Source organism: Sporosarcina aquimarina, assembly GCF_033253705.1.
GTDB lineage: Bacteria > Bacillota > Bacilli > Bacillales_A > Planococcaceae > Sporosarcina > Sporosarcina aquimarina.
Window position 1 is genome coordinate 461,372 of the sequence record NZ_JAUBDH010000001.1, and the last position, 57,671, is coordinate 519,042.

The 57,671-nt window shown below is 44.1% G+C and carries 45 protein-coding genes and 1 pseudogene (2 of these 46 running past the window's edge); 29 read left to right on the forward strand and 17 right to left on the reverse strand.

Annotated elements, in window-relative coordinates; translation table 11 throughout:
* Nucleotides 1-1,426, forward strand: the 3' portion of a protein-coding gene (locus tag QT716_RS02195) for a cation:proton antiporter (RefSeq protein ID WP_317934124.1). 395 nt of this gene lie to the left of the window's left edge; the window shows 1,426 of its 1,821 coding nt (coding positions 396-1,821); its start codon lies beyond the left edge, outside the window; the stop codon is at nt 1,424-1,426.
* Nucleotides 1,427-1,448: 22 nt separating this feature from the next.
* Here QT716_RS02195 and QT716_RS02200 read toward each other — a convergent pair whose 3' ends face one another.
* Complete coding sequence (locus QT716_RS02200; protein WP_317934126.1) at nt 1,449-2,360, reverse strand: methyl-accepting chemotaxis protein; 912 nt, start codon at nt 2,358-2,360, stop codon at nt 1,449-1,451.
* Between the two features lie 237 nt (nt 2,361-2,597).
* A complete protein-coding gene (locus tag QT716_RS02205; RefSeq protein ID WP_317934128.1) occupies nt 2,598-3,782 on the reverse strand; it encodes a general stress protein in 1,185 nt (394 codons plus the stop codon).
* 234 nt (nt 3,783-4,016) lie between these two features.
* Between QT716_RS02205 and QT716_RS02210 the strand changes: the two genes are divergently transcribed.
* The 3 genes from QT716_RS02210 (at nt 4,017) to QT716_RS02220 (ending at nt 7,937) form a co-directional block, all read left to right on the forward strand.
* Nucleotides 4,017-5,435, forward strand: coding sequence for a GGDEF domain-containing protein (locus QT716_RS02210; RefSeq protein ID WP_317934129.1), 1,419 nt, complete (start codon nt 4,017-4,019; stop codon nt 5,433-5,435).
* Between the two features lie 720 nt (nt 5,436-6,155).
* Nucleotides 6,156-7,292: a hypothetical protein gene (locus tag QT716_RS02215; RefSeq protein ID WP_317934130.1), complete on the forward strand. Its 1,137-nt coding sequence runs from the start codon at nt 6,156-6,158 to the stop codon at nt 7,290-7,292.
* A 12-nt stretch (nt 7,293-7,304) separates the two neighbouring features.
* Nucleotides 7,305-7,937: a class D sortase gene (locus QT716_RS02220; protein WP_317934132.1), complete on the forward strand. Its 633-nt coding sequence runs from the start codon at nt 7,305-7,307 to the stop codon at nt 7,935-7,937.
* A gap of 228 nt (nt 7,938-8,165) precedes the next feature.
* On the opposite strand, the gene QT716_RS02225 is transcribed toward QT716_RS02220, so the two are convergent.
* On the reverse strand, nt 8,166-9,611 hold the full coding sequence (locus QT716_RS02225; protein WP_317934133.1) for a trypsin-like peptidase domain-containing protein: 1,446 nt from the start codon (nt 9,609-9,611) through the stop codon (nt 8,166-8,168).
* 304 nt (nt 9,612-9,915) lie between these two features.
* On the opposite strand from QT716_RS02225, the gene QT716_RS02230 reads away from it, so the two are divergent.
* The 5 genes from QT716_RS02230 to QT716_RS02250 all read left to right on the forward strand — a co-directional run bounded on the left by QT716_RS02230 (nt 9,916) and on the right by QT716_RS02250 (nt 18,160).
* Entirely contained in the window at nt 9,916-11,172 is a 1,257-nt protein-coding gene (locus QT716_RS02230; protein ID WP_317934135.1) for a hypothetical protein, read from the forward strand.
* Nucleotides 11,173-11,230: 58 nt separating this feature from the next.
* Nucleotides 11,231-13,870 carry an ICP22 family protein gene (locus QT716_RS02235; protein ID WP_317934136.1) on the forward strand — a complete coding sequence of 880 codons (2,640 nt, stop codon included), beginning with the start codon at nt 11,231-11,233 and terminating at the stop codon, nt 13,868-13,870.
* A 328-nt stretch (nt 13,871-14,198) separates the two neighbouring features.
* Nucleotides 14,199-15,275: an S-layer homology domain-containing protein gene (locus tag QT716_RS02240; protein WP_317934138.1), complete on the forward strand. Its 1,077-nt coding sequence runs from the start codon at nt 14,199-14,201 to the stop codon at nt 15,273-15,275.
* Between the two features lie 432 nt (nt 15,276-15,707).
* Nucleotides 15,708-16,790 carry an S-layer homology domain-containing protein gene (locus QT716_RS02245; protein WP_317934139.1) on the forward strand — a complete coding sequence of 361 codons (1,083 nt, stop codon included), beginning with the start codon at nt 15,708-15,710 and terminating at the stop codon, nt 16,788-16,790.
* 302 nt (nt 16,791-17,092) lie between these two features.
* Entirely contained in the window at nt 17,093-18,160 is a 1,068-nt protein-coding gene (locus QT716_RS02250) for an S-layer homology domain-containing protein (protein ID WP_317934140.1), read from the forward strand.
* 480 nt (nt 18,161-18,640) lie between these two features.
* Here QT716_RS02250 and QT716_RS02255 read toward each other — a convergent pair whose 3' ends face one another.
* From QT716_RS02255 to QT716_RS02265, 3 genes are all read right to left on the reverse strand, one after another.
* Entirely contained in the window at nt 18,641-20,494 is a 1,854-nt protein-coding gene (locus QT716_RS02255) for an LTA synthase family protein (protein WP_317934141.1), read from the reverse strand.
* 647 nt (nt 20,495-21,141) lie between these two features.
* Nucleotides 21,142-23,652 (reverse strand): phosphodiester glycosidase family protein, encoded by a 2,511-nt coding sequence (locus tag QT716_RS02260; RefSeq protein ID WP_317934142.1) that lies wholly within the window; start codon nt 23,650-23,652, stop codon nt 21,142-21,144.
* A gap of 290 nt (nt 23,653-23,942) precedes the next feature.
* On the reverse strand, nt 23,943-24,563 hold the full coding sequence (locus tag QT716_RS02265) for an S-layer homology domain-containing protein (protein WP_317934144.1): 621 nt from the start codon (nt 24,561-24,563) through the stop codon (nt 23,943-23,945).
* 336 nt (nt 24,564-24,899) lie between these two features.
* On the opposite strand from QT716_RS02265, the gene galU reads away from it, so the two are divergent.
* On the forward strand, nt 24,900-25,793 hold the full coding sequence (gene galU, locus QT716_RS02270) for a UTP--glucose-1-phosphate uridylyltransferase GalU (RefSeq protein WP_317934146.1): 894 nt from the start codon (nt 24,900-24,902) through the stop codon (nt 25,791-25,793).
* Nucleotides 25,794-26,480: 687 nt separating this feature from the next.
* Here the strand turns inward: galU and QT716_RS02275 are convergent.
* From QT716_RS02275 to QT716_RS02295, 5 genes are all read right to left on the reverse strand, one after another.
* Nucleotides 26,481-26,825, reverse strand: coding sequence for an EamA family transporter (locus QT716_RS02275; protein ID WP_317934148.1), 345 nt, complete (start codon nt 26,823-26,825; stop codon nt 26,481-26,483).
* Nucleotides 26,812-27,156: an EamA/RhaT family transporter gene (locus tag QT716_RS02280; protein ID WP_317934150.1), complete on the reverse strand. Its 345-nt coding sequence runs from the start codon at nt 27,154-27,156 to the stop codon at nt 26,812-26,814. The genes QT716_RS02275 and QT716_RS02280 overlap by 14 nt, the downstream gene beginning before the upstream one ends.
* Nucleotides 27,149-28,810 carry a DUF6020 family protein gene (locus QT716_RS02285; RefSeq protein ID WP_317934151.1) on the reverse strand — a complete coding sequence of 554 codons (1,662 nt, stop codon included), beginning with the start codon at nt 28,808-28,810 and terminating at the stop codon, nt 27,149-27,151. Before QT716_RS02285 ends, QT716_RS02280 begins: the two co-directional genes overlap by 8 nt.
* Nucleotides 28,811-28,892: 82 nt before the next feature.
* Nucleotides 28,893-29,825 (reverse strand): glycosyltransferase family 2 protein, encoded by a 933-nt coding sequence (locus QT716_RS02290; RefSeq protein WP_317934153.1) that lies wholly within the window; start codon nt 29,823-29,825, stop codon nt 28,893-28,895.
* 36 nt (nt 29,826-29,861) lie between these two features.
* The gene (locus QT716_RS02295; RefSeq protein ID WP_317934154.1) at nt 29,862-30,059 is read right to left on the reverse strand and encodes a hypothetical protein; all 198 of its coding nucleotides are present in this window, start codon (nt 30,057-30,059) and stop codon (nt 29,862-29,864) included.
* Nucleotides 30,060-30,334: 275 nt separating this feature from the next.
* Here QT716_RS02295 and QT716_RS02300 point away from each other — a divergent pair, with 275 nt between their 5' ends.
* Nucleotides 30,335-32,056 (forward strand): phospho-sugar mutase, encoded by a 1,722-nt coding sequence (locus tag QT716_RS02300; protein ID WP_317934230.1) that lies wholly within the window; start codon nt 30,335-30,337, stop codon nt 32,054-32,056.
* Between the two features lie 294 nt (nt 32,057-32,350).
* Nucleotides 32,351-34,867 carry an S-layer homology domain-containing protein gene (locus QT716_RS02305; RefSeq protein ID WP_317934155.1) on the forward strand — a complete coding sequence of 839 codons (2,517 nt, stop codon included), beginning with the start codon at nt 32,351-32,353 and terminating at the stop codon, nt 34,865-34,867.
* A 62-nt stretch (nt 34,868-34,929) separates the two neighbouring features.
* Here QT716_RS02305 and QT716_RS02310 read toward each other — a convergent pair whose 3' ends face one another.
* The 3 genes from QT716_RS02310 to QT716_RS02320 form a co-directional block, all read right to left on the reverse strand.
* Nucleotides 34,930-35,418, reverse strand: coding sequence for a general stress protein (locus QT716_RS02310; protein ID WP_317934156.1), 489 nt, complete (start codon nt 35,416-35,418; stop codon nt 34,930-34,932).
* A gap of 93 nt (nt 35,419-35,511) precedes the next feature.
* Complete coding sequence (locus QT716_RS02315) at nt 35,512-35,736, reverse strand: hypothetical protein (RefSeq protein ID WP_317934158.1); 225 nt, start codon at nt 35,734-35,736, stop codon at nt 35,512-35,514.
* A gap of 68 nt (nt 35,737-35,804) precedes the next feature.
* Nucleotides 35,805-36,296 (reverse strand): VanZ family protein, encoded by a 492-nt coding sequence (locus QT716_RS02320; RefSeq protein ID WP_317934159.1) that lies wholly within the window; start codon nt 36,294-36,296, stop codon nt 35,805-35,807.
* 651 nt (nt 36,297-36,947) lie between these two features.
* On the opposite strand from QT716_RS02320, the gene QT716_RS02325 reads away from it, so the two are divergent.
* The 4 genes from QT716_RS02325 to QT716_RS02340 all read left to right on the forward strand — a co-directional run bounded on the left by QT716_RS02325 (nt 36,948) and on the right by QT716_RS02340 (nt 41,372).
* The gene (locus tag QT716_RS02325; RefSeq protein ID WP_317934160.1) at nt 36,948-37,973 is read left to right on the forward strand and encodes an acyltransferase; all 1,026 of its coding nucleotides are present in this window, start codon (nt 36,948-36,950) and stop codon (nt 37,971-37,973) included.
* A 726-nt stretch (nt 37,974-38,699) separates the two neighbouring features.
* Complete coding sequence (locus QT716_RS02330; protein ID WP_317934162.1) at nt 38,700-39,422, forward strand: YveK family protein; 723 nt, start codon at nt 38,700-38,702, stop codon at nt 39,420-39,422.
* Entirely contained in the window at nt 39,422-40,132 is a 711-nt protein-coding gene (locus tag QT716_RS02335) for a CpsD/CapB family tyrosine-protein kinase (protein ID WP_317934164.1), read from the forward strand. The genes QT716_RS02330 and QT716_RS02335 overlap by 1 nt, the downstream gene beginning before the upstream one ends.
* 478 nt (nt 40,133-40,610) lie before the next feature.
* Nucleotides 40,611-41,372, forward strand: coding sequence for a tyrosine-protein phosphatase (locus QT716_RS02340; protein WP_317934166.1), 762 nt, complete (start codon nt 40,611-40,613; stop codon nt 41,370-41,372).
* A gap of 928 nt (nt 41,373-42,300) precedes the next feature.
* Here the strand turns inward: QT716_RS02340 and QT716_RS02345 are convergent.
* Nucleotides 42,301-43,149: an aldo/keto reductase gene (locus QT716_RS02345; protein WP_317934168.1), complete on the reverse strand. Its 849-nt coding sequence runs from the start codon at nt 43,147-43,149 to the stop codon at nt 42,301-42,303.
* Nucleotides 43,150-43,446: 297 nt separating this feature from the next.
* On the opposite strand from QT716_RS02345, the gene QT716_RS02350 reads away from it, so the two are divergent.
* From QT716_RS02350 to QT716_RS02390, 9 genes are all read left to right on the forward strand, one after another.
* Entirely contained in the window at nt 43,447-44,031 is a 585-nt protein-coding gene (locus QT716_RS02350) for an MEDS domain-containing protein (RefSeq protein ID WP_317934170.1), read from the forward strand.
* Nucleotides 44,032-44,531: 500 nt separating this feature from the next.
* Nucleotides 44,532-45,380 (forward strand): MurR/RpiR family transcriptional regulator, encoded by an 849-nt coding sequence (locus QT716_RS02355; RefSeq protein ID WP_317934171.1) that lies wholly within the window; start codon nt 44,532-44,534, stop codon nt 45,378-45,380.
* A gap of 14 nt (nt 45,381-45,394) precedes the next feature.
* The gene (locus QT716_RS02360; protein ID WP_317934172.1) at nt 45,395-46,435 is read left to right on the forward strand and encodes a serine hydrolase domain-containing protein; all 1,041 of its coding nucleotides are present in this window, start codon (nt 45,395-45,397) and stop codon (nt 46,433-46,435) included.
* A gap of 13 nt (nt 46,436-46,448) precedes the next feature.
* A complete protein-coding gene (locus QT716_RS02365) occupies nt 46,449-47,990 on the forward strand; it encodes an ABC transporter substrate-binding protein (protein WP_317934173.1) in 1,542 nt (513 codons plus the stop codon).
* Between the two features lie 59 nt (nt 47,991-48,049).
* Nucleotides 48,050-48,994: an ABC transporter permease gene (locus tag QT716_RS02370; protein ID WP_317934175.1), complete on the forward strand. Its 945-nt coding sequence runs from the start codon at nt 48,050-48,052 to the stop codon at nt 48,992-48,994.
* 33 nt (nt 48,995-49,027) lie between these two features.
* Complete coding sequence (locus tag QT716_RS02375) at nt 49,028-49,855, forward strand: ABC transporter permease (protein WP_317934177.1); 828 nt, start codon at nt 49,028-49,030, stop codon at nt 49,853-49,855.
* 16 nt (nt 49,856-49,871) lie between these two features.
* Nucleotides 49,872-51,071 (forward strand): anhydro-N-acetylmuramic acid kinase, encoded by a 1,200-nt coding sequence (locus QT716_RS02380; RefSeq protein ID WP_317934179.1) that lies wholly within the window; start codon nt 49,872-49,874, stop codon nt 51,069-51,071.
* Nucleotides 51,072-51,073: 2 nt separating this feature from the next.
* Nucleotides 51,074-52,051 carry an ABC transporter ATP-binding protein gene (locus QT716_RS02385; protein ID WP_317934181.1) on the forward strand — a complete coding sequence of 326 codons (978 nt, stop codon included), beginning with the start codon at nt 51,074-51,076 and terminating at the stop codon, nt 52,049-52,051.
* Nucleotides 52,052-52,053: 2 nt separating this feature from the next.
* Nucleotides 52,054-53,100 carry an ABC transporter ATP-binding protein gene (locus tag QT716_RS02390; RefSeq protein ID WP_317934182.1) on the forward strand — a complete coding sequence of 349 codons (1,047 nt, stop codon included), beginning with the start codon at nt 52,054-52,056 and terminating at the stop codon, nt 53,098-53,100.
* Between the two features lie 234 nt (nt 53,101-53,334).
* Here the strand turns inward: QT716_RS02390 and QT716_RS02395 are convergent, their stop codons facing one another.
* Together QT716_RS02395 and QT716_RS02400 are read right to left on the reverse strand one after the other, a co-directional pair.
* On the reverse strand, nt 53,335-54,183 hold the full coding sequence (locus QT716_RS02395) for an aldo/keto reductase (RefSeq protein ID WP_317934184.1): 849 nt from the start codon (nt 54,181-54,183) through the stop codon (nt 53,335-53,337).
* 172 nt (nt 54,184-54,355) lie between these two features.
* Complete coding sequence (locus QT716_RS02400; protein ID WP_317934185.1) at nt 54,356-54,478, reverse strand: hypothetical protein; 123 nt, start codon at nt 54,476-54,478, stop codon at nt 54,356-54,358.
* Between the two features lie 56 nt (nt 54,479-54,534).
* On the opposite strand from QT716_RS02400, the pseudogene QT716_RS02405 reads away from it, so the two are divergent.
* The 4 genes and pseudogenes from QT716_RS02405 to QT716_RS02420 all read left to right on the forward strand — a co-directional run.
* Nucleotides 54,535-54,666 (forward strand): annotated as a pseudogene (locus QT716_RS02405) (zinc-binding dehydrogenase); the annotation flags it as partial.
* A 429-nt stretch (nt 54,667-55,095) separates the two neighbouring features.
* Nucleotides 55,096-55,698, forward strand: coding sequence for an ECF transporter S component (locus tag QT716_RS02410; protein WP_317934186.1), 603 nt, complete (start codon nt 55,096-55,098; stop codon nt 55,696-55,698).
* 15 nt (nt 55,699-55,713) lie between these two features.
* Nucleotides 55,714-56,481, forward strand: a complete 768-nt coding sequence (locus tag QT716_RS02415) for an energy-coupling factor transporter transmembrane component T family protein (protein WP_317934187.1) — start codon at nt 55,714-55,716, stop codon at nt 56,479-56,481.
* On the forward strand, nt 56,478-57,671 hold the 5' portion of the coding sequence (locus tag QT716_RS02420) for an ABC transporter ATP-binding protein (RefSeq protein ID WP_317934189.1). Its footprint extends 468 nt past the window's final position; 1,194 of the gene's 1,662 nt are visible here — the first part of the coding sequence; it begins with the start codon at nt 56,478-56,480; its stop codon lies off the right edge, out of view. Before QT716_RS02415 ends, QT716_RS02420 begins: the two co-directional genes overlap by 4 nt.

Here is a 57,671-nt window from a genome sequence, read left to right on the forward strand (position 1 = left end):
TGTCATCATTCCTTTACTCCGAAGCGCCAAACTGAAGTCACGAACCGCTGCTGTACTGAAATGGGAAGGCATTATCGTTGATCCCGCTGGACCGCTTCTTGCGCTATTTGCTTACGAAGTGATTAAAGTATTGAGCAATGACAATTTGACGATGGCGAACTTACTAAGCTTCTTTGGAGGGGCATTCCTAGCGATGTTGTTGGGACTAGCCAGTGGATTACTTATTACAGTAATGGCGTCAAAAGGGCAGTTCCCGGAGTACTTGAAATCACCAATCGTCCTAGCACTCGTGCTCATTTGTTTCATGCTAGCTGAAGTCATCATGCACGAAACGGGGATGCTCGCAGTGACGGTCATGGGTCTGACGATTGGACGTTCTAAACAATATGTATCTTCCATCGGAAACCTGGGGCATTTCGTCGAGAACGTCTCGGTCATGCTGACGTCCACGGTATTCATTCTCTTAACGGCATCACTGCCTAGAGAGACCATTGCACAAATGTTTACACTGCCGATCTTGGCATTCGTGCTCGTGACACTATTCGTTGTTCGTCCGCTTTCCATCTGGATTTCAACTATAGGAACAGAGCTCGACCGGAATGAAAAAATTCTAATCGGCTGGATTGCACCGCGCGGAATTGTGGCGCTCACCGTAGCCGGTTACTTCGCAAGCATTCTTGTGAATGACGGCTATGAAGAAGCGAACCTTCTCACTGCGCTGACGTTCGCACTCGTCATCATCACGGTTTGTGCGCACGGATTCACGATTGGGCCGCTTGCGAAAAAGCTGCACCTCGCGAGTAACGATCCTCCTGGAGTGCTCATAATTGGAGCAAGCAACTTCACCGCGTCACTTGGAGCGCAATTGAAAGAACTGGGCATTCCTGCATTAGTAATGGATCCGTCAAGAGGACGCTTGAGCTTAGCCGCTTCAAAAGGGGTGGAAACGTTCGAAGGACAGATTTTGTCGGAACAAGCGCGATTCGCGGTCGATTTGACTCCGTACAGTACGATACTTTCCATGACAGGAGATGCATCATATAACGCACTGATTTCACAGTCTTTCGCACCGGAATTCGGTTTCAACAATACGTTTTCACTGCCAGTTTCCGGAAATCATCAGATGAATGATTCCGAGCTGCCGATTTCATTGAAAGCACACTTGCTCTTTGCTGAGGATGCAACGTTTGGAGAATTGAACCGCAAAGTCAACACAACCTTCGAGTTAGGGACAATCCCGATCGGAGAAGAGGAGACGGCAGACAAATGGATCGAAACGTTACCGGAAAACGTGACACCGTTATTCATTAAAAAAGAAAATGAGACCATTTCTTTCATAACGCTAACAAAACGATTCAATCTGGAAAAAGGCGACACGTTAGCCGTATTACGTCCGAAACAAGAAAAGAAGGAGCCTTCCGCATAAGCGGGAGAGCTCCTTCTTTTCGTTATACAATCGAAATGACTTCATTGGATTGACTTTCAAGTTCTGCAGCTGAGGAAGCGAGATTCAAAAACGCGTCCATTGCCACTTCCACTTCTTGTTTACATTGTTCAATGGCCCGCTGCGCCCGTTCTGTCCCTGAAGAGATACGATTTACTTCTGACGTAATCGCTTCAATCCCATCACGAACTTCGACGATAGAGGCTTCTACATTCGATGACAGCTTGCGAACTTCTTTGGCAACGACGTCAAAACCGCGACCGTGTTCACCAGCTCGTGCCGCTTCAATCGCCGCATTCAACGCAAGTAAATTGGTCTGGGAAGCGATGGCACGAATCGTTTGGACTATCCCTTTAATGTTCTCAGAATGCGTTTGAAGCGCTGCTAAATTCGTCGTGTTGTCATTGGAAACTTCAGCGATTTCGGCGATTCGTTCCAGCAATTCCTGATTGCGTGTGCGACCCGCATCCGCCTGCTCAGTAAGCGCTTGTGCCATCTGATTCAGTTCTTCTACTACGCTCACTGCTGTGTCCTGTCGTTTTGTAATGTCCGTGGCGACTTTAGTAATGCCGAGAACAGTACGTTTGTCTTTACTGAAGACTGGCATATACGTAGCTTCCAGCCAAATCAGGTCACCGTTTTTTGCTCTGCGCTGAATTTTTCCTGAAGAAGCGACACCTTTTTCAAAATCTCTCCACATTGTCCGATAAGCAAGACTTGTGACAAATTCAGGGGAACACAGCTTTTCGTGCTGCATCCCAATCATTTCATCCACACGATAGCCAACAGCAGACGCAAAGTTTTCATTGACATAAGCAACGCGACGATTAAGGTCGAAACGGATAATGGCAAGGTTGTCTTCTAAGGCACTCACGACTAATTCATCAGAAACAATCAAAGGTGTGTTAACGGTCAATGCATTTCCTCCTACAAATTCATATATGTATTTCATTTAGTATACAGCGCGTGGATAATTTGTACTAGTGATATTACTTATTTTTAAGGTTTTTTTAATTAATTTCCAAAAAGGTGTAGAGGATTGGAATTTGTTAGGGTTTAAAGAGGGCTTATGATTTAGTTATATGAAAACACTTGGATATATTTCAATGAAAAACAGAGACAGAGTCAATCAGCCTCTGTCTGTCCTTCTATTTTATAGAGTGAATCCGCGATTACTGCGACGTTTGTCCAACTGATCGTCTTCTAACGAATCTTCCGTAACGCGGCTTTTTTGAGGAAGGTTTGAATCAGTTTGCGGTTCGCCTTCCGCTCTGCCTGGATGATCATTGATGGCATCTTGGAATTCTTGACGTCTGCGTTCTTCTTCAGGATCACGGCCTAGTTCACCGCCCATGTCAGTCGTCTCCAATCCATTGGTGATGGAGTCATCCGCCGCTACGCTGAACTCCGAGCGCTCTTCTACCCGTGTATGTCTGTCACTTCGGCGTCCTGGTTCTTTCCGAACAGGTTCATCGTGCAGGGGTTCATTGATAACGGGCTCTTCGTGAATCGGTGCATCATGCAATGGGTCAGTGACAGGTGGTTCAGCGTGCAATGGTTTATCATGCAACGGATTTTTGACAGGCGGTTCGGGCTGCAACGGCTGTTCCTCTACTGGTGTACCATGCATTGGATCCATACCTGCAGGTAAATCGGTGATTTCATTGCCAGAAATGACGTCATCTCCAATCGGTTCGCTGTAAACAGCATCTGTGTGTGATGAATCAGTGTGCAATTCGCCATTGCCCATCGATTTGTCTTGAACAGGTGTGTCGTATAATTCGTCGTTGTGAACAGCACTGCGGCTCACCGGTTGTTCTTTATACCCAAGGTCGTCGGAAGTGTTTGTGTAGCCCGTTACAGGTTCGCCAAATGCAGGCTCTTCCGGAGTCCGCGTCACTCCGTCACCAGGTGGCGCAACCCACGTATTCGCACCTAAATTCGGGTCTCCAGCAGGTTCTTCCATGCCGAACTGACGGCCGACTTCTTGAGTCTGGCCATTAATGTCGTTACCTTCGTCGACATACAACAGCAAACTGCCATTATTCACATCCTGATAAAACCCGGCTTTCTCGTCTTCACTGAATCCGAGATCATCCATCATACTACGGACACGATCTTCGCCCGTCATGAAGTCCATGAACTTATCGAGCCACGACTCATGCGTCGTCTGAATCTCAGCATCCGTCCGGCTCTGCAGCATCTTCACATCGTCCTCACTTTTCGCAATGACGAAAATTTGATGATCCGTATAGCCTTCCATTTTCAATTCCTGCACTTTCGCCATAAGTTCCTGCTCTGTATGAAACATTCCGATAAATCGTTTTCCGCTTTCCATTATAAAACGCCTCCTATGGGATTGGTTTCTCACTATCGTTAACACGTCGTTACCCACTAATTACCCGACGCAACGAATCTGAAAACCTATCCACCCGATTCACACGAAAATGTAATAGGAGTGTAATAAATAATCATGATAGGAGTGAGTCTATAGTTGCGGAAAAAGGTTTGATAATGTAGTTCTTTGGGTATAGTTCTATATATAAATAGAACAGTTTAGGGGCATAGGCTTATGAATGAACAAATTACACAATTGCAAGAGAGAATGCGGCTTAACCGGATGAATGGGTCTTATAAAGAAATGATAGAAACCAGTTATCAATTGCTGCGCATTGCGAAACAAACCAACAATCAAAAGCTGGAAATGGACGCCTATGCAAATTATGCACTTGGATTTTATGCAATCGGTGATTGTAAAGACGCATTTCACTACATGGAACTGCACGCGGATTTATGCGAACAGGTTGGCGATGCTGAAGACTACATGAAGTCCTATCATGTTTTCCATTTGCTGTATGACTACACTGAAAACTATGATATGGCTAAAACAGTTCTTGAAAAGAGTATTTCCCTAGCGGACCGCTTAGGAAAAGATCAGCTAGTAAGTGAAAATTGCAGCGCACTTAGTGGAGTTTTAAGCCGCATGAATGACTATGATGAAGCGTTGCGTGCTGGAAAAAAAGCAGCTCGTATCGCTGCACTTCATGATCCGTATTGTCCATCGTTAGTCTTGAAAGCAATTTTGGCAATAGCGAATGCTTGTTTAAGTATAGGCAAGTTGGAAGATGCGGATCTGATATTACATATGGTAATGAAAGACCCTGTCATTCAAGTACAAGAGAACGAAAAGATGAAATGCTATCGATTAGCTGCAAGGCTGCACGTTTTGCAAAACGACTTGGAGGCCGCGCTTGAAAGTTTGAAATGCGCGAAGGAGAGTGCGCTAAAAACAAATAATTATAAGTATCAAAAAGAAATCCATGAAGAACAAATCGAATTGTATCAACAACTGGAAATGTATAAAGAAGGGTTCGAAGTCCAACAACAACAAATTCAGCTGCTTCAACAGCTCCATCAACAAGAGACAGCGAATGCAGCGCTTGAATTGGAAATGAAGATGAAGCTGCAAGAACTAGAACGGGTGGCGAACACTGACTTTTTGACGAACGTGTCAAACCGAAGAGCGCTGGAACTAACCGCCAATGAGTGGCTGCTTCAAGCGGACAGGGTCAAAGAAAATGTTGTTTGTATCGCGTTTGATATCGATAATTTAAAATTGATAAACGATGAATTTGGTCATCCATTCGGCGACTACGTCATTCAGTGCGTGGCACAAACGTGCAATGACTTGCTTCGCTGCACAGATAAGACGGGAAGGATCGGCGGCGATGAATTCGTCGCGATTTTGAGAGGGATTTCTATAGGAGATGCCTGCAGAAAAGCGCATGATATGTTAGACGCGGTGACTAATTTGATCATCGAACAGGAGGGAAAACGAGTACCCGTTTCACTCAGTGTAGGAGTAGCGGAAAGCCGATACGGAGACATTACCGAATATGCGACGCTCTATCGGCATGCGGACAGTGCGCTGTATCAGGCGAAAAATAGTGGAAAGAGTCAAGTGTGCTGCAGGTTAGCAGAACCCGTTTAAGTGGAGCGGATTATGAGTGACTATTTATTTTAATGCTATAGGAGGAGGAAGCTCTCTCTCTCTTTGCCAGGCTGATGCTGGCGGAGGGGGAGATTTTTGTTGAGGATTAGGTTGTCGGACAGACGAGAGGGAATGTCCGACATTGGGGAGGAGTTCTAGATCAGTGAGGGGGGGTTGTCTTTCACTGTGTATGATTTGTCCGACACAACGGGAAGTTTGTCGATAACGAGATACAATTCAAGAGCATTAAGGGATTAATTGGTAGCGCTTCGCGCGTTGAGGGATGGACGAGCGGGAAGGAATTGGGGAACTCGCCCGATTCTTTGTGCGCCCGCCCGTTTTAGCTGGCGACCCGCCCGATTATCGTTGGCACCCGCCCGCTTTGCCCAGCTACTCGCCCGATTTCACTTGAAACCCGCCCGTTTTGGCAGACGACCCGCCCGATAGCCTATGCCAGCATGTACAATTCAAAGTCGTTAAGGGATTAATTGGTAGCGCTGCGCGCGTTGAGTGATGGGTGAGTGGTGAGGCATAAGGAATCGGTAATATGGCGGCGGGTATCGGCAATTTAGAGTGAAGAATCGGCAATATGGAGAGTTAATCGGAAAAAGTGAACAATTCAACTGTGAAATTAGTAGGAGAATGTGAGAAAGGTAGGTTAGGGACGGGCGTTTCAGGGAATGTTTCTGTAATGGGATTTTTGAGAGGGGCTGAGGATGGGTGAAACGTGTGATGTCGATTTTTGCTGCTGGAGGATTAGTGTTTTCTATGGCGGCCCCGGTATTTGCGGAAGATGATGAGAACTTAGAAGTAACGATGGAGTGCGAAGCGCTTGATCCTTCGATTTCCATTGAGGAATTGGATGGAATGGAAAGTGTAGAGAATGAAGTTAAACCTTCCGAAACTGAAGAGGTTGACTGCGATCCCGAAGAACAGAATGTATCCGACAAAGATGAAGTTGTACATAATGATGAACTTGAAGCTGTGTGTTCAGAGATTGATTTGGAAGATGAAATTGAAATAGAGGATTCTTCTCAAGATGGCGAACTGGTTTCTGAGGAAGAAGCAGAGTCAAAAAGTGAAGAAGACGCGGCTACAGAAGAAGAAAGTCTGACTGAACCGCAAGTAGAAGCTGCTGAAGAAAAAATTTGTATAGAGGCAGAAACTTCTGCTGATGAAAAACCACATAACCCAGTAGAAGAAGATACAGTTCAAGAAAGCGAAGATATCGAGGAGCAAGTGGAAACAGTTGTTGGAGAGTCGAGCGTAGTAGAAAAAGACAGCGTTGAAGTCGATGGAAAATCCGATGAACTAGAGTCTGATGACGTAGAAGAACCCACGGAATTAGAACAGCCTATCGCTGAAGAACCAGCTCCAGAAATCCCTGCAATAGAACCAGCTAAAGGGGAAGTTTCCACAGCAAGCGTTGAAACTAGTCCGATTATCCAAACGGATATTGAAATTGAAACCATTGCCCCGAGTGGCAATTCGACGAATCAAGGGTCGAACAGCAACTTATCGGGGAATGGAAATTCATCCAACACAAATGGAACAAATAACAATTCATCAGGCGTAAACAATTCTTCAGGCACGAACAATTCTTCTGGAGTGAATAACTTAACCGGCTCCAATCCTTCCTATGGATCGAATATCGGCTCAGGCACAAACAATACTAATTCGAGGCCAACTGTGAACCAACAATCAGGAAGTCAATCAAATCAAGGGGCGGGTTCAGGGCGCTTGCCGCAAACAGGTGGCGTGATGGATCAAACGCGAGTGATCTTGCTGAGTAGTTTGATGATTTTAGTGGGAGCTGTGTTAAAAATTACAGCGTCACGGAAACGCAAATTTGACTAAGGGGGTGCAGTCATGAAACGGCTAATCCGTTGGACGGGAAATCTATTAGTGCTGGCGGGGATTTGTTTGCTTGCGTGGCAATTCTTCGGATCGAAGAAAACGGAAGGCGTGCGGGAGCAGCAATTGGAAGCGTTCGCGAGCTTGAAAGCGACAGAAGAAGTGCAAGCCGAAACTTCGGTGAGTGGAGCCAATATGAGCACTACAAAAAAGAGTGATGCTCTCGAGATTCCGGAAAAAGAAATCGGAGACTTGGTCGGCGTCTTATCCATCCCCCAAGTCGACATTAATGCACCCGTTACATATGGAGCAACTCCAGAAATATTGGATAGCGGATTCGGAGCCATCCCAGGTATGGACGAGCCGGGAATCGAAGACGGAAGTTACGCAATCGCGGGGCATCAGTCGCACGTTTTCGGTCAGTTTTTCAATCGGATTGACGAACTTGAAACAGGAAGTCAGTTCAGTTTCGAGACGATTGCGGAAACCCAAACTTACGAAGTGTACGACGTGCAAGTCGTGAATCCGGAAGAAGTCGAAGCCATTGCATCGGAAAACGGGATCGCGAAATTATCACTCGTTACGTGTTATCCACAAAACAGCACAAAACATCGTCTCATCGTCATGGCGAAACGTGTGGATAAATAACCTTATCCACAAATGGACTTTGGAGTGTTTGTGCTAAACACTATTACCACCCCAACCTACCCTGAAACGAGCAGAAGCCTAATTTGCGCGCACTATTCTATCAGTTTCATGACATATACTTTTAGGCAACCGTCCAAATGAAACGTTAATCAATTACATATTACCTGAAAATTAAAAAAAGATATGCCCAGGCCATCCACAACCCGGGCATATCTTTTTGCTATTCACTCAATTATCCACAACGTTGCTGATCTGATAATAGATGCCTTCATCAATAATCACAGTGTACGTCTTGCTCTTTTCAATGAAGTTCTGCTCACTTTGCACATCCGTAATCGAATACGACAGATCCATCGTGACGAGTGCCTGACCTTCGTAAATCGCGATTCGTGATATGGTATCCGAGTAAAACTCATAATGACGGCCGTCTGCAGCCACTTCCTGGATGAACTTCTGGAATTCAGCTGCGATTGGTGCATCCGGTTTCAAGTAATCCATGATGAACACCGATTCGCCTGCTTGCAGCGACGCTTCGTATTCTTGGCGGAACATCGTCATGAACGCCGTCAGACTTTGTTCATTGAATTGGCCATCAACTGGATAGGCATCGCCTTCATGGTCAAATTCATAATCATAATCGTCCTCGTATTCATCTTGCTCATAAGACTCTTCTTCACCCTCGTAAAAATCAGAATATTCATCGTCATACGCGATATCACCTTCATAATCATATCCTGCGTAGTTTTCATACACACCAAACAGCGAAGCAACGGCGTTTGAACTCATAGGAGACGCTGCCCATTGGTCCACAAGACCGATTACGCTATGCATCGGAATGGAGAATCCGAAAAAGTTATTTTCCTTATATAGAAGAGAATTGATGCCGATGACTCTTCCGGTTTTCGCATCCAGCAGCGGACCGCCGCTGCTGCCTTGGTCAATTTGTGCATCGATCTGGTAGATCTTTTCGTAGACGAAGTTCATTTCCATGTCGCGATTTAACCCGGTTAAATAGCCGATTGAAGCTGAGTTTTCAAATCCTTGTGGACTTCCGATTGCGATGACTTCCGTGCCAATCGATGTTTCGGCACTCTCCATCGCAAGTGGCTGCAGTTGGCTGAATGCATCCGATTGTATCAGTGCCACATCGTAGCGATCTGAAATTCCGATCACTTTTCCAGCAAAGTCTTTTCCATCGGAGTTGCGCAGCACCACGTCAGTATATCCTGCAACAACGTGCGCATTTGTGACGACGTATCCACCTTTTTTGTACAAGAAACCGGAGCCTTGAGACTCGCCCGTGAAAATAGTGAATACACGCGGCAGCGACTCTTTAATCACTTCAGTCTTTTCCTTAGTCAGTTTTTCTGAGCTGACTTTTTGCTGTTTCGGTTGGCTGGGTGGAATGACAACTGGCTGAATGGGCTGCTCTTTTTCGCCAGCTGCAGTTTCAATCGGCTTTACAGGTTCTTTGTCGGATAAATGCAAGAGCCTTCCGTAATCCCATTCGACGAAATACCCGATACCCGCTACAGACAGAAGCAATACGATAAGTGAGCTAACGGCAACAGGCATCATCCAGCCTATTCGTTTCTTTACTTTCACCGGTTTGCCGCAGTTGGCGCAGAACTTTGCATCTTCCTCGTTTTGCGTTCCGCAATGTTGACAATACATCCAACCAGCCTCCTTGAATATGAAAATATTGTTAAATTCATAGTATCATAGTTTTGGTTTTTTAGAACCATATAATTTGAATTCTACTGATCTTGGCAGTGCGACAATAGTTTGGGAAAATACGAAACTTTGTTTTATGGAAATAGGCATAAATTCTTTTATTCGACATACATGGCGTAGGTACGCACTGTCATGAATATTTAATGAAAATGGAATGTTTAGCAATATACTGAAGGGTAGAGGCGACAGTACTAGGATTGTCATATCTGGTAATCCTTTACCTAATGCGAGAGGAGGTGACTACGTGCGTAGGTTCATAGGGGCAGTATGTACTAGTATTCTGTTATTTGCAGTTCCGGCTGCAGTTTATGCTGAAGAAAATCCGAATGAACAAGCTGAACAGAAACAACATAAAGGTCTCGTTCGCGGATTGCTTCACCAAGTAAAAGACACCGTTGACAAAACAGTGAAATCTACAGGGGATCTCGTGGAAGAAACCGTGTCGTTCACTGTAGATACAGTAGAACGAACAGTCAATCTCACTACGGAGACAGTCAAAACAGTTACGGATCCAAAAGAAAAGAAACCAGTGAAAAAAATCGTAGAAAACACGACGAACTTTGTCGGAGAGACGGTTGAGAAAACGGCTCCAGTCGTTGAACAAACGACAAAAACTGTTGAAACCGCTGTAAACGAAACGGTGAAAGTGACGAAGCCTCTTCCGAAAGTTCCTGTTGTGACACCGGTCGTGGACAAGACGACAGAAACGGTCAATAAGGTAACGGAAGAAACGAAGAAGACGGTGGATAAAACCGTTGGGACTGTAACGGAGACGGTTTCGAAACCACTCAAGAAAGAGCCCGTCAAAGAAAAACAGCCAGCAGCGGAAGAAAAGCCGGCAGAACAACCTGTGAAAGAGCAGCCGGTTGTTACGGAAAAACCAGCAGAAAAACCGACTCCTTCTGAAACGGAAAAGGCGCCTTCTGCAAAACCTGAAACAGCGGAACCTTCAAAACCAACGAAACCGGAAACCCCAGCGGTAACGGTGCCGACAGAAGAGAAGCGTCCCGAAGTTGCACAGCCAAAAGCAGAAGCTGCAGAACAACCGTCAGCTGATGAACATACATCTAAGGAAACGGCAGCTCAAAACGAAGCGCAATCAGTGAATTTATTTGCAATAAAAGGAATTGAACCAATCGATGAGCAATTCACGATGGAAAGCAAACAGCCTGAATTCGTGAGCCAGACGGAAGCAGCTGAAGAAAAGACATCAGAAAATGCTATGACAACAAGCAATGCGGTTCCATTGAAACCAGTTAGTGACAGCGCATGGATGCCGAAAGTTGAACTCATTACAGGCGCAACATCGGTTAGTGTTTCTGCACCCGCGACATCTGCAAGTGCAGGTGGAATCGGTGCGGTATTGTCGGACGATTGGCATATGAAAGAGAAGATTCTTCATCAAAAGTGGTACGCAGAAGATATTCTTGGTGTTCTTCAATGGAGTCACGCACCACCCGGTCAACCACCCCAATCCACTCCTTTTTTATACGTGAGTTAAAAAACGATAAAAAAGGAGAGAGATTAACATGAAAATGAATTAGATGAAAACTATTGGAATGACAACTTTAGCTGGTGCTTTGTTTGTGACAGTGCCTGTGAATGTATTTGCGGATGAGGGAGAAGACACGTCGGGCAATCAGGAAGAACAGTCCACGATTCTCGATATTCAATTGGACAATTTGCCGATTGTCGGAGATGTGAAGGTTCAATTGCCGAAGCAATCCGAGGAATCGGACAACAACGCAATCGCCAATGTTCAAGTAAATAACGGCATTGCGGACAACGTTCAAGTGGAAGTCGCGCCTAAATCCAAAACGGAAACAGAGGAAACAAAATCAGTCGCTGCGGTGAACGTAGATACTGCAGTAACGGAATCTGTTCAAGCAGACGTTGTGACAAAGAAATCCAGCAAAGACGAATCCGGCAGCGAATCGAATGCAGCAGTCGTATCTGTGAAAGCAGAAGACTTACCCGTTGCAGGCGAAACAACTGCGGATGTCGTTTCAAAGAACGTCAGTCAAAAAGACGGCGTAACAACAGTTGACGAAGGCGTGGTCCAAGCGGATCTGAACGAATCTGAAGTTCTCGGCGATACGCATGTAGGTGTTGCAGAAAACAAAGTGACAACAGACGAGAACGGGTCAACACAAGTGGACCAGGCAGTTGTGGAAGCGACTGTTGAAGACGCTCCAATTCTAGAAGACACTCATGTCGGTGTGGTAGACAGTCATGTTACCGCTGATGAAAACTCAGTGACACAAGACGGCGGTGTAGTCGATGCGACTGTCGGCGAAGCGCTAGGCGGTGCAGTGGAAGATGCGCATGTCGGCGTGTTGGATAATCACACTGCAGCAGATGAAAACTCAGTCACACAAGATGGCGGAGTAGTTGACGCAACAATCGATAACATCTTAGGTGAGACTGTAGAAAATACACACGTTGGTGTGTTGGATAACCATGTTTCATCAGTTGAAAACTCAGCCACTCAAGACGGCGGAGTAGTTGATGCGACAATCGATAATATCTTAGGTGAAACGGTAGAAAACACGCACGTTGGTGTGTTGGACAACCATGTTTCATCAGAGGAAGACTCAGTCACACAAGATGGCGGAGTAGTTGACGCAACTATTGATAACGTCCTGGGTGACTTGGTAGAAAATACACACGTTGGTGTGTTGGATAACCATGTTTCATCAAATGAAGATTCAGTTACACAATATGGCGGAGTAGTTGACGTAACTATTGATAACGTCCTAGGAGACACGGTAGAAAACACGCATGTTGGTGTGTTGGACAATCATGTTTCTTCTGATGAAAACTCAGCCACTCAAGACGGCGGAGTAGTTGATGCGACAATCGATAATATCTTAGGTGAGACTGTAGAAAATACACACGTTGGTGTGTTGGATAATCATGTTTCAGCAGACGAAAACTCAGTCACACAAGATGGCGGAGTAGTTGAAACGACAATCGATAATATCTTAGGTGAGGCTGTAGAAAATACACACGTTGGTGTGTTGGACAACCATGTTTCTTCTGATGAAGACTCAGTCACACAAGATGGCGGAGTAGTCGATGCAACAATCGACAACGTCTTGGGTGAGACTGTAGAAAATACACACATTGGTGTGTTGGACAACCATGTTTCTTCTGTTGAAGATTCAGTTACACAAGACGGAGGGGTAGTTGACGCAACTATTGATAACGTCTTGGGTGACGTAGTCGAAGATACGCATGTCGGGGTGTTGGACAATCATGTTTCTGAAACTGAAAACGGCACCACACAAGACAGAGGCGTAATTGACGCAGTTGTGAACGATTTACTCGGACTTGGCGGCTTGCATCTTGGTGTGCTGGACGAGCATAGCAACGAAACGGAAAACACTTCAGATCGTACGAGTGGTGTTCTTCAATTGGGTCTGCTCGACAAACTCCTTGGTGAGACAGCTGTCAACTTGCTTGCGAGTAAAGAAAGCACGGATGAAGAAGGGACAACGAAAAACTCCGGAGTCGGCTTCATTACCCTCGATTTGCCGTTGCTTGGAAAACTAGATCTTGATCTTTTGACGCAAGAAACGTTCATTCCAGTGGTTACGGCAGCACCTGAAGAAGAGCCGACACCAGATCCGGACGAAGGAACAACGCCAGGTGAAGGAACTGAAGACCCGGACGACGAAACGGTCACTCCTGGTGAAGATCCAGACGGCGAACCCGAAGTTCCTGGTGAAGACCCTGAGGATGAAACCGTCGTACCAGGTGAAGAAATCGAAACTCCTGAAGAAGATCCGATTGCACCTGAAGAAGACATGACCAATCCAGACAATGGTGATGATGGCGCGGATAACGGAACAGAAACTCCAGACGGTACAACGGATAACGATAACGACAGCAACACCGATTCAAATGATGATGCAACACTTCCAGGAGGCAGCGATTCTTCCAATCCGTCAGACGGAATGGGGAACGGAACGTCTGCAGTGGATCCATCCGACATGGATTCTAGCCTAACTGGAAACTCAGCGATTGCCCAATCAGGCATGGGGTCAAATTGGATTACCCCGACTGTCGGTTCATCGAACAATGCGTTGGATCGCCTTCCACAAACAGGTGGCTTATTAGATGCAACGGGCATGTTGCTCATTGGGCTTCTTACCTTGTTAACAGGTGCATTTCTTCGCAGATGGGCCATTCAATGAAAACTCACAGGATTCCTGATCAGAATCTAGTGAACAATTGAATCATTGGTGCATACACTGACAAGGTGCCATCCAATCCGGACGCGGACTGGGTGGCACTTTTGTATGAAGTATCTAGTTCTTTCTTAGTAAAATTAACAAATATTAGTATTTTAGTAGATTGGATAAAAATGTTATGTTACATTTATGTTACAGAAATGTTACATTGACGTAACAAGGATTTTAACACCTATATAATCAGCATCTTTTCGCAATTCTTTCCAATCAGGTAAAACGATTTCTGAATTGAAATCGCCCCATAACAGCAAGCCAATTAGGAGGAATGAAGTTGAAGAAATTCACATCATTATTAGCAGTAGGAGCATTGTCTCTTACACTGGCGGCGCAACCTGTTGCAGCTGCAGCAAGCTTTCCGGACGTACCGGACTCGAACCGTTTCCACGATGAAATCAATTACTTAGTGGACCAAAAGATTATCACTGGGTATTCAAACGGAAACTTCCAGCCGAAACGCAACGTGACGCGCGGAGAGGCCGCAATTATGATTGGCCGTACATTGAAGCTCGATGGCGCAAAGCGCGATACGAAGTTCAAAGACGTTTCAAAAAACTACGGAGCTAGCGGATATATTGCCGCGGCGACTGATAAAGGAATCATCGGCGGATTCAAAGACGGTACGTATCGTCCGGACGCTACTATCTCACGAGGAGATATGGCGATGATCATCGACCGGGCATTCGAGTTAGTTACTAACTCTCACTACCAATTTAAAGACGTCGGTGTCAAGATGACTGCATACGGAGCAACACGCGCACTAGCAGGGAACTATATCACGACGGGCTATCCTGATGGTACATTCAAACCGAAGGGCACGGTAACACGCGAGCAATTTTCTGCATTTATCGCGCGTGGTCTCGATATTGATTTTAAACAGAAGACTCAAATGAAAGACAGTTATGCATATGATTTAACGAAGCAGTACGTATTCGCCGGACCTGAAGGGGACCGCATGATGACGTATAAGTATGAAAGCAAAATGATGAACGGCAAACCGCTAGGCTATACGTGGGAAAGCAAGAATTTGAAAACTGGCGAAGTGAATTATTTTGGCCAATCCGAAAACAGTGAATACTTGATGGCAGGTATCCCTTACTCAGATTATTCTCCAGCCCTCAAGTATCCAGTGAAGCTGAATAGCAAGTGGCAGATTGGGATGAATTCTAATGAGGTAGATCAAGTGACAGGTGTGAATAAGACAGTGAAGACGTCTTATAAAACTTTCACGGGTGCAGTAGAGGTTACTTCGAATACGGGGCATAAGACGTATTATGTGAAGGGGATTGGGCTTGTGAAGTCTATCAATCCGAAGGGTATTGTGGTTAGTGAATTGAAGAGTTTGAAGTAAGAATGTAGTGCTGTTCTGGGCGGTCATGTATGACGCTTGGGGCGGCTTTTTTATATGGAGTGTTTAACGGTGTTGATTTACGCTTCATCCGGACGCTTTCCTAGGGGCTCGACTTCAGCCTCCTCGCTCGCTACGCTCCCTGTGGGGTCTTCAGTCTTCGCTGATCCCTAAGGAGTCGCCGGATTCCGCTTCAATCAACGGAGATTATTGATATAGAATCTGCTTAAATCATTGCACCAGAATTCTAACAAATGGGGGGGAGGAAAAGGGAAAAAAGAGAAAAGAGCGAGTAGAGTGTAGTTGAGGCAGATAAAAGCGTACACTCAACTGTTCTTTTTTGACACAGTACCGACACATTTCGTGTCTGGGGTTATTGCTTTTGGAATATAGGGATTTGCTATACTGAATTTATAAAGGATGAGGAGTGAATCAATGAAGAAGTTAATGATGGCAGTTGCAATTATAGTAGGTTCTTTCGTTTTGGCAATTCAACCCGCTGCAGCGGCGGCAGGGTTTTCGGATGTCCCGGCGTCGAACCGGTTTCATGATGAAATACAGTATTTAGTAGGGCAAGAGATCATTACTGGGTATGAAGATGGAACTTTCCAGCCGAAACGTAATGTAACGCGCGGTGAAGTCGCGATTATGGTCGGACGCGCATTTGACCTGGACGGTACGAAGCGTGAAACGAAGTTCAAAGATGTAAACAAAAGCAACGGAGCGAGCGGGTATATTGCTTCAGCAACTGAAAAAGGAATCCTTGGCGGTTATCCGGATGGCACATTCCGTCCCGCTCAACAAATTTCACGTGGCGATATGGCGCTAATCCTGAGCCGTGTGTTCGGACTTGAGTTCGGCAGCATCCGTTTTTTCGGTGATGTCGGAGAAAACATGAAAGCAGCCGACGCGATCTATAACATCGCAGGCGAATACATCACAACGGGTTATCCTGACAATACATTCCGCCCGCACGGAAAAGTAACGCGCGAGCAATTCTCTGCATTCCTTTCAAGAGGAATGAGCCCGGAATTCAAGCAACGCGCAGTCGGCAGCGAAGGTTTCGGACAAAACATGACGAAACGTTATGTGTACGCAACTCCAACTGGAGATGTCGAGCAAGTCTTCCAAAAAGGCCTTAAAGGTTTTAACGTTCCGAAATATGCTGGTTTCGCATGGATGAGCACAAACTTGAAGACGAAGGAAGTTGTTTACTTCTTACAAGAAGAAACAGCAGAAGAGCTTGTGACGGTGTTCCCTTTCTCAGACAGCGGTGTGGTCGACTTAGTGTATCCAATTGAAGTGGGATCTGGTTGGTACATGGACGAAGAGGAAGAACTGGTGGATGTAATCACAAGTGTGACGGCAACGGTAAAAACGCCGTACAAAACGTTCACAAACGCAGTGGAAGTCACTTCTGATACTGGTTACACGTCTTACTACGTCAAGGGCGTAGGGCACGTGAAGACGATTGATGAGAACGGTGAATCAGTGAGTGAATTGAAATCTGTGGAGTAATTCTATTTCCTTTCCATGAGCAACTAAGATATTAATTAATAGTGGATCCGTTGATTGAAGTGGAAGGTGGCGACTCCGGAGGGACCAGCGAAGATTGAAGACCCTGGACTGAGCAAAGCGAGGGAAGCGGCTGAAATCGAGCCCCTCGGAAAGCGTCCACCTGCAACGTAAATCAACACCGTTTACTCGAATAGGATATCGCGAAAAGTCATGTCATGGCTTCTGCGATATCCTTATTTTTTATTCACGCACCTTTTTACTTTGATATACTAGACATATCCATTAAACGAAGGAGTGAGTCCATGAAACGAATCATGACAATGCTTGCGGTCCTAGTATGTTCTCTAGTCATCGTCGCACAACCCGCAGCGGCAGCTGTAAGTTTTCCTGACGTGCCAAAATCCAGTCGATTTCATGATGAAATCCAATACTTAGTTTCCAAGAAAATCATCACTGGCTATACAGACGGCAAATTCAAGCCGAAGAAAGACGTCACGCGCGCTGAAGCTGCGATCTTGATTGGACGTATGCTGAATTATGACGGGACAAAAAGGCCAACCAAATTCAAAGACGTAGGCCAGAATTCATCCGCAAGCGGGTACGTGGCGGCCGCTACAAAAGAAGGGATCATCAATGGATATCCCGACGGTACATATCGTCCAAACGCCCTCATTACAAGAGGGGACATGGCAGCAATCGTGGACCGCGCATTCGATCTGCAGTTCACTTCCAAGTTCTTGTTCAGTGACGTTGGAGAAAACATGAGAGCATCTGTCTCAATCCGCAAAATTTCATCGGCGGGCATTACAGCGGGCTATCCCGACGGCACGTTCAAACCGATTGGCAGCGTCACACGCGAACAATTTTCCGCCTTCCTTGCACGAGGCCTGTCTGCAGAATACAAACAGCGCGCAGCGATTGCTGACTCATTCGCTCACGACAAAACGAAGCAATACACATACGGAGGCACAGCCGGAGATCGCGTGCTCACCTATGTGAACAGCGACATCAAAATCGAGAACTCAAAACTAGGTTTTGTTTGGCAGGAAAAAGACTTGAAAACGGGGACAAGCCAATACTTCGTAGAAGACGAGAGTTACCAAGGCTACGCAACGGGGCTCCTGCAGTCCGACTACTACGTCGAGCTGCTGTATCCAATTGAAACCGGCAAGTCATGGAGCTACTTCCAAGAGAAAAGCACCTACACAGCCGTGCACAAAACTGTCGTCACACCATACAAGACATTCCCGAACGCTGTAGAAGTCTCCACTTCCACAGGTTACAAAAACTATTATGTAAAAGGCATTGGGTTAGTGAAAGTATTGGATAAAAACGGGAAAACTGTCTCCGTCCTAAAGGGGATTAAGTAAGCCCATCGGGTCGGATGCTCATAAATCGAGGAATCCGGTCATAAACTGGAGAAAGTGCTCATAAATCGTGGGAACCGCTCATAAACTCGAGAAAGTGTTCATAAATCACAAAATCCGCTCATAACGAGCCAGGGCAGTGATTGATTTGTAGCGCTTCGCTTGTTTAAAAGCCTCAAGGGCTTCCCATAATCACAGGAGAGTGCTCATAAACAATGAAATCCGCTCATAAGCTCGAGAAAGTGCTCATAAATCACAAAATCCGCTCATAAACTCGAGAAAGTGCTCATAAATCGCGGAATCCGCTCATAAACTCAAGAATGTGCTCATAAAATACGAAATCCGCTCATAAACCAGCGAGAACAGTGATTAATTTGCAGCGCTTCGCTTATTTAAAAGCCGCATGGGCTCACGCTCCTACCGAAGACAACCAAAAACCGCCACCCCTTACCCAAGGAGTGGCGGTTTTCGCATACAACTTAATCATTTCACAGCATCTTTTCCATACTGCTTCCCAAACAGCAAATCATACTGCATCAGCTGATAATCCTTACTCAACTTCTTTACCTCAGCCGGCGTCTCGCGCGACAGATTGCCGTCCGCGTCGATCTTCACTTCACGCGTGAACCCAGGCATCTTCTCGCCGAACTGCTCCAGCAGCTCATAATACACAGGCTTGCGAATCCCCGCCATCGTAAACATCGTCGGTCCAAGCTGGTTCGGACTCAAGTGGTCAATGTCAGGAATCGGAGCATCAAAGTTATTCCACATCAACAGGGGAGTGGAACGCGTCTTCTCAAAGTCGCCTAAATCCCACTGGCTTTCACCCGCACCGCGCGGAACGAAATCGGCCACTTTGTACAAACGATAGTCCTGTCCAATCGCCGGCAAATGATCACCGAAGAACGCAACAACCGTCGGCTCATCAGAATCTTTATAGTGATGGATCAACTGCTCCAGTGCCTTATCCGCATCATACACACCTTGCGTGAACGACCGCAGCAGGACGTTGTACACATCGTCGACTCCTTCAGGAACCGTCGTTTTGACATCGAACTTTTCGTATTTATCCGCCGCATAACCCGTATGGTTCTGCATCGTCACGGCATAGATGAACATCGGATCATCCGACGCTTCCGTCCGCTCGATAATCGTCTTCGTCACTTGTTCATCGGAAATGAACGGCCCTTTATAAATCGGATCCGTAAACGACTTATCATCTAAAAACTCATTGAATCCAAAATGCTTATACACCGTCTCCCGATTCCAGAACCACTTCGCATATGGGTGAATGGCGAGCGTATCGTAACCAAGCCCCTTCAAATAGTTCGGCATCGCTGCGGGCTGCTTGTCCTTCACATATTGCTGATAGGGAACGGAGCCCACGGGTAAGAAGTTATTCGAGAAACCGGTCAGCACTTCAAACTCAACGTTACTCGTTCCTCCGCCAAACGTCGGCGACAACAGCCAGCCCGTCTGATTTTCGCGGATGAACGGCATCGGATCCGGGTCGAACTGAATCTTCTCAAGCAGCGTCGGATCCCAGAACGATTCATTCATCACAAAAATGATATTCGGCTTTTTATCTGTCGCAGAGTTAGGAACCACCGCATCTTTCTCCAGACGCTTCACGATATCTTCAATCGCACCTTTGCTATAGCCATTCGGCGCAAGCACAATAGCACTCTGCATGTTGAGCATGAACGCTCCGTAAAAGCCGTTCGTTTCATAATTTTTCTCTTGATTAAACGTAATGTTAGACATCTTCGCGTCTTTCAACGCAGTTTCCATATTCGGGAACGTGCGATAAAAAATGAATGCACACAAATACACAGCACCCATGCCGACAAAAATCACACGCACCCACCAAGGCAAACGCATAATCGGCCGCGGACGTTTCTTCAGCATGTACACGAATAAGCCGACCAGAACCGCAAGCACCACGACGATCCAGACAAGCGCGCCGCCAACATTGCCTTGCTTATAAATATTCGGCAGCAAGTTCAAGACGTTATTGTACAGCAGCAAGTCCCAAGGATATAAGTTCTCTCCAAGGAAACTGAACTTGAAGTAACTGAACACAGGCAGCAGGATCACCACGAGGTTCGTGACGATGAAGCTGATGAGGAATCGGTTGATGATGCCGAGCAACACAAGGAATAACGCGAATCCAATGAGCGCATTCAATATATAGGCGGCGGGCATTTCCTTCACCCAATCCATCGCGTCGTCGTACGAACCGAGCAAGAAGGACTCGACGCCGATGACGAGGACGAGGAACCAAACGACAGCAATGATCATGGCAACAAAAGACTTCATACTAAACTTGAACTTCACAACACCGCACCTCTTCATAACGAGTTTTCATTCATTCATTGTATCATATTGTTTCCTGACACGAAGTATTAGGGATGAAAAAGGAGATGCCCCGACAGCCGATAAAGCGACAGCTAAGACATCTCCAGATAATAAACTAAAAGAGTAGACGGTGTTGATCTACGCTACAGACGGACGCGTTCCGAGGGGCTTGGTCTCAGCCTCCTCGATTCGCTTCGCTCCCTGCGGGGTCTTCAACCTGCGCTGATCCCTACGGAGTCGCCGTCTTTCGCTTCAATCAACGGTGTCGTGTTGAAACAAATGCATTACTTACATAAAAAGAGAGTGATCAAATCACTTTACTTCACTATAACGACTTTTCGTTCATTCATGGTCTCACAACTTTTTCCCCACAATACCCAGAAGGTAAAGTGTTCTAAGTAGATACCCTCACCCAACCCGATTCGTTGATTGTAGTGGAAGGTGGCGACTCCCGAGGGATCAGCGAAGTCTGAAGACCCTGGACTGAGCGAAGCGAGGGAAGCGGCTGAAGGCGAGCCCCTGGGAAAGCGTCCACCTGCAACGGAAATCAACACCGTCTAATCTCCTAATTAAAAAAAGCCATCCAAGATGCACTAACCCCCACACCTTGAACAGCTCCCCATAAATCACTTCACCTTAAACTCCGTAACGCTATCCTTCACCATAGACACACCTCGCGCATTCTTCGCGAAATGTGTCACAACCAAACGATAACCCTTACCTGACGCATAACCCGCAGCCGGTGCCTTGACGCTCACCTTACGCGCATCATCCGTCTTACTCACAGTCACTGCCTGGCGTACACCGAACTCATCCTCCACATACACATACCCATCCGTGAAGTAACTCGCATCCATCGGCTGCGTGAACTTCACCGTGAACATCTTATCCTTCGCTTCAGTCCGTGCTGAAGCAGAAGGTTGGAACGCCCGCTCCTGATGAGCTTTATCCGAATAACGGACTTGCAGCTTATCAAACAGCAAGAAGCCTTTATCTTTCTTATCCGATGAACGCTCCGCAACGTAAATACGCTGCAGCATCAATGGCGCAGACGCACTTGCCGGAATCTTCGCCGTCACATACTTCCAGCCCGTCCAGTCGAGTCCGTCTTCCTTTGTGAAGTCCACGATTACTTCTTTACCCTTCGCGTCAAGCAGTGATCCGCGAAGCCAATGCTTATTGCCGTCGCCATATACCCAAACCCCGAGCTCTTTCGGATTCGATGAAAGAGGAAGTCCGCTCGTCCAATTCAAGTAAGCAGCGGAAATTCCTTCTTTGTTCGCTGTGAAATCATAATCCAACCGAACAGACGCATTGCCGTCATGTGCTTGAATGTTCTTCTCAACAGACGCGCTGGCAGAAGCCCGGATGCCAGAAGCATCCAATCCCGACAACGATTCAAACGATCCAAGTTGAACCGGCTGATCCGTGACAGTCACAGGCACAACCTTTTTCTTGCTGCCGTATGTCGCAGTAATCGTAGCAGTACCTTCTTTTGCACCCGCTGTAAACGTCTTGCCTTTCAGTGTCCCAGCACCCGATGCACTTAACTTAATCGCATCTGAGTTAAAGATCACATTCTGGTTTTTCAGCTTTCCGGACACATCAAACGACAACGATTCGTTCGTTCCAAGTGTCAAAGCAGACGGATTAAACACAATCTCATCAATCGAATCCGTCACCGTAACCGCGACATTCACTTTCGCCTTCTCATATCCGACTGTCACAGTACCCGTTCCAGCCTTCACACCGACAAAACGATTGTTTTCAATCTTCCCGATGCCGTTCGACACACCCAATAATTCAACTTTTGATTGATCAACAGACCGAACGTTCAAATACTGATCCAGTGCAGAATCGACTTTGAAACCGACCGATGCACCAATCCCAACTTGTCCAGCTTGTTCTTGGCTGGCAGAAATCGTAGCTGCCACGTCATACGGTGCTGTACTGATCGCTTCCAAAATCGCGCTCACCGAACGGTCAGTAGATTCAGAAGGACGATTTGCCAATGTAGGGTAGACATTACCCGGCTTCCGAGTAACCATCGTCGTCGATCCGCCGCCGTCCAAATTCAACGCCGTGTACGCACCTTTTGACACCATGTACTCTGCGAATTCCTTCATCGTCATACCTGTACTCTTTCCTCGTAACCCCGAGTCGGCAGTGAAGAAATAGACCATTTTCCCGGAAGCATCGGTCGCTACCGCAGTACGAGCCGTTCGCCGCAATGCTTTTGAACTGTTGTAATCGATCGTCATATCGACTTTACCGTTTTGTACGAGTAAGGGGCCCGACGCCAACATGAACTTCGAATCGCGCCATGCAGAATCCACATTATAAGAAATCGAAACCGCATCGCCGACTTTCATATTACGGATTTTATCCACTTCCGATCCATGCGCAGAAAGGACGAATCCTCTGCTTTTAACCGGAACCGTAGCTGGTTGCGGATCCCCATTCGCACGGATACCCACAACTTTACCTGTCACTTTTTCACCAAGCGCCATACCGCCTTCAGCGGATTGACTCGTCGCCACAATGACTTCCAATCCAGTTCCGTTCGTCCGGGTCGTCTCATACGGCCAGCTGGATGTGAAGAGGATGCTCTCATTCATATTGCGTTCCCGGTTCAGCGAAGTCATCACAACCGACTTCCCATTATGTTCAATTGTCGGAGAAAGCGTATATGTACCAATCTTTCCTTTATTATCAGCAGTCATTCCAAACGCTGCCGGCGTATGCATGAAGTCATTGGACTGCGTCGAAACTGCACCGACGTGCTGAATCTGTTTACCTTTCGTTAACAAATAACTCGGGTAGCCATTACTGAAATGAAACAATGAGGCGTTGATGGCGCCCACGACGTGATGGTTCACTTGCGTATGTGCCGTCGCCAAAGAATTGACCGTCGCCAGTTTGTTGAATGGAGAGTTAATCCCGACATCCACCGTCGTATACGGCTGTGTCAAATTGACATTAAGCTGATTCAGCGTCTGGGCATTGCCGTTCACCGTAATCGATTGTTTCGAATGATATACCCCTTGAGAAACACCAGCAGCATCTGCCTGGATGAGGGTAGTACTGAACAACGCGACCGCAGCAACCCCAGAAATCAGTGTGCGTTTCAAAAACATGAAAAAACCCCTTACTTCGTTTGATATGTCCAGTATAAGGAAAAGGTTGCTGGAAGGATATAGGACTAAAAATCTATAGCTAGATTAGAAGTTTAAAAATGGACAAAAAAAAGCTAGAAGACACAGGGGGTCTCCTAGCTTTTTTCGGCCTCAACAATTCTTGCTATATTCTATAAAACAGGGTTTACCTACACGTATTATCTTAACACACTTTCTAGAGAACACAAATACAATTACTCAGGTTTTTAAGAAATTTGCAAGGGTGTCTTCGGTCTTATTTTTCTTAAAAGTCAAGATACTTCTTCCACTTCAGGCGGCTCAATCTTAGAAAGTCCATCCACTTTGTAAATGAAAATCGCGAACTCGCCGCGTTTGATGGCATCATCCGCACCGAAAGTTGTAGCCGATTTACCTTGTGTAATGCCGTTCCGGACCAGTGCACTCACATAGGGCGCAAACCGCTTATTGACATCCGTAAATGGAATCGGGGAGTCTGACGCTTTCATATCATAGGCAGACGCAATTACTTTAGCCATCTCATTACGCGTCATCGTATCATTGGTCCCGAACCGGGTCTCCGTCTTACCCGAAACCACGTTACGAGCAGCCAGCGCGTTCACTGCCCACGCACGATTTTTCGGAACATCTGAGAAACCAGCATCAGGCAAGTTACTTGTTTCGTCAAATCCAAGCGTACGCGCCACCATCACCGCAGCATCGATCCGCTTAATGGAATCTTGCGTTCCGAACGTCGTCTCAGACGTACCTTGTGTGTACTTTTGAGCAACCAAGTAATTCACTTCTGTTTCATAACGCGAGCTGACGTCCGAGAACGCCGCCTCTGACGTAGACGCAAACATCGTAAACGTTAACACACCAGCTGCCAACACAGCTGTGATTTTCTTCTTCAAAAAGATAGCCTCCTCTAAATCCGCTTTCCCTAAGTCTACAATGTTTAGACAACCTGTGCCAAGGGACAAATGGCATACAATGGATGAACTGGATGGCAGAGGAGTAGTTTTTTGCACTTTGGGGAATGAGTGGGAGAAAGGCGCAAAACAATCGGGAGCCTTATACCATTCGACTTTTAGGAGGTGGGACCATCGCGAAACAGCGGACCGTTTTACGATAATGTGCTGCGTTCCAGAAAGCTGTAAGGAGTTCCAGATTCTCCAACATTCGACAGGTGCAAACCCGCGTTCTGTGCTATACTTCATATACACAAATAGAATTTCCAGGAGGATCCCATGACAAACAAAAAAACAGTGAAAAAAGTAATCATTCCTGCCGCTGGACTCGGGACACGCTTCTTACCGGCAACGAAAGCGATGCCGAAAGAAATGCTTCCGATCGTCGACATGCCGACGATTCAATACATCGTAGAAGAAGCGATTGCTTCAGGTATTGAAGATATCATTATCGTCACAGGTAAAGGCAAGCGCGCGATTGAAGACCACTTCGACAATGCACTTGAGCTTGAAGAGAACTTGATGCAGAAACAGAAGTACGATTTGCTGCAGAAGGTCAAGGACTCCGCGGCTGTGGATATCCACTACATTCGTCAGAAAGAGCCGCTGGGGCTTGGACATGCCATCTGGTGTGCACGGAACTTTATCGGCGACGAGCCATTCGGCGTATTGCTCGGCGATGATATCATCCGTAACGACAAGCCGGCGTTGAAACAGCTAATCGAGCAGTATGAAGAAACGGGCTCGAGTGTCATCGGCGTTCAGCAAGTGCCGCACGAAGAGATCCACCGTTATGGTGTCATTGATCCGGTAACGACGGATTTGCGCTTGATGAAAGTGCAGAAGTTTGTTGAGAAACCGAGTCAAGAAGAGGCACCGTCCGACTTCGCAATCGTTGGCCGGTATGTACTGACGCCGGAAATCTTCGATATTTTGAGTCAGAAAAAGGTCGGCAAAGGCGGAGAAATTCAGCTGACGGATGCGATTGAAGAGTTGAATATGACTCAGGACGTTTACGGGTATGAGTTCGAAGGACGTCGCTTTGACGTCGGAGAGAAACTTGGGTTTATCGAGACGACGATGACGTTTGCGCTGGAGCGCGATGATTTGAAAGATGATGTACTTGAGATGATGGAGCGGTTATTAGCTGCATACAAAACGAAAGTGAAATAAAAAAAGCGCCAACGGCGAGAGGTCTTAATCTCTTACCGCTGGTGCTTTTTGCTTTAGTTAGAGAGTAGACGGTGTTGATTGTAGCTGCAGCCGGACGCGGGCCTACAGGATGTAGGTCATGCAACCGTTGCCGCAGGACGCGGCGCACTTAGGTTGCTTCCATTAAAATTCCGCAGGAGTCGCCGGCTTTCGCTTTCATCAACGGAGCTTGTGGTGCATTACCTCTACATTCTACTGGGGGAGGGAGGGAAGAGAAAAAGATAAAAGATAAAAAAAAAAAGATAAAAGATGATGCCGCTACTAAGGGGCATCATCTTTTAATGGTTACGTATTTAATAATGGGTTAAAGAAACACTGATAGCAAAGCAATATCTAATTCTAACCGAATTCCCAATTTATAAGCAGATGATAACTACAGTGTCATTTTTTCTTTTATCTTTTCTTTTTAAACTATTTATATGTGGTAGCTATGTGCTTGCGTCGCTGTTGATTGAAGCGGAGGCTGGCGACTCCTGGGGGATAAGCGAAGGTTGAAGACCCCGCAGAAGCGAAGCGCCGAGGCAACCTAAGTTCGCGACGTCCTGTCGCAACGGTTGCATGACCTACGTCCTGTAGGCCCGAGGCTGAAATCTAGCCCCCTGGAAAGCGTCCAGCCATAGCGCAAATCAACACCTGTCGGTGTCTATGCTAGAGTACCAAGAACACAGCCCCTACGATAATCAGCAAAATTCCTGCTAGCTTACGCTTCGTAATCGGCTCACCTAGTAACACATACGACAAGATGAATGTCCAGATGTACGTGATGCTGGTGAGCGGGAACACGACTGTGTAGGGCATATAGCGTAATACGATGATGTTGAGGATGGCGCCTGAGCCATAGCTGAGTAATCCGACAATCAGCCACTTAACAAGAACCGGAAAGTCCTTCTTCAAATCAGTATCCGATGCGAGTTTCAGGAAATAGCCTCCAAACGCTCCGCACCAAGTCATGACGAGCAGCATCAGAATCAGCAGAATGTTAATGCTCGTCACCCCCGATCAACCAAACACCGGCTAAAATTAGCACCGTGCCGATTACGAGAGTCAAACTGATCGGTTCATCCAAAAAGCTGACGCCGTATACTAACGCAATCACATACCCGAGTGTGAGTAACGGATGAAGCACAGACAGCCGGCCGAATCGGAAAGCGACGGTCATCAGAACAGCGCCCATTCCGTAAAACACGAAGCCGACCCATAAATGCCAGTCGAACAAGCCGCCGCCTGCTGCGAGTTTCCAGAAAAACTGACCGGTCGCTGTGCTGAACGCCGCAGCGACCATCAAGGAGATTCCGAGAGGGGAAGTCGAACGCTTTTCAGTCATCCGTTTCCACTCCCATCGGTTCAAACTTCACGAAACTGATCAGGATGAACGGCAGCAGGATCATCGAATTAGCTAGCAAGTATCTAAAGTCCTGCGCAGGAATACCGACGAAGACTGCGCCAGTATTCAACGCAACCGGCAGCAGGAGCAGCCAAGCACGCCAGCCATTCCGTAAATACGCGATATACGTAAACAATAGAGCAAGCGCTGTATAAAACGCCGGACGCCATAGGAACAGAATCGCTTCATCGGATCCCTTTAAATATTCATACGTACGCATTTTCAGGCTTTGGTTAAGGGTTTTATTGACGAGACCCAGCTCGTTGTTGAGATAGATGTTGGTCGTATATTTACTTGTATAGCCGTCGTTTGGCTGATTCATCTGCCAGACGAGAGACGTTTGTTTGAACAGCGCACTAGTTGCGATTCCAGGGTTCTGCTTGACAAGCTTTAAATACATCTTGCCATATTGACCCCAGTCGTCGTAAATGACGAAACGATCGTAATCACCCCATGAGAACTTGATGGAGTCGACGCTGTATGGATTGTATTTTTCATGCCATTTTTCAATTGGGAACAGACGGTTTACATACTCGTACTGTTCTTTTGTCATGTCACCGTCTTCGGTCACAATCGCTGCCAGCTGCTGTGTCGGCAGACTGAGCATTTCTTGCGGATCGGAAGGGTGCACTTCGAGTTTCGTATAAACAGGATGAATGACAACCTGATAGGCCAAAATCATGGCAGCGGCGACAGGTAGGAGCCTCATCCAGTGCGCGCGGTACATCACGAGAATGAATAACGTAACAATCAGGAACACCGGGAACCCATTATGACGGAAAAACATCACCATGAATCCAGTGAGCGCATAGAGAGCAAGGAATGGCCATTTATCGAGCACACGTCCTGAAGTCCGCACGATGCGGAACATCAGCAGTGTGAACAAAAACAGTGCCGCGCTGTACGCAACGTCTTTCCATAATGTGATTGACGAAATTGCATGCACAGGGCTAATTGCGAACAACACAAGCGCAATCCAGATGAACGGTTGTGGAATTCGCGCTTTTTCAAGTGACCATCCAGCGAACCCGGTTGCCGCACTAATCAATACGATTTGGAAAAGGGCGATGATTGCAGGCGATTCCCAAATCTTAAGCAATACGCCGATCAGCATCGTATGGACGACAGGGTGCCAGTCCGTATACTGATGTGATAGTGCTTGGTCATACTGGGCAAGTGAATCGGGCGTCATTGCACCCGGGTAAAATGCGATCAGGAACATGAATGACACAATCAGCGATGGAAGTGCATAGAGCAGAATCTTCCATAGTGATACAGGCTTGTCCTCTTTTACTAAAGTAATGGATAAACACCAAGAAATGACCGCCGTCACTATTGCGAGCACTGCGAGAATCACGCCAAGCCATATAGCAAGGATTACAATCCAATGATTATCATCTAAGTAAGGCTGTTCGCCTCGGATACTGACCGTGACGAATAACGGGAAAAGCGTTCCGAAAATCCCATAACTGATTTTCTTTGCTCGCATCAGCTGTTGAAACATCGGCCAAAACTTGAATGCGAAGTAGAAGAAGCCGCTCAACAGAATCGCAACGAGCAAAATGATCCAGATGGCTGCGTTTCGGATCGGCATAAAGAAAAACAGGAGCGATGCGCTGGAATAGAGTCCTAATCCAGCGATCACTGCCCATCTTAGTATGGAAGAGGGCATTGGGTCACCCTCTCTCTGCGTATTCGCGTATACGGTTCAAGTGAAGCTCATAGTTTTTCCGGTGTGTGCCAGCAACAGTGTCCAAGATGAGTCCGCATGCAAACGACAGCATCGACAGCATGACGAATCCGACTGCGAGAATAGCAGAAGGCACTTTGGTGATGAAGCTGGATTGCACGTATTCAATCACGACTGGTGTTCCGACGGCTAAACCGAGGATCAGGAACAGTGCAGCCCATACAGAAAAGAACAGCATCGGTTTGTAGTCTTTGAACAGTGTAAAGATCATTTTCAATACTTTGGTTCCGTCAGAGATGGTGTTCAGCTTAGATTCGCTGCCTTCCGGACGGTCACGGTAGTCGATGGGAACTTCTTTGATAAGGAATCGGTTGTCGAGGGCATGTATGGACATTTCCGTCTCGATTTCGAATCCTGGGCTTGTGACAGGCATCGATTTGACGAACAGCCGGTCGAATCCGCGATAGCCGGTCATGATGTCCGTGATGTTGCTTTTGTACAGTTTGTTGATGAGCCCTTTGACGAGGTTGTTGCCGAATCCGTGGAATTGGCGTTTGTTTTCGTCGAAGTACGTGCCGTTCGAGAGCCGATCGCCGATGACGAGGTTGGCTTCGCCGTTTTGGACGGGTTTCAGAATCTCGTGTACGAATTCTGCAGGGTATGTATCGTCCCCGTCGACCATGACGTAGTAGTCGGCTTCGATGTCGCGAAACATGGAGCGGACGACGTTCCCTTTTCCTTGGCGCGGTTCGAAGCGGACGATGGCGCCGTGTTCACGGGCGACTTCGGATGTGCGGTCGGAAGAGTTGTTGTCGTATACATAGATTTTTGCGTTTGGCAGTTCTCGTTTGAAGTCGTCGATGACGTTGCCAATGGTGAGTTCTTCGTTGTAACAAGGTACAAGTATTGCGATTTCCATAGTGTGTCTCCTTTGGTCATTAAGCTACTGAGCATTTTACCATGAACGAGGATGATTATACAGGTTTGGATGATAATTGAAGTGAAGTTTGCTAATAAAATCTGGAACGGTGTTGATTTCCGTTGCAGCCGGACGCTTTCCCTGGGGCTCGCCTTCAGCCGCTTCCTTCGCTGCGCTCAGTCCAGGGTCTTCAGACTTCGCTGATCCCTCGGGAGTCGCCGGCTTCCACTTCAATCAACGGGATTGTTGAACCTCGATAGAGGTTGGTTTGAAAGAAATAAAAGAAAAGGAACAGAGCAGAACCAGTTCCAATAGTAAAAATAAATATGATAGAGTTCCTTTTCTATTAGGAGAGGAAGTTTAGTACAGCTCCCAGCATAGTAGATACCTTGTTTATGAGGGAAGTAAACCACGGGGCTTGCTATGTTTTGCTCTGGGTGGGGTTAGATTGTATACTTTGGGTAATAGATACATAAAAAAGTGGGTTGTTTAGGGGAGAGGTTATGATGATGGATGTGATGGAGCGGTATGAGCAGTGGTGGAAGGAAGAGCGGTTGTCGGAAGGGCTTCGGGAGGAATTGACAGCGCTTTCTGGAGATGAGAAAGAGATTGCGGAGCGGTTTTATCAGTGGTTGGAGTTTGGGACTGCGGGGATGCGTGGGCTGCTTGGGGCTGGGACGAATCGGATGAATGTGCATACGATTCGCCGAGTGGCGGAAGGATTGGCTCGGATGGTGAAGGAGCATGGTAAGGAAGCGATGCAGCGCGGAGTTGCAATTGCGTATGATACGCGTTACCAATCACAGGAGTTTGCGATTGAGACGGCGCGCGTGTTAGGTGCGCATGGGATTCGCAGTTTTGTGTTCAGCGAAGCGCGTCCGACTCCTGAGTTATCTTTTGCGATCCGTGAATTGAATACGTTCAGCGGTGTTGTCATTACAGCGAGCCATAATCCGAAAGAATACAATGGATTTAAAGTATATGGTGAAGATGGCGGCCAGCTGGCGCCAGAGAAAGTATCTGCAATTGTTCATCATATGGAAGAGATTGAAGATCTGTTTTCAATTCAAGCAGTAGAAGAAGACGAATTGAAAGCGGATGGCTTGTTGACGATGCTTGCTGAAGAGATGGATGAGGCGTATCAAACTCAATTGAAGACATTGAAGTTAGGGGAATTCCCTCGGGATGAGGTGTCGATTGTCTATACACCAATCCACGGAACAGGAAATATCCCTGTGCAGCAGGCGTTACGTAACTTTGGCTATACACATGTTGAAATAGTGAAGGAGCAAGAACAGCCGGATCCGGCATTCTCGACAGTGGAGTACCCGAACCCGGAGGAAGAGGATGCGTTACGTCTGGCGATCCGATTGGGAGCAAAAGTGGATGCGGATCTCTTGCTTGCGACAGATCCCGATGCCGATCGTCTTGGAGTTGCTATCGCGATGCCGACAAGCGGCTATGATTTGTTGACAGGAAATCAGCTTGGTGCCTTATTGCTGAACTACGTTCTGGAACAGCGTAAGCTTGCAGGGACATTGCCTAAAAACGGCGTCATGTTGAAATCGATTGTCACTTCAGAAATGGGACGTGCTATCGCTTCCGAATACGGTGTTGAAACAGTGGATACGTTGACTGGGTTCAAATACATTTCCGAGAAAATCGAGGAATACAACAACTCGGGTGATTATGAGTTCCTATTCGGCTATGAAGAAAGCTACGGCTATTTGATAGCGGACTTCGTACGTGACAAAGACGCTGTCCAAGCGGCATTGATCGCGGCAGAAGCGACTGCGTATTATAAGAGCAAAGGCAGCTCACTGCATGCGGAACTGCTCAAACTATACAAAAAAGTCGGCTACTACAGGGAATCCATGAAATCCATCACGATTCCAGGAAAAGAAGGCGCAGAAACAATCGCGCAAATTCTCGCGGAACTAAGAGCGAATCCTCCGGCTGAGCTGGCTGGTATTCGTGTCGCTCATATAGAAGACTACCAAACTGGTATCATCCGCTCAAACGAAGGAAGCGAACAGCCGACAGGACTCCCGACATCCAACGTCCTGAAATTCCGTCTCGAAGACGGATCGTGGTGCTGCGTCCGCCCATCCGGTACGGAGCCGAAATGCAAATTCTACATTGGGGTCAAAGCCGAAAGCGGAATGGCTGCAGTAAATAAGTGTGAAGCCTTAGAATCCGACATCATGGGTATCGTGAAGAAACTTTATTGATCTTTATAATTCAGCTCTTGCGAGCCCGTATTTGATACTTTTAAAAAAGAGACTGCCTGAAAAGTTCTTAAATGAACTATTTGGGCAGTCTTTCTTCAACTGGTAAATAATTCTGAATAAATTGTATGAATACAGTAAGCAAACTGACATGGTCCGTAATGCAAATGGAAAAAATGTCATAGGGCTGTAATGTTTACCATTAGCGTAATACCGGGTATAATCGTATAATAGATTCATATTCTCCTTAAAAAGAATAGAATCTAATCTCCACATCGAAAGGAAGATTCATAACCTATGAAAAAAACTACTAACTATTCTAAATTTGTTGCAACCGCTGCGACAGCAACACTCGTTGCGTCAGCAGTCGTACCTGCAGTTTCCGCTAAAGAAATGAAATTCTCAGACGTCAGCAAACGTTACACAGAAGCTGTCGACTATCTTGTAAACAAAGAGATCACTAAAGGGATCTCAGACTCAAAATACGGTACGGACATGAACATTAAGCGTATTGACGTAGCCATGATGATTGCACGTGCAACATTGACTCAAGAAGAAATCGACAACGCACCTAAAAATACATTCGGTGACGTTCCAACACGTGCGGCTAAACAAATCAGCGCATTGAAGAAAAAAGGCATCTTGGATGGTAAAACAACGACATCATTCGGTTCCGAAGCATCGATCACACGCGGTGAAGCGGCAATCATGCTTTCTCGTGCGTACGGTATCGAAGGCGACACAGCAAACGTTGCATTCTCTGACGTGGCACCACGTTACAAAGACGCAGTCGCTGCACTGGTCGATAACAAAATCACAGAAGGTAAATCCGCAACGAAGTTCGCAACAACGGACTCTATTAAACGCGGTGAGTTGGCATTGTTCTTGTTCCGTCTAGAAACTCTTGACGCAACACCAGCGCCTGAATATAAAGTGGACAGCTTGGAAGCAATCAATGGTACACAAGTCCAAGTGAAATTCACGGACACAGTGGATCCTGTCAGCCTATTTAAAGATGGCAAGATGGGGGCTTTCAAAGACGGCGTATTCACAATGTCTAAAGTTGGATCTTCTACACCTGAAGCAGGCGCATTAAAAGGAATGCTTTCTAAAGACGGTAAAACGTTGACTGTGACAACTGAAAATGTTGTGAAAGGCGACTACACTGTAGTGATCAACAATCTTAAAGCGAAAGATGGCAAAGAGATTGAGAAATTCACTCAAGTAGCAAACATCAAAGCGGATGCTACAGCACCGAAGGTTGTTACAGCGGATAAAGTGAATTCTTCACAATACCTTGTGAAATTCTCTGAACCAATGAAAACGCTTGGAACAGTTACGTATAAGAAAGAAGACGGTTCTGCTGTTGAAGAAGACTTGGCACCTGATTTCAAAGAAGGTGACTCAGAAGTTCTTATCAAATTACCTACTGATTTAGAAGCTGGCAAATCGCTTAAAGTACAAATGGTTGCGGCTAAGGATATGTCAGGTAATCTGATTTCACCAAACCCTGCAGAAGTTACACTGACTAAAGGACAGCCAGATGGAGTAGCACCTGCTATTGAAACGATCGAACAAACGGGTGCAAATCAATTCACTGTCAAATTCTCTGAAGCATTGAGCAGCAATCCCGTTGTAACGATTGGCGGAGTTGCGGCGAAATCAGTTGAAGTGAATCCAGAGAATCCACTGGAATATGTTGTAACAACTGAAGGGAACTTAACAACTGCACAAACTGTCGTTGTAAAAGACTTTGAAGATTTAAGTGGACAAGCTGGAACGACCTACTCTAAAGTGGTAACTTTCACTGAAGACACTGAAGCACCGGTTGTTACTTCCACTAATGTAGTTGCAGATTCTGAAGATAAGCAACAATATGTTGAATTCACGTTTGACAAAAATGTAAATCTAGAAGATGCAACTATGGCAGCTTCTGGTAAATACGTGAAAGACTATGTGACAAAAGCAGGTTTAGAATTTGCGGCAACACCGGTTGCTTACAAATCGGAAGACGATCATAAAGTGGTTCGCGTACCAGTGAAGACATTATTGACTGGCAACGATGTTGAGGGTGCAGCCTATGAGTTGACGTATAAGTTGGAAGGCATTAAATCGGTTGCTAACAAAGACTTGAAAGAGAAAACAGGTCAGTTGAAATTCACTCGTGCGGCAGATGGTAAGCCTGAAAACACAAATGTAGTAACAGTTGAAAAGCCTGTTCTGGACGTGTCGGATAACAACAAATTGATCGTTACCTTTGACCAAGCGGTAGATGGGGCATCAGCTGTCAATAAAGAGAACTATACGATCGATGGAGCTACGATTAAAGATGTAACGCTACTTCCTGTCGCTGAAAGCGGTAAACAACAAGCGGTACTGAACTTGACTCCTGGCTCAAGTACATTCAACGGTGAGCGTGCAATGACGATCAAGAATATTAAAGCATTGGGCTCAACGAAAACAATGGATACTTGGAGTGGCACTGTCAACTTGAAAGAGAATATCGCGCCAACTGTTGAAACAGCTAAATTGACAGATACTAAAGAAATTACATTGACGTTTACTGAAGCAGTGAATGGTGCGGCAGCGAATGACTTTGAAGTTCTAGTGGAAGGACAATCTATGGCAACTCCATTGAAAGTCAATGCAGCAGTTGAAAATGGCACGAAAAAAGCGATTATCAAACTTGACGCTGCGATTACAACTGAACAAATCAACAAAGGTATCACTTTGAAGCCTGTTGAGACTATGGATATTAAAGATGTAAATGGAAATATGCTGTCAGTACCAGCTAACATTACGGTTACTCGATAAGTAATTCAGAAAAGGCTCTCCGCGAAAGCGGAGAGCCTTTTCAATTTCTATTAAAAAATCAATCAATACTTCGGTGGAATCGCCCTACCTTCAGCATCCCGATCCTCCGCATGACGCTGCTGCTGCACCACATCGTTGTTCTCCGGAACGATATACCCGCCTAAGTCCATCTTCTCTGTGACAGGGGAAGTCAGATCGCCTTTATCATGATCCATCGTATCCCAGAAATCACCTTTGTCGACATACATCAGAAAGGCACCGTGTTCAACCGCAGCAAGATAACGGTCCATTTCGTCTTGTGTCAAATCCATCTGGGTTAACGCTTTCCGTGCAGGCTGTTCATCGGATAAAAACGATGTGAACTTATCCCACCACGAAGCATCCGCAGTTTGAATTTCGGCATCCGTACGTCCGCGAACGATGGAGACATCTTCTTTGTCCTTCGTCACGACATAGATATTATCTTCTGCGATGCCGTTTCTGTGCAGTTCATGGATTTTGTCCAATAACTCATTTTCACTATGGAACACTCCAGCAAATTCTCGATTCATCTTCAATTTCCTCCATTCGAATTGGGTTGGTGAACTAGATTGCTTTGTTTATAGATACCCCTTCCGCACAACCCAAAACAAACCGTGCAATACTTATAGTTCTTCTGAACGGTCATTGCGGTGGTATTCGGAGAACTGGATGACTCGGACATTTGCCGTATTCAACTCGTGATAGATCTCCCGGCTGTCCCAGAAGGAGATATAGCGGTCCCGTTCACTCGCGAGTAATGCAATGACATCCTCCGCGGAGTCGAAATGGACAAACCGCCGGATGTAATGTTCTTCGTCGAAGAAGTACGTGATTTTGAATTCTTTCATAGTCTATCATCCTTTCTGATGTAACAAAAAACGGGCAGCTTGCGATAGACGCAGGCTGCCCGTTTCGTTCAGCCCCCAGTCCGCGATGTTTGCGAGTTGGAACGAAAAAGTTCAATGATTTTAACGATGAGTAAGAATACCAGTGCGCCCGACATGTCGAGCAAGACATCTTGCCAAGTTGCGGTCCGTCCACCGGTTAGTGATTGGTGGAATTCGTCTGCAGAAGCTGCGGTGAATGTGAGGAAAGCGGCTAAGAAGAAACGAAGACGGAACTTTGGTAAGAGCCAGTAGAACACAGCGGCGAGTGCACCGAATGTGAAGAAGTGCGCGCTTTTACGTACAAGAAATTCTAAGAAGTAGTAGTATCCGCGTTCTTCGACCGAGATGGTTTTTCCCCAGTACGGAATTTGCAGTTTGGACAACGGTTGTTCAAGAGGCTGATTCGGCAGGAGTTCCTGCAGTTTCGGAACAATCGTCTGCTGCTCATATGTTTGACTGGAGGAGATGGAAAGTCCTACGATAATGCCAATGAGTAGTACAACAACAACAAGTTTTTTCATGGTGCGAGTATACCATATTTGGGAGTGCATTGAAAAATTATCTGTGAAGTCTGAGACGCCATCCGCGCACCACGGCGGATTGTGACTCAGGCTACGCCTGAAATAGAATCCAATCGCACAGAGTAGGAGAATGCATACATGCCGCAATGGTTTTGGAATGAATAACCCAGAGTGTATTATGCTAACGCTTGGCGCTGGAGGATGCCTCCCGCAATGAGCCAAGGAAAGTGCGCCTTGTCTCATTGCTTCGGCGACCTCTGCAGACGCCTGCGCTGGCAGATTCCACTGAAATTTGAGAGTACCTATCTCCATAAAAAGAGGAGGGAGAGAGGCATACCTTACGGTATGTTTTTTTTAGTGCGATACCTTGCGGTATTTAGTTCATAAGTGAATCCTTTGCATACAATATCCGTTGATCGAAGTGGAAGCCGGCGACTCCCCAGGGATCAGCGAAGTCTGAAGACCCTGGACTGAGCGAAGCGAGGGAAGCGGCTGAAGGCGAGCCCCTGGGAAAGCGTCCCGCTGCAACGTAGATCAACCCTGTCCCATAAGCCACTATTACAGTGAGTTTACATTTCAATTTAGTTAGTTAGCATAGGTCTATTTCAGGGAATAGAATAGAACCTATATTGAATGAAATGAGGGGCTCTTATGAAACGGCTAATCTATTTGGATTGGCTTCGGATTCTTGCGGCACTTGCGGTAGTGACGATTCATGTATCGGCAGGTGTGGTAATGGATGATGCACAAAAATATGAAAGTCCATGGATGGCAGGGAACTTTTTCGAATCCATTTCTAGATGGGCAGTGCCGATGTTTGTCATGATTAGTGGTGCACTCATGTTAAGCAGCAAGAAGCAAATTAGCACAGCGATGTTCTTGAAGAAAAAATTAGCAAAAATCCTAATCCCGCTGTTTGCATTCAGCGTAATCTATTATGCGAATGAAGTGCGTAAAGGAGAGATTTCATACTCAATTGGTGACTTCATCAAACGGTTAGCGACCGATGATATTATGTACCACCTTTGGTTTCTTTATATGATTGCCGGTCTTTATCTGATTACGCCGTTGTTGAAAATACTGATTCAAAACGCGAAGCGGAAAGACATTGAATACTTCATAGTTCTTTGGCTGTTTGCTTCTGTTATCTCCAAAGCAATAGAATACTTCATAGGTTATACATTTAAAATCGAATTGTTCTTTGCGACACATTACATAGGCTACTTTGTATTGGGGTATTACTTGTTTACGTACGACTTCCGCGCAAGGTGGAGAGTTCTGATGTATATCGGAGGGGTTGCCGGGTGGGTGACGACTTTTTTCATGACGTATCACGAGTCTCTCAAAATTGATGAACCGCTGGAACAGTTTTGGTATGATGAACATTCGCCGAACGTTTTACTTACGGCGGTGGCACTTTTCATGCTGTTCAAATCCACTAAGATTGGTGAAGTGAAGCTCCCGTGGATTGGTAAAGTGATTAGCGAAGCGAGTTTTGGTATCTATCTGATCCATGTGCTCGTGATGCAGACACTTTACGAAAAGTTTGAGTTTGTGTGGTTTAACTTGCATCCGGTAGTTGGTATTCCGTATAAGACAGTATTAGTTGTATCGATTAGTACAATTCTGGTAATTATCATTAAGAAAGTACCTGTGCTGCGGGGGATTATACCTTAAAGTCCAAAAGTTAATTAAATTATTAATAAGATGAATCCCCTTATTATGTAAGTGAGTTCACGTTCGCTTTAAGAACATAATCACTTACTTATATCAAATAAGTTTGGGATGCTAATAACAGCTATCCCGAAGTGTTTCAATATAAACATTCCTTATATTAAAATGTTATAATTTGATGAATCATAAACTTCAGCAAAAACTTACTGTACGAACTATGTGGAAGTAAAATAAACAGAGAGTGCATCACTCGTTACCAAATTATTTAGTGATTCAGGAATAGCAATTGCGAATCGATCAGCTTTCAGAGTGATGATTTCTAATTTATCAAAATGCATTTTAATGTGTCTTCAGGCACATTTTTTTATGAGTAAAATAACGGTTGTATCAAGAAAACGTAAAGATGGAAAAGTAGTTGGGTTTTCATCATAGATTGTGTCTTACTTTTATCATCAGATCTAATTTAACCGTAAACTTCTTTAACTTTTTATTGCAATGTCTTTGTGTGTTTACTTTTTTAAGAGGTCCTATTGAAAAACAAATCTGCAATACAAAATATTGCTACTATGTTTGATGAAACAAATTATATTTGCCTTAAAGTCCGCTTTATTACTAATAAAGATCTTTGTGATTCCGAATTTTCAGTAATCTGTATATTAATCTTGTTACAAATGTGCTATACTATTTGAAAGATTTAACATTCAATTCGAGATGAGGATTGAACATTTCATGGAAGAAACTATCAGCCTACCAGAATTATTTAACATACTGAAAAAATGGTTTTTCATGATTCTTATGATGATGATTTTTGCGGTTACGATAGTAGGTGTAGTCAGTTATTTGGTCCTGACTCCTGTCTATCAAGCATCTACGCAAATACTTGTCAGCCAAGACAAAGTAGAGCAGCAGCCGTTTAACTCACAGGACATCCAGACCAATTTACAGCTTATTAATACATACAACGTCATTATTAAAAGTCCTGCTATCCTATCAATTGTCTTTAAAAAACTCGATATGGATACAACTCCTGCAGCACTTACTTCAAAGATTACTGTAGACAGTGCACAAAATTCTCAAGTCATTAACATCAGTGTGACAGACACAGAACCGTTTAAAGCTGTGGATATTGCGAATACGACAGTTGAAGTGTTCAAAGAAGAAATCCAGAAGTTGATGAAAGTCGACAACGTGAATATTTTATCACCTGCAGAGATGGCAGAAAACCCAACACCTGTTAAACCGAATCCTAAACTGAACATGGCCATTGCTGCAGTTGTCGGTTTAATGATCGGTGTCGGAATTGCATTCTTATTGGAATACTTAGATACGACGATTAAAGGGGAACAAGACGTAGAAGAGCTACTCGAACTACCGATCCTTGGTCTTGTCAGTCCGATTTCTGAAAAAGAAATGCCGACACAGGCTTCAAGACAGCGAAGGAAGAAGAGGTGATGACTTTGTTTAAGAAAAAGAAAAAGCCACTTCAAAAGGCGGCTCGTAAGCTGATTACAGTCGACAATACGAAATCGATTATTTCAGAACAGTTCCGTACGGTGCGGACGAATATTCACTTTTCCACTGCGGACAATGATTTAAGAAGTATCTTGATCACGTCTTCTTCACCGAGTGAAGGGAAGTCGACTTGTGCTGCGAATATTGCGGTTGTGTTTGCGCAAGAGGGTAGGAAAGTGTTACTGATTGACTCGGATATGCGTAAGCCGACGATGCATCATACGTTTCGTTTGAATAATGGAACGGGTCTTTCTTCTGTGTTGACGCGTCAAGCGGAAATTGCCGATGTGGTGATGGATACTGCTATCGAAAATCTGCATGTTATGCCATGCGGTCCGATTCCGCCTAACCCGGCGGAGTTGATTGGTTCTCAGACGATGAAAGCGCTGATTGAGCAGTTGAAGCTAGAGTTTGATTTGCTTGTATTCGATGCGCCGCCGTTGTTGTCTGTGGCGGATGCACAGATTTTGTCCAATGAGTGTGATGGGACGATTTTGGTTGTGGATACGGGTTCTACTGAGAAGGATAGTGCGCTGAAGGCGAAGGAGACGTTGCAGTCGGCGAATGCTAGAATACTAGGTGTGCTGATGAATAATTACGCGTTGGCGAAGGATCATTATTATTATCAATATTATGGCACGTCAGAGTAAGAGGGCATCCGTGCCTTCTTGCTTTTTTAAATTGTAGAGGATAAATTAACGGTGTTGATTTCCACTTCAGACCGACGCTTTCCGCGGGCTCAATCTGAGCCTCCTCGCTCGCTTTGCTCCCTGCGGGGTCTTCGATCTTCGCTGATTCCGCAGGAGTCGCCGTCTTTCGCTACAATCAACAGCGATACTGGTAATAAATAGAGTTACATGGAAAATGAGTGTCCTCACTACTCCAAGGGGGGAGAGAGGCATACCTTGCGGTATGTTTTCTAGTTCTTTCTTCAAAGAAATTAGCAATGCAAACACTATCCGTTAATCGAAGTGGAAGCCGGCGACTCCCGAGGGATCACTAAGGAAACAACCTAAGTGCGCGGCGTCCTGCCGCAACGGTTGCATGACCTACATCCTGTAGGCCCGTGTCCGGCTGCAACGCAGATCAACCCTGTCTATTAAACTATTTCACAAGGAGGGGATTTATATGATTGATGTACATATGCATATTTTGTTTGGAGTGGATGATGGGCCGAAGACGATTGAGGAAACGATGAGGCTTCTTGAGATTGCGCAGGCTGAAGGGATTACGGATATTATCTCCACTTCCCATGCGATGCATCCGCAGTATAATGTTGAAGCGAAAGAAGTTCGGAATCAGGTGAGATTGCTGAATGATAAGATTGCGGACTCAGGCTCAGGAATTACATTACATAGTGGACAAGAAGTTCGGCTGGTTGCGGATCTGGTGGAGAAGGTGAAGGAGAAAAGGGTATTGACAATGGCGGATTCTCGGTACTTGTTATTGGAACTTCCTTCGGGGAATGTCCCGAACTACACCACATCGATGATTAGTAAGCTGTTGGCTGAAGGGATTACGCCTGTTATTGCGCATCCTGAACGAAATCGAGGGATTGCTGAGAAGCCGGAACGTTTGGAGAGACTTGTTCGTGCTGGGGCGCTTGCTCAGATTACTGGAGGGAGTGTGGCGGGGGCGTTTGGGAAAAATATTCAAAATCTATCTTTTCAACTAATTGAAGCTAACTTAATTCATCTTTATGGATCAGATGCGCATAACACGACGGTTCGACCACCTTTGTTTGCTATGGGCCTGGATGTATTAGAGAAGAAGTTAGGGGGGTATGCTGATTTGCTGCTTGAGAACAATAGATGGGTGCTTGACGATGAATACGTTACCATACTTGAGCCGGAAATCCTGAGTAAGCAGAAAAAGTGGTTCTTTTTTTGAATGTATAAATAAGTTTTGATACATAAATAATAAAAACAAAAGTTTATTATAAATCAAATTTAGTTTCAAGTCTTAGGGATGCACTTTTAATTCGGAAGCTTGTTATGATGGTATGTAGCTATTTTATAAGCCTGAAATTTGTAAGAATTCCGCGTTTCAATGAATAACTTTCTGAATAATATAAGTACTATTTATTCGCCATGTTATCTCAAACATGAAGATCATTTTAATGAAAGTAGGGCTCTTTTATATGAAAAACCTAAAAGTAATCGATTCTCTATAGCTTTAAAGTTTTTTGATTGTAGTTGTTGGTAAAAGGAATGAGTAAAAATAATTTATTCCATTGACATTTAATAATTTATCGTTGTAGATGACTGTGAAGTTAATGTAATTGCATTAAACCGTGGCTGATAGATTAAGCTCCTTGTATTTTCTGAATTCAAATATGTGTTGGTTAAATAATTTTTTGTCGACTTTATGAATAGATAAAGTTCATCTCACTTCGTGGAGCATAAGAGACAAAACCATTAATTAATAACGTTCATCTGATAGGAATAACTAGGATTGACACTAAAATTGAATGATTTCAGTTTATTCCGTTTCATTAGCTTGTACCCACCCTATATAAAGGTACGTTGTACGAATTTAAAAACATGCAAGCTTAATTTGATATTATTTGCAATCGTTTAAGAATTATTTGTGCATAGGCAAAGTTTTTAAAATATTATCCAGTCTGTAGGTGCAATATTGATTAAAACAGATTGCCATTTGTGATTGTCCAAGTTAGCACAGTGCACATCCTAATTTGTCAGTAAAAAAAATGTGCACTGCACATTTCAGCCACTTTCATACTAGCTTGAGTGTTTTGTCGTATACCGGCAGATTTTATGAACACATACACGCTTATTACGTACAGATCTGCGTATAATTAATCAAACTCCTCGTATTCGTTCGGATGCTGCCCTTCGACTCTTCCCGCTTCGCCTTTATCCAAGGAATCGATTGTTTGGATATCTTCTTCACTTAGTTCGAAGTCAAAGACATCCAAATTTGCTTTTTGATGTTTGGCTGACGATGATTTTACAATCGGTAAGATACCGTTTTGCAGATTCCAGCGAATAATAATTTGCGCTGGCTCTTTGTTGTATTTTTCAGCGATCGCTACAATGGTGTCATTTGTTAACACATCATTTATTTCGCGGCCTAAGGGACTCCAGGCTTCCGTAATAATACCACGGCTTTTATTGTATTCCACCAGTTCGTTATTGTTGAAATACGGATGACGCTCAATCTGATTAGTAGCCGGTGTAACACCTGTTATTTCAATGATCCGCTCCAGATGTTCCGGTAGAAAATTCGATACGCCGATCGTCTCGATCAGTCCGAATTTCTGCGCATCGACTAAAGCCTGCCACGCCTCTTCATATTTACCTCGCTTCGGAAGTGGCCAATGAATTAAATACTTATCAAAGTAGTCGAGTCCGATGCGGTACAGTGATTCTTGAATCATGAGAATCGCTTTGTCGTATTCATGTGAATGTCCAGGAAGTTTTGAGCTGATCATCAGTTCTTCTCTCGGGACAGATGACCGCCGAATTGCTTCTCCTACCATTCCTTCGTTGTTATAGTTCGTCGAGGTATCAATGAGACGATATCCTGCTTCGATGGCTGATAAAACGGAGGTTACTCCTTGTGCACCGTTGATGTTCACCGTTCCGAAGCCGATTGATGGGAGGCTCGTCCTGTCGTTTAGTTGAAAGGAATGTGTATTCTTCATCTTTATCCTACTCCTTTTTTACAATGAGTTTATCTTATGTCTTCCAATCATTTTCCCTTCATGAGAACTGCTAAACTTGTCTGTTGGATGGTTCAATTCAAATACTGTGCAAAATTACACCCGACTAATGAGGTGTCCAGGTGAAAAGACACAATTTGTCTAATACCTAGTGCCATATACTTATAGTTGGGTTATAATTTACATACTAGTAATTTGCATGGCACCAATAGTTAAGTTGTAAGTAGTGTTTTCTGTAATGGCGATGGATTATTGACTTTTATGAACGGGGGGGGTAATATGGTCGGTTTTCTGAATGACGTGATAAACAGCAAAGTTAAAAGTTTGCTGGAAAGAGAGCATGCTCATATTTTGTATACGTACGAAGAAGAGACAGCGTATCTGCAGCAAGTCTTAGGGTATATCGAAGATGGCATAGTTAGTGGTGAAGTCGTGCTCCTTGTGGAAAACGAACGCAATTACCATAAGATTATTCAAGCGCTAAAAAACCGTCTGACAAAAGAGCAGCTAGGGTTGCTCCACTATGTCAACAGCATTCAATTCTATTTGTCTAACGGCAGTTATGATCCGCCTGCAATTGAAGCCTATTTCACTAAAACGGTTCAGGCATATGTTGAAAACGAAAGAGCGTTTCGATCCTGGGCTTACGTGGAGTGGTCCACTTTAAAAGGGCCTGTCCATTTAATCGAGCAGTTTGAAAGAATTGTGGATGAGTCGGTTAAAAAACTGCCGTTTTCGTTGATTTGTGCATATAACACGCACCTCATACCAAGTGATTTGTATACCATGCTGCTGCAAACACATCCTTATTTACTGGATGAGCATGACTTATACGAGTCCGAGCAATACAGCGCTCAATTTTAAGTGAAGAACAACCGATAAAAATAAGTGTCTTGTGGAAAGTCATGAATGCGTACCTATTCATGGCTTTTTTTCTATAAAAAGCTTTCCTGTGCACGGTGCGATTCAGATACCATTTAGAATTGGTATAGAGTAGTATCGTTCAGAATTTTTGACGCCGAAGTTTTTTGCGAATGAACAGATGTATTGAAGAGCTATTCATAGTATGTATCTATTTCATCAAGATCTTTGGAAGAGTTGGCTGGCTATTCTATACATAAGATCTAAAAACTTGACTAGTAACAGAATCCTAGATACTTTCATTCATATTTAGCAAATCTTAAGAATGCACCCGAAAAATGTTGTTACTTTATATTTAAGAAATCAGGAAATAAAAGTTAATTAAATAGAGTAGATTGACAGAAAATTGGGTTGACTTATCAGAATTCATTCACTATTATGGAGTTTAACTAGAACTTTACAGAAATTTATGTAGTTAAACTTCATTCGCTAGGAGGAATGTAATGAACAATACTTTAGAACGAATTAAGCAAGGGTTGCATTCTTTAAGTCCCTCGGAAAAAAAGGTAGCTGCTTACATCTTACATGATCCGGAATGTATTTTAACGATGCCGATTGCTGAGTTATCGAAGAAATCCACTACCAGTGAGGCGACAATTATCAGAATGTGTCGGACTTTGCAGTTCAAAGGCTATCATGAATTGAAATTGGGAATGGCAGCAGCTCTGAATAATCAAACTGCTGAAGGTGAAATCTACTACGCAGATATACCGGCTGACCAAGGATTAAACCAAATTGTCGATTATGTATCTTATAGTACGATGCAATCGATAAAAAGCACAATTTCTTTAGTGGATATCAAAGATATGGAGGCAGCCGTTCAGACAATCCTATCATCCAAAAGAATAGCTGTAGCGGGGGTTGGGGCTTCGGCAATTGTAGCAATGGATTTCGAGCAAAAGTGTAAGCGTATTAATAAATGGTGTGAAGCAGTAACCGACAGTCACACGCAGCTAATGACAGCTGTTCACTTGACTGAGGAGGATGTCATGTTGGCGATTTCTTACTCTGGGGAGACAAAAGAAATAGTGGAAGCTGTTCAAATTGCTAAAGAAAATCGCGTTCCTATCATTTCACTTACGAGATACGGAAATAACAAAGTACAGAGTTTGGCTGATATTAATCTTTACGCATCACCGACGGAGCATAGCATCCGAAGCGCAGCAACTGTATCAAGGATTTCACAGCTGAGTGTGATTGATATTCTTTTTACTGGAATGATTTCAATCGATATGGCTAAATCAGTGGAATTGCTTAATGTCACAAGAGAAGTGATTAAGCATCGCAAATAGGAGGTGTCTTGTCTTTGAAAACTATTGAAGACATCATTGAGAATCATATTGAAAGCGGTTTCTTTTCCGGCGCTGTCTGCAGTATCTCTTTGAATGGTGAGGACATCTACAAAAAGTCGTTTGGATTCCGTAATGTAGTAACGGAAAAAAAGTGTAACATGAATACACTTTTTGACTTAGCGAGCATTACTAAAGTATTCACTTCCACTTTAATTCTTCGATTGATTACGGAAAACCGGCTTTCATTGTATAGCATCCTCGGAGTGTGTTTGCCAAAAGTTAAAGACAAGTCTGCACTTAGAAATATAACGATTTACCAGCTGCTGACTCATAGTAGCGGTTTGGTGGCATGGTACCCATTTTATACAAAAGAAAAATTAGATTTTTTTGAAGTGCTAGACACTATAGAGCTAAAGAATGACTCTGCTAATATGACGGTTTATAGTGATTTGAATTTTATGCTTCTAGGAAAAGTGGTAGAACGAACACTGAATATGCCTTTGGAAAAAGCGATTGACGTTTATTTTATAAAAGAATTAGGCTTTTCATCAGCATCTTATAAGCCCACGTCCGCTGAAAATATAGCGGCTTGTGAATTTGGAAATCAGATTGAGAAAAAAATGTGTAGTGCACGCAATCTTATTTTTGAAGGATGGCGTGATGAAAATAAACCTATGGTTGGGGAGGTGAATGACGGGAATAGTTACTACTTTTTTAATGGTATTTCAGGGCATGCAGGAATCTTTTCACAAGTAGACGATCTTATGAAGTTGGGTAATCTTTATGTCGGTTTTCAAAACAAATGTTTTATTTCCAGTGAGTTACTGGAAGCCTCCAAAACTCTTCAAATCGAAGATAGAGGTTTAGGGTGGGATTTTGGTAATACATTTCCTGAAGGGTTTGGTCACACAGGATTCACTGGTACAGCATTGTGGATTGTTCCAGAGAGAAACTTGGTAGTCGGTCTATTGACAAATCGTCTCCATAGTCGAAATCCGCACAATGTAAATCCTTTTCGAACGAGAGTATTTGAAGAAATTCTAAAACAATTATAAAGGGGAATGAACTATGAATAGGAAGATATTGTTTTACTTTCTCACAGTTTTACTCGTTGTTTTCACAGCCGCGTGTTCCAACGATGAGTCATCCGACAAATCAAGTGAAGGGAATTCTGATGCAGAGCAAACACTTAAAATAGCGAATGATCAGGAGCCTGCTGGATTGGATCCACATAAGACGCCAGCCCACTCTTCTGTAAGAATATACTCCAAAATATATGAAGGACTGGTTACTTTCGATCAGGATATGAAGTTGGTCGGTCAGCTAGCAAGTGACTGGGAACAGCCCGATGATAACACTTACATTTTCAATTTAGTAGAAGGTGTAAATTTTCATAATGGCCGGGAAATGATTGCTGATGACGTTAAATACAGTTTTGAGCGAATTATGGATGAAAAGACAGCTTCGCATATCAGTTCGTATTTCTCGGATGTCGAAAATATTGAAGTTATGAATGACCATCAAATAAAGTTTGAGCTCGCTGAGCCAAATGCGACATTTTTGACAAACTTGACGAATTCAAGCGCAGCAATTGTAGCTAAAGAAGTAGTGGAAGAGAACGAAGACTTACAACAGGTTGCTGTAGGAACAGGACCGTTTGTTTTTGAAAAATGGGTGCCCGATAATAGCGTTACACTTGTGAAAAACGAAGAGTATTATGTGAAAGACGAACCAAAGCTTGACCGAGTGGAATACTTCACGATGAAAGAAGAAGCAGCCAGACTATCAGCAATCCGTACGGGTAAAATTGATATGACTACATTGACATCGAAATCTGCGGTTCTTTTAGACAAAGAGAAAAATGTGGATATTAAAGACTATCAATCGTTGGAATATAGCTATGTTGGATTCAACGTTGAAAAAGAGCCATTTAACGATGAGAAGGTCAGACAAGCGTTGAGTCTGGCAACAGATAGAGAGAGCATTGCGACAGTGGTTTGGGATGGAAAGGCAACTACGACAGGACCGATTACACCAGCAATGGGTGATTGGGCAATTGAAGTGGAAGACGAAGAGTTATATATGCGGGATATCGAAAAGGCAAAAAAACTATTAGCAGAGGCTGGTTATCCAGACGGTTTCTCGACAACTATTACTACCGCTTCTACATACGCGGATATGATTGATACGGCACAATTATTACAGCAACAATGGGCAGAGATAGGAGTCAAGGCGGATATAAAGCAAATTGAATGGGGCGAGTATATCGATACATGGTCGAATACATCTGCAGATATTCTTATTGGCCGGAATGGTTCTGGAACAGATCCAGACAGAGCGATGAACTACTTCTTCAGCACAGATGGCTCCGCGAACGTTTGGAACTTCAGTAATGCGGATTATGACAAGCTAGTGGAGGAAGGTAAACGCACAATTGACCAAGATGAAAGAAAGAAAATTTATGACGAAGCACAAAAAGACCTTATCAAGCTTTCGCCAAATCTTTTGTTAGTGTCACCAGAAAGCTATGTTGCAGTCAGAAATGGTGTTAAAGGATACACACCTTATGCACATAACGCAGAAGATATCGACCAAACATATAAAGAATAAAGTGGATTGTGCTGCTTTTGCAGCACACTCTCCTCATTGAATAGAGAGGATGTGTGGAGGTGTTTACATATATCGTAAGAAGATTATTAATGCTGATTCCTGTATTATTCGGGGTTTCTATATTTATATTCTTCGTAATGCGTGTAGTGCCGGGAGATGTAGCGCAGACGATTCTAGGAACAGACGCCACACCGGCTGCTTTAGCGCAGCTTCGTGAGAATTTTGGTTTGAACCTTCCTTTGTACCAACAATATTTAAACTGGATCGGCGGCGTACTCACAGGTGACTTTGGAGAATCCATGCGGACTGGGAAAGCTATCCTTCCCGACATATTGACCAGATTTAAGCTGACGTTTGAACTGACGTTAATAGCGGCAGTGATTTCTTGGATCATTTCTATTCCTTTGGGTATCATTGCCGCAACTAAAAGAAATAGCAAAACAGATTTTGGATTACGTATCGTTTCCTTATTAGGAGTCTCTGTGCCGAACTTTGCACTGGCTACAGTAATCATTTTAGTCCTATCTTTATACTTCTCGTATAGCCCACCAGTCGGGTATGTAGGGTTCTTCGAAAACCCTATAAAAAATCTTGAGATTATTATAATTCCAGCTATCGTTCTTGGGACTTCCATGGCGGGTGCTGTAATGAGAATGACTCGTTCTTCCATTTTGGAAATACTCAGGCAGGATTTCATAAGAACTATCCGTGCGAAAGGTGCTAAAGAAAAAGTGGTAATCTTTCAGCACGCTTTAAAGAACGCCATGATTCCTATTCTTACTATTATAGGTCTTCAAATAGGAACACTATTAGGTGGGACAGTTATTATTGAGCAGATTTTTTCATTGCCTGGATTAGGACAGCTTGTTCTTACAGCAATCACGCAACGTGATTTCATGGTAGTACAAGGTTCAGTGCTGTTTATAGCGTTCATCTTTGTAATGATAAACCTACTTGTTGATCTGCTTTATTCCTATTTAGATCCAAGGATCAGTTATAAATAGAGCATCTGAATTAGCTTAGAAAAGAGTGATACCATGAAGAGCTTTTTTAAAAGGCTGAAAAATGACAAAGTTGGTTTGGTAGGATGTATAGGCATCTTACTCGTAGTGATTTTAGGAATATTGGCACCATCGATAGCCCCTTACAAACCAGAGCAGATGTTTACAGAACATATCATGGAAGGCCCAAGTGGGAAATTCATTTTTGGTACAGACGAATTTGGTCGAGATATATTTTCTAGAATTGTTTATGGAGCGAAAGTGTCTCTTCAAGTAGGTGTCATTGCAGTTGGAATCGGTTCAATTGGTGGATTAGTTTTTGGCTTGATAGCTGGATATTTCCAAGGCGTCGTGGACCAAGTCATCATGCGTGTGATGGATGTGCTATTTGCTTTTCCTGATATATTGCTTGCGTTGACTATTGTTGCTGTGCTGGGGCCAAGTTTGACGAATACGATGATTGCGATAGGCATTGTGTTTATGCCTGTATTTACCCGTATTGTTCGAGGGTCTGTTATCAGTGTGAAAGAGAACGAATATATAACGAACGCTGTGGCAATCGGAGTTTCCCCGTTCGCAATTATTTTTAGGCATATCACTCCGAATATTATGGCACCTTTTATTGTCCAAATTACACTTGGATTGTCAGGAGCGATACTGACAGAAGCAGCACTCAGCTTTTTAGGGCTTGGCGTACAGCCGCCTAATCCGTCTTGGGGTGTCATGCTGAATGCCAGCAGAACCTATATGGAATTCGCACCATGGACTATTCTATTTCCGGCTGGAGCAATCGTCTTCACAATCTTTTGTTTCAACTTATTCGGTGATAGCTTAAGAGATATCCTTGACCCACAACTTAAGTAAAAGGAGAGTGTAAGTAATGAGTATACTTGCGATAGGTTTAATGTCGGGTACGTCCGTTGATGGGATAGATGCAGTGCTAGTAGAGATTAAAGGATCACAAGAAAATATAGAAGTTGAAATCAAAGATTCTATTGAGACAAAATACACGTTAGAAGAGAGAAAAGAACTGCTGAGAGTTTCAACTGAAGAGACTTCAGATTTACAGAGTATCAGTTCAATGAACTTTTATTTAGGTAAGAAGTATGGGGAAGTAGTCAATAACTTATTGAAAAAATCGGGGTATACATTTCTGGATATCCACTTCGTTAGTTCCCATGGTCATACAATCTTCCATCAGCCGTATAAGGGAAGTAAGACGTTGGATAAGGCGAATACCCTTCAGATAGGTGATATTTCTGCGATCGCTGATACGACTAATATCGCTGTAGTTGGAGATTTTAGAACAGCAGATATGGCGGCAGGTGGGCATGGTGCTCCGCTCACATCCTATATAGATTATTTATTGTTTTCGAATAGAGATACTTCGAGAGTTATACAAAATATTGGTGGAATCGGAAATGTTACATATATACCTAAGAATGCTAAACGTGAACAAATCGTTTCTTTTGATACAGGGCCAGGAAATATGGTGATTGACGAGGTAGTGTTCAGGGTAAGCGATCAGAAGGAAACTTACGACAAAGACGGACAATACGCACGGAAAGGAAAAGTGAATGAGGATTTAATGTTATTTCTAAATGGACATGAGTACTTACAGGTGAAACCTCCTAAAACGACTGGAAGAGAGGTCTTTGGCTCTCACTTTGTCGACCAGATTTTCGGAAAGTTTGGCCATCTTGACGCTAATGACCTTATTGCGACGGTCAGTGATTGGACTGCTGTGACCATAACAGATAGTTATAAAAAGTTCCTGATAAGTAAAGGGAATGAACTGGATGAAGTTGTGATTGGTGGGGGAGGCAGCTATAACCCTTATCTACTGGAGCGGATTGCATATCATTTACCAGACGTCAAAGTAGGGATACATGAAGATTATGGAATTTCAAGTGATTTAAAAGAAGCCATGGGGTTTGCGTTACTGGGGTATCAATGCCTTAAGGGGGAATACAATCAGTTACCGTCTGCTACAGGAGCTGAGCACTCTGTAATTATGGGGAAAATTTCTTATACCCAGCCTGAAGCGTTCGACCGGATGATTGCTGTTAGGAGGGACTGAGAATGGCATCATTGCTGGAAATTAATAATTTGTCTATAGATGTAAAAGTGGATAAGGAAACCTATAACGTAGTGAAGAATCTTAGCTTGTCTATCGGTAAAAAGCAAAAGTACGGCATAGTGGGGGAATCTGGAAGTGGAAAGAGTCTGACCTCTCTTTCAATTCTCCAACTGCTTCCTGATGTCCTTAATGTAAGTGAAGGGAATATCGTACTGAGTAATGATTTGGATTTGACGGCGATGTCCACCAAGGAGATATTGAAAGTCCGTGGAAAAGAGATATCGATGATCTTCCAAGAACCTATGACGGCTTTGGATCCTCTATTCACAGTCGAACATCAAATCAAGGAAATTTTACGCTTTCATGGGAAATACTCAAAAAAACAAATGGATGACATGACGATTGAAATCTTGGACAAAGTGGGCTTCGCAAAACCGAAACAGCTTCTAAAAAAGTATCCCCATCAATTATCAGGTGGGATGAGACAGAGAATCATGATAGCGATGGCTCTGATTTGTAAACCCAAGCTTTTAATAGCGGATGAGCCGACTACAGCGCTGGATGTCACAATCCAGGCGCAAATCCTAGATCTGATGAAGCAGTTAACTAACGATTACGACACGTCTATCTTGTTAATCACACATGATCTTGGGGTGATAGCAGAAATCTGTGAGCGAGTCGCTGTTATGTATGCGGGTACATTGGTTGAAGAAACGACTGTTGAAAAACTGTTCAGTAATCCGCAACATCCATACACAAAAGGACTGCTACAATCAATCAATTCGTTAGGTGAAAAAGGTAAGCGATTATACTCAATTCCAGGAAATGTACCGTCTCCTAAGGAAACAAATAAAACGGGGTGCAGGTTTGCATCCCGTTGTCCATATGTGATGGATGTCTGTTTGCACGAGGATCCACCTCTCTTCACAGTAGAAGATGATCACTACAGTAGGTGCTTTTTGCATAGGGAGGAGGTTTAACAATGGAGAATAATGCAATACTGGAAGTTAAGGATTTAACAAAATATTTTCCACAAAAAAGCGGTTTTATAAAAAAGACGAATAACTATGTCAGAGCAGTAGATGGTATCAGTTTTTCCATTTACCCCAAAGAAACTTTCTCCTTAGTTGGAGAAAGTGGATGTGGAAAGTCCACGACGGGAAGAACAATCCTTCGATTACAAGAACCCACCTCCGGACAAGTGCTCTTTAAAGGTACTGATTTGTTGGATTATAACAAAAGGGAGTTTAGAAAGTTACGAAAAGATCTTCAAATGATTTTTCAAGACCCATATAGTTCGTTGAATCCAAGAATGACAGTTAGAGAGTTACTAAAGGAACCGGTACTGACACACCGTTTGGTCAGCAAAAAAGATGCTGAAAAACTCGTGCAGGATATTGCAGAAAAAGTAGGATTATCAAAAGAACAACTAAACAGGCACCCGCACGAATTCAGCGGAGGGCAGAGGCAGCGTATAAGTATCGCCCGAGCTTTGGTATTGAATCCTGAACTAGTCATTTTGGATGAAGCGGTGTCGGCACTGGATGTTTCTATTCAAGCACAAATACTTAATCTGCTGATGGATTTACAAGAGGAATTGGAATTGACCTATTTATTCATTTCTCACGACTTAAATGTTGTAAAACATGTCAGTGATCGAGTAGGTGTCATGTATCTTGGTCAAATGATGGAAATGACTCACACGGATGAATTATATGACAATCCTCTTCATCCGTATACACAGTCTTTATTGTCAGCAATTCCTTCTACGAATCCATTTCAGAAGAAGGAGAGAATCATTTTAAAAGGTGATGTGCCGGATCCGGCCAATCCTCCTTCAGGCTGTCCGTTTAGACTTCGCTGTCCTAAAGCACACGAACGTTGTGCAATTGAGAAACCGGCTTATCAAGAAGTGAAGTCAAATCATTTCGTGGCGTGTCATTTGTATGATCAGTCGGAAAATCCAAAACAAGCCCGAATTTCGGTGGATCCCACATCGGCAGCACATACTACAAAAGTTGATGGATGAAAATCCTACTCGTGATGTAAGCGTCCAATAAAGAACACCTAGTTTCTTAGAAAAAAATGCCCTTCTGACTTTGTGCCGGAAGGACATTTTGTTCATTTTCTCTTCTTGATATAACAGTCCTCGGGAAGTTGTTTAAAAGGAAATTGCAGATTAAAAGTCTTGTCTATTCACGATGCAATTTGAACATTGTCCAGAGTTGTTATCGCACACAAGCAAGACTTTTCTTCACTTAAGTTATTCAAACTCCTCATATTCGTTCGGATGCTGTCCTTCAACTCTTCCAGCTTCGCCTTTATCTAAAGAATCAATTGTTTGGATATCTTCTTCACTTAATTCAAAGTCAAAGACATCAAGATTTGCTTTTTGATGTTCGGTTGACGATGATTTTACAATCGGTAAGACACCGTTTTGCAAGTTCCAGCGAATAATAATTTGCGCTGGCTCTCTGTTGTATTTCTCAGCGATTGCTACAATGGTGTCATTTGTTAACACATCATTTATTTTACGGCCTAAGGGACTCCAGGCTTCTGTAACAATACCGCGGCTTTTATTGTATTCGACGAGTTCGTTGTTGTTGAAGTACGGATGGCGCTCAATTTGGTTAGTAGCCGGCGTAACACCTGTTTTTTCAATGATCCGCTCGAGGTGTTCTGGTAAGAAATTCGATACGCCAATTGTCTTAATCAGTCCGAATTTCTGTGCATCGACTAAAGCTTGCCATGCCTCTTCATAGTTACCTTGCTTCGGAAGTGGCCAATGAATCAAATATTTATCAAAATAGTCAAGTCCGAGACGGTACAGGGATTCCTGGATCATAAGAATCGCTTTATCGTACTCATGAGAATGTCCAGGGAGTTTTGAGCTGATCATCAGTTCTTCTCTTGGGACAGATGACCGCCGAATTGCTTCTCCTACCATTCCTTCGTTGTTATAATTCGTCGAGGTGTCAATGAGTCTATATCCCGCTTCGATGGTTGATAAAACGGAAGTCACTCCTTGTGCACCATTGATATTCACCGTTCCAAAGCCAATTGACGGAAGGCTTGTACTGTCGTTTAGTCGAAAGGATGGTATAGTATTCATCTTTATCCTACTCCTTTTACAATGAGTTTATCTGATGACTTCCACTCATTTTCCCTTCAAGAGCGCTGCTAAACTTCCTTAAACGCTTTGCCTGTGCACTGTAGAGTAAAGGCAGTATTCAGAGTTGTTTTAGAGATGACTTTGCACAGGCAGAGTTTTTATTTTATCCACCTTACCTAGCATCTTCCCGACGTTTCTTCAATATCCCCTTCAGCTTGGTATCGTAATATGCCCAGATGACAAATCCGCTGACTGTCTGGATGGATTCATAGACGAGTATCTCCCATGTAAGCATGACTTGAAACGTGTCCTGAATCGAAGTGCCGCGGATAAAAAAGTCAACTTGGTGGACTGATGAAAGATGGGAAAGTAAAGGCACATATTGGTCATACGTTTCCGTTAACAGAAAAGGGATTGCGGGAAGCACATGATTTAAGTGCAACGCATCATGCGAAGGGGAAGATTGTGATTAAAATCCGATAACAGCCTCTGCTTGAGTCTTTAACCGTTCAATTGTGCTGTAAGCCTTCTTCAGATACAACTATCTGAAGAAGGCTTTTTTCACGTAGACACTTAGATCTTCGCGACAATCACAAGTAGTTAAACAAATCTCTAAACTGTTTCCATAATCAGTGACGAATAATTGAATCGAAAAGACTGTCTCTGATCCATCTACTAGAGGCAGTCTTTTCTGTATTTGCAAGATTGATGTTCAAAGTGAAGAATCCCTTTTAACTTTGTCAGCACCTATCAGAAACGTTTCAAGACCTCCCTGAAAACCGTCTGAAATAAAAGCTATGTATTTGAAATTCTTTAGTCTATAATGGTCTTGTCTTGTGTAAAGACAGTAGTGAAGGTAATTCGTTCTGCGTAGAAAAAAGGGTTTCATAAATTGAATGGGGGAATTACTCGATGACGAAACAAAGTATGTGGTCTTTAAAGTTTTCAACTGCTGCACTTGTACTAATTCCGGCGGCGATCGGCATTAACTATCTTGGAAAGTTATTCGCTGAACTATTAAGATTGCCATTATGGCTGGACTCGATTGGAACAGTGCTCTCCAGTATGTTAGCAGGTCCCATTATTGGCGCACTCACAGGAATCATTAATAATATTATCTATGGCTTTACCGCTAGTCCGATATCGTTTGTCTATGCAATTACATCAGGGGTAATCGGTCTAGTTGTTGGAATCATGGCTAATAAAGGATGGATAGCCTCCATCGGAAGGGCGCTTGTTTTAGGGCTCGTGGTGGGCGTGATAGCGGCCACAGTTTCTACACCGCTGAATATCCTGTTTTGGGGCGGACAAACGGGTAACATCTGGGGAGATGCCTTATTTGCAACAATGATTACACATGACTTGCCTCTGTGGTTAGCTTCGTTTGCTGACAGTCTCGTTGTAGATGTGCCTGACAAAATCGCAACAGTCCTAGTCGGCTTCTTGATATTTAAAAATCTGCCTAAAAACTTAACTCGAATGTATGATAGCCGTTCAGAGATTGACCGGCTGTAATCTAGGAGGAGTACCATGAAGAATGGGACGTTCTATGTAGAAAAAGCGTCAATTGTCCATGACGTCGATCCTTTATCCAAATTGCTATTCGTTTTTGTTTCAGTTGGGGTTACGTATATATTATCTACTCATTCTTTTGTCCTAGGCGTCTTGGCCATCACACTTTTGGTGTTGCTGCTTGGGAAAGTCCTGCAGTATATCTTTCCGATTATCGGTCTCAGTCTCGTGCTCATTTTTTCGATTATTATCGTCCAAGGATTTTTTCACCCCGATCGCTCCACTCTTTGGTTTACGATCGGTTCCGTACCTATCTATAAGGAAGGTTTTTCTTATGCACTTTTACTGACTCTTCGTGTTCTGAATATGGTTTGTGCGTTCGGTGTTCTGATTCTGACAACGAAGCCGGACGATTTAGTTCAATCGCTGATTCGTAAAGGAATGTCTCCCAAAATAGGGTACGTCCTTTTATCCGTACTGCAAATCCTTCCTCAGATGCTGGCTGTGACTGGCAAAATCACCGATGCACAGCGCTCTCGCGGAATGGAAACTGAGGGGGGATTCATAACACGTGTAAAATCATTCATCCCATTACTTACTCCCGTTGTCTTGAATTCAATCAATGATACCCGAGACCGTTCGATAGCTCTTGAAATCCGAGGATTCAATTCGACAAGCGAACGGACTTTTCTTCATGAGACCAATCACTTTAAATATGGGTTCGTTATAAAAGTTCTATTGGCGGTATCATTGGCCGCAGTAATTGCCTGGAGGATTTTCATATGAAAAGTATCCGAGTGGAGCAACTGAAATACAAATACCCTGGGAGTGATCATTTCGTATTGGATGAACTCTCATTCACAGTCGAAAGAGGGGACTTCATCGGAATTGCGGGTGAGAATGGAGCAGGAAAAACAACTCTTTGCTATGCCCTCAGCGGCTTAGTTCCTCATTTTTTCAAAGGGAGTTATGGCGGGAATGTTTTTATCGGAGACCTGGAAGTATATACACATTCAATGAGTGAGATCACAGCGAGGGTGGGACTCGTATTTGACAATCCGTTTTCACAGATGACGGGGGCCAAATACACAGTCTACGACGAAATCGCATTCGGGCTTGAAAACTTAGGTGTGCCGCGTGAAGAAATGCATCGTCGGATACAAAAGTGTATGAAGCAATTGAAGATTGAAGAGTTATGGAATGTAAACCCATTTTATCTATCAGGCGGTCAATTGCAGCGTGTCGCGATTGCTAGTGTGATGGCCATGAAGCCTGATATCCTTATTTTGGATGAACCAACGTCACAGCTTGACCCTCAAGGCGCTGAAGAAGTATTTCAAGTAGTTGAGCAACTGTCTGCGCAAGGCGTTACCATAATGATGGCTGAACAGAAAATCGAAAAGCTGGCTGCGTATTCAGATCGGATTTTATTGATGAATAAAGGAAAATTAATCTGTGAAGGGACACCTGCAGAGATTTTTTCACGAGACGATTTGGATGACTATGGAATAGAGCCTCCCGTGTATACATCAGCAGCCAGATCATTAAAATTTAGACAACACACTCCAGCAAATCTTCCTGTTGTGTTAGGGGAGATGCCGACATTCGGTTTAGAAAAGTTGTCTTTACCCTTCCCGCATGAGGAAGCCGTTGATGTGAAAACTGCCGAAATTGTTGTTTCAGACCTCAGTTTTAGTTATGAGAAAGATTCTGAAATTATTAAAGGAATCAATCTGAAATTGAGCGGTAAACCACTTGCAATTATCGGACAAAACGGTGCGGGTAAAACAACGCTCGTCAAATTATTGAAAGCATTAGTAAAACCTCAAAAAGGAGAGATAACTGTTGATGGGGTGAAAACGACAGACACTACTGCTGCAAAACTGGCTGCTGTTATCGGGCTTATCTTTCAAAATCCGAACGATCAGATCTTTAAAAGCAAGGTGCTAGACGAAGTGATGTTTGGACCGTTAAAC

What these genes read in the sequence shown, in the direction of transcription:
- QT716_RS02375 (WP_317934177.1), top strand. Translation starts at nt 49,028, where the DNA reads ATGAAGAGCTTTTTTAAAAGGCTGAAAAATGACAAAGTTGGTTTGGTA.
- QT716_RS02345 (WP_317934168.1), bottom strand. Translation starts at nt 43,149, where the DNA reads ATGAAGAATACACATTCCTTTCAACTAAACGACAGGACGAGCCTCCCA.
- galU (WP_317934146.1), top strand. Translation starts at nt 24,900, where the DNA reads ATGACAAACAAAAAAACAGTGAAAAAAGTAATCATTCCTGCCGCTGGA.
- QT716_RS02355 (WP_317934171.1), top strand. Translation starts at nt 44,532, where the DNA reads ATGAACAATACTTTAGAACGAATTAAGCAAGGGTTGCATTCTTTAAGT.
- QT716_RS02205 (WP_317934128.1), bottom strand. Translation starts at nt 3,782, where the DNA reads ATGGAAAGCGGAAAACGATTTATCGGAATGTTTCATACAGAGCAGGAA.
- QT716_RS02325 (WP_317934160.1), top strand. Translation starts at nt 36,948, where the DNA reads ATGAAACGGCTAATCTATTTGGATTGGCTTCGGATTCTTGCGGCACTT.
- QT716_RS02320 (WP_317934159.1), bottom strand. Translation starts at nt 36,296, where the DNA reads ATGAAAAAACTTGTTGTTGTTGTACTACTCATTGGCATTATCGTAGGA.
- QT716_RS02310 (WP_317934156.1), bottom strand. Translation starts at nt 35,418, where the DNA reads ATGAATCGAGAATTTGCTGGAGTGTTCCATAGTGAAAATGAGTTATTG.
- QT716_RS02250 (WP_317934140.1), top strand. Translation starts at nt 17,093, where the DNA reads ATGAAACGAATCATGACAATGCTTGCGGTCCTAGTATGTTCTCTAGTC.
- QT716_RS02210 (WP_317934129.1), top strand. Translation starts at nt 4,017, where the DNA reads ATGAATGAACAAATTACACAATTGCAAGAGAGAATGCGGCTTAACCGG.
- QT716_RS02390 (WP_317934182.1), top strand. Translation starts at nt 52,054, where the DNA reads ATGGAGAATAATGCAATACTGGAAGTTAAGGATTTAACAAAATATTTT.
- QT716_RS02290 (WP_317934153.1), bottom strand. Translation starts at nt 29,825, where the DNA reads ATGGAAATCGCAATACTTGTACCTTGTTACAACGAAGAACTCACCATT.
- QT716_RS02225 (WP_317934133.1), bottom strand. Translation starts at nt 9,611, where the DNA reads ATGTATTGTCAACATTGCGGAACGCAAAACGAGGAAGATGCAAAGTTC.
- QT716_RS02400 (WP_317934185.1), bottom strand. Translation starts at nt 54,478, where the DNA reads ATGCTTACATGGGAGATACTCGTCTATGAATCCATCCAGACAGTCAGC.
- QT716_RS02380 (WP_317934179.1), top strand. Translation starts at nt 49,872, where the DNA reads ATGAGTATACTTGCGATAGGTTTAATGTCGGGTACGTCCGTTGATGGG.
- QT716_RS02330 (WP_317934162.1), top strand. Translation starts at nt 38,700, where the DNA reads ATGGAAGAAACTATCAGCCTACCAGAATTATTTAACATACTGAAAAAA.
- QT716_RS02235 (WP_317934136.1), top strand. Translation starts at nt 11,231, where the DNA reads ATGACAACTTTAGCTGGTGCTTTGTTTGTGACAGTGCCTGTGAATGTA.
- QT716_RS02415 (WP_317934187.1), top strand. Translation starts at nt 55,714, where the DNA reads ATGAAGAATGGGACGTTCTATGTAGAAAAAGCGTCAATTGTCCATGAC.
- QT716_RS02335 (WP_317934164.1), top strand. Translation starts at nt 39,422, where the DNA reads ATGACTTTGTTTAAGAAAAAGAAAAAGCCACTTCAAAAGGCGGCTCGT.
- QT716_RS02220 (WP_317934132.1), top strand. Translation starts at nt 7,305, where the DNA reads ATGAAACGGCTAATCCGTTGGACGGGAAATCTATTAGTGCTGGCGGGG.
- QT716_RS02385 (WP_317934181.1), top strand. Translation starts at nt 51,074, where the DNA reads ATGGCATCATTGCTGGAAATTAATAATTTGTCTATAGATGTAAAAGTG.
- QT716_RS02340 (WP_317934166.1), top strand. Translation starts at nt 40,611, where the DNA reads ATGATTGATGTACATATGCATATTTTGTTTGGAGTGGATGATGGGCCG.
- QT716_RS02315 (WP_317934158.1), bottom strand. Translation starts at nt 35,736, where the DNA reads ATGAAAGAATTCAAAATCACGTACTTCTTCGACGAAGAACATTACATC.
- QT716_RS02365 (WP_317934173.1), top strand. Translation starts at nt 46,449, where the DNA reads ATGAATAGGAAGATATTGTTTTACTTTCTCACAGTTTTACTCGTTGTT.
- QT716_RS02410 (WP_317934186.1), top strand. Translation starts at nt 55,096, where the DNA reads ATGACGAAACAAAGTATGTGGTCTTTAAAGTTTTCAACTGCTGCACTT.
- QT716_RS02285 (WP_317934151.1), bottom strand. Translation starts at nt 28,810, where the DNA reads ATGCCGATCCGAAACGCAGCCATCTGGATCATTTTGCTCGTTGCGATT.
- QT716_RS02245 (WP_317934139.1), top strand. Translation starts at nt 15,708, where the DNA reads ATGAAGAAGTTAATGATGGCAGTTGCAATTATAGTAGGTTCTTTCGTT.
- QT716_RS02395 (WP_317934184.1), bottom strand. Translation starts at nt 54,183, where the DNA reads ATGAATACTATACCATCCTTTCGACTAAACGACAGTACAAGCCTTCCG.
- QT716_RS02280 (WP_317934150.1), bottom strand. Translation starts at nt 27,156, where the DNA reads ATGACTGAAAAGCGTTCGACTTCCCCTCTCGGAATCTCCTTGATGGTC.
- QT716_RS02305 (WP_317934155.1), top strand. Translation starts at nt 32,351, where the DNA reads ATGAAAAAAACTACTAACTATTCTAAATTTGTTGCAACCGCTGCGACA.
- QT716_RS02350 (WP_317934170.1), top strand. Translation starts at nt 43,447, where the DNA reads ATGGTCGGTTTTCTGAATGACGTGATAAACAGCAAAGTTAAAAGTTTG.
- QT716_RS02300 (WP_317934230.1), top strand. Translation starts at nt 30,335, where the DNA reads ATGGATGTGATGGAGCGGTATGAGCAGTGGTGGAAGGAAGAGCGGTTG.
- QT716_RS02260 (WP_317934142.1), bottom strand. Translation starts at nt 23,652, where the DNA reads ATGTTTTTGAAACGCACACTGATTTCTGGGGTTGCTGCGGTCGCGTTG.